Origin of the sequence: Lacticaseibacillus absianus (genome assembly GCF_013407595.1) — a bacterium.
In the GTDB taxonomy this organism is placed as follows: domain Bacteria; phylum Bacillota; class Bacilli; order Lactobacillales; family Lactobacillaceae; genus Lacticaseibacillus; species Lacticaseibacillus absianus.
The window spans coordinates 1-54,935 of record NZ_JABEKX010000005.1; the positions used below are offsets into that span (position 1 = coordinate 1).

A 54,935-nucleotide genomic window follows, 5' to 3' on the forward strand; every position below is an offset into this window, starting at 1 on the left:
GCATGGTCATGCGCTGAATTGTAACGCCTGACTATAAACTCGGAACACACAAATCAAATAGATTCACTGTCTCGAAACTTGACTTAAATCCAGGCCTCGTACTTGTCGCCTTGAGCGATGGCGTCACGTTGATAGAAGTAGCTACTCTTCGACAGTTGAAGTGCTTTGAGTAACGTATTGAGTGAGTGTTTGTCACGCAGGGCATCAATCACCTGAACCTTTTCTCGGTTGGTTAGATTGAGATGGTCGATGCCCAGATCTTTTTTAGAAGGGCGTTCACCTGGAGGAGGATATCATTTTCAAGCTCAAGGTCTTGGACGTGTTGAAGAAGTTCGTCGTGGGATAACGAGGTCAAGCGCGTGGATGAATCCTTTGGGGTCGGTTTCTTCTGTTTCTTTTGAATGTTTGCAATTCGCATAAGTGCAGTATTTTGGGGAGCTTTTCTCGGAAAGCTCGGGTGATTCACTCGGTCCGGCCCAACTGGGAGTTCAATCGCGAATCGAGGGTCTTTGCGCACCCAAATATCCAAGAGCGATCGAGATGGAAAACCTAGTTTTTTTACAGTACGGGCGCTACTGCGGCCGTGATTGAAGTAATATTAAACCGCTTCATGGCGTTGCTCGTCTGAAAACTTTCCGGTCTTTTTCCGCTCAAAGACATCTGGATCTTTCTCGTATTGCTTGACCCAAAGCTTTAGGGCTCCACGCGAAGGATAACCCAATTCTCGAAGCACTTTAGCCCAAGCCCGATCATATTGATGAAATAGTTTTACTGCTCTACATTTATCTGCGTTTGAATACATAATGACATCATACCCGAAGTCCAGGATTTTGTCCGCACGCCAGTTACAAGAAGCCCGAACTCAGTATAACGTTTTGCTAGTAAAAAAAAGAAGCCAACACGCTTCTCTTTTTTCGTGGGGTGGCACGTTTGTGGCACATTCCATCAGCACATTATATAATATTGATTTAGCAAAGTGTCCTAAAGGGCAGTTTACACCGCGATTCTGAATTTCATTCGTTTGAGACGTTTATTTCCCGGGCAATAACGGTCAGCTGGTTCGATCACCTGGCCCTTACCAGAGCGCGCGGATCGCCTGCCAGATCAGCGTCAGGCCGTAGCCCATCACGATCGCGCCGGAGCCGATGTTGACCCACAGCAAAAAGCGGCGGGGCAGGCGGTTTTTCAGGGTGCCGATCACTAAGGTCACGCCGAAGAACCACAGTGCGGTGCTGGACAGGATGCCGAGCAAAAACGGTAGGACCTCGCCGTTCGTCAGTGTGCTACGCATCGCACCGAACGAGACGCTGGTGTCGATGATCGCCTGCGGGTTGGCGAAGGCGACGACCCAGGCGCCGGTGAACGCCTCGCGTAGCGACATCACGCGGTCGTCGCTACCGATGGCGGTCTGGTTCGCGCTGCGCAGGATGCCCCAGCCCATCCAGATCACGATCCCGCCGCCGATCAGCAGGATCACCAAGCGCAGCCAGGTGTAGTGGGTGATCAGGGCGCCCATGCCGAGAAACGCGATGACGGTCAGGGCGGTGTCGGCGAGCCAGACGAATCCGGCGATCAGGAACGCTCGGCGCAGGCGATTGCTCATCGCGCTGTTAAAGACGAACAGGTTTTGCATTCCAATGGAGCTGACAAGGGCGATGCTGATCAGCAGGCCGCGTAGATAGACAGATAACATGGTGGCCTCCTCAAGCAAAAAGGCACCCACACCACGATCTTCCGACGCTGAAGCGCCGTGCCTACGATCGTGGTGTGCGTGCCTAGGTCGGTCGCCCGACGACGGGCCGACCCAATAGCGATATTTCGATAATCTGTATCTTAGCGGACCGGTCGCGCGTTGTCAAACCCCGGTTGACGGTCAAGCGATCGACGTGCTATCCTCTGGGACAGGTGATGTAACCACTACCGCCGGGTAGACACCGCTCCTCCACGCCTTAGGCTCAATGGCGTGGGGGAGCGGTGTTTTTATTTTTTCGAGGAGTGTTAGTGAGCATGGCTTGGCTATATTTAGTGATCGCAGGGGTATTCGAGGTGATCTGGGCGACGTTCATGAAGCTGAGTGACGGCTTCCACCGGTTCGGTTTCTCGGTGCTGACCGTGATCGGTATGGTGATCAGCTTTATCTGCTTAGCGGAAGCGACCCACCGCCTGCCGATGAGTCTTGCGTATCCGATCTGGACGGGTATCGGCGCGGTCGGTAGCGTGATCGTTGGGGTCATTTTTTTCGGTGACCGCGTCGGCCCGTGGACGTGGGTGTTCGTTGGCGTGCTGCTAGTGGGGTTGATCGGGATCAAGGTGACAAGTCGGTGAGGGGCGGCGGGGCTTGGCGAAGTTAGCCGACCCGCTAAACCCGCGCCCCCTGCGCGCTGGGCACGTCGAGCTCCGGGCGCGCAACGCGGGCGCGTCTAGCCACGCCAAACGCCTCGCGCCCAAAAGCGGACCAACGGGCTTGGCTAAGCTAGCCGATCCGCTAAGCCCGCACCCCCTGCGCGCTGGGCACAAAAAAACCACGAGCAAGCTCGTGGCTGTGGTCGGTTGCGGAAACCTTCAGAACGCCGAAGCGCCGATCTCGTTCACCGACCGTGGTTTGGCACCGCAAGTAGTATCGCATGCGGCGTGCGGTCGTGTCAATGGTCACCAGCCGAGCAAGGTCCGCTTGACGAGAACGGCGACGCCCAAGCCAATGAAGACGAGCCAGTAGCCCCATTGGAGCTGCCGCCAAGGCGTTGCGGTCCCGTTGCGTGCCCCGCGGCGAATGAAGTACTGGCCAGCGAGTGCGTTAGCGGCGATCGCCCCGACGAGCAAGCCGAGCATCGCGTCGGGGAGTGCCGGCCAGTTGAACAGGAACGGGCCAAGGAGCATCAGGGCCAAGAACAGGCTCGTGAGTTGCGGGCCGATCATGAACCACTTTTGGAACGCGGCCATTTGTTCCTTCTGCTGCATATCAGTCACCCAATCAGATCCTTCCGTGAGTAGATGGTCGAGTGAGAGGCCGTAGAGGTGGCTCAGCTTGATCAGACTTGCGATGTCGGGCATGGTGCGGTCGTTCTCCCAATTGGAGATCGTTTTGACCGACACGCCGAGGAACTCGGCGAGTGTCGCCTGTGTCCATTGCTGCGCGGTGCGTCTGTCGCGAAGAAGCGGTCCTACTGCCATCTCACTGTACCCCCATCATGTCGGTTCTGCGGTGTGCTGTACATCCAATGTACGTCTAGTCGGGCCTGAATGCACGAGTAAATCCTTGCCGGTAGCGGTGGGCGCATCAAACAACGCCTGCGTTCCACATGGAACGCAGGCGGCAGTGGCTCAGCGCCAACCCAGCTGCGGGGCGATGTCTTTCATGATCGTGTCCAGGACGTGGACGTTGTACTCGATGCCCAGCGTGGACGGAATGGTGATCAGGACCGTGTCGGCTTCCTTGATCGCTTCGTCTTCTGCGAGCTCCTTGACCAGCTTGTCCGGCTCACCGACGAAGGTCTTGCCGAAGATGGTCGGGTTCTGGTGGTAGGCGAGGTAGCCGACCTCGTCGTTGGTCTGGCTCCCGTCGGCGAACAGGCGGGCGTCCAGGTCGTTGACGATCGGCATGATCGAGCGGGTGACCAAGGTGCGCGGCTGCCAGGCGTGGCCAGCCTTGGCCCACGCGTCCTTGAAGGCGCGGAGCTGGTTGGCCTGCTGCACGTGGAACGGTTCGTTGGTCTCGTAGTTGACCAGCGTGGAGGACTGCAGGTTCATGCCTTGCTCAGCGGCCCAGATCGCGGTCGCCCGGCTGCCCGCTCCCCACCAGATGCGGTGGCGCAGGGTCGGGGAGAACGGTTCGAGCCGGCGTAGCCCGGGCTCCTGCGGGAACATCGGCATCGCGTTAGGTTCCGCGAACGGCTCCCCGTTGAGCAGGTCGAGGAACTTCAGCGTCCGCTTGCGCGCGATGTCCTTGATCTCCTCTTCCGTGTAGTCGTAGCCCCAGTAACGCCAGCCGTCTTGGACTTGCTCCGGGGACCCACGACCGACGCCGAGCTGCACCCGGTTTTGGCTCAACACGTCGGTGGACATCGCGTTTTCCGCCATCATGAAGGGGTTCTCGTAGCGCATGTCGACCAGGCCAGTGCCGATCTCGATCTTGTGGGTCTTGGCCCCGATCGCCGCCATCAGCGGGTAGGGCGTGCCGATCTGGTCGGCGAAGTGGTGGACCCGGTACCAGGCGCCGTCGACACCGAGTTTCTCGGCCTCGACCGCCAGATCGACGGATTCCTCGTAGCTTTGCTGCGCGGATGTCACCACGGAGTTGTTCTTCTGCCAAAAACCAAAACTCAAAAAGCCGATTTTTTTGGTCATCTTGGTCACCTCATCTCTCTGCATCTTGCAGGTCTGGCGGGCGGTGTCTGACGTTGCCCCACGACCTTGTGCATAGCGTAGCGCATTTGGTTACTTTTTACAAGTAAAATCATCAAAGGCCGGTGCGGATCGTGCCTCAGACGTCATCGGGGTCGTATTGGCGCCCCACCGCTGCGGGGTCGGCGTCAGACAACCTGGTCGGCCAACTGAACCACCGGGGCCCGGTGCGTGAGGACCACCGCTGCCTCGAACAGGCGATGACCGGCAGGCGGGCCGCTGATCGTCGAGACGTTGAGCACCTTGAGCGACTGGATCGACATGGTGAAGCCCCTCTGCCACATCAGCAACGGTCACCTCATTATCCATGCTGGCGGCGTGGCTGGCAACTGAGACGCCTCGGCGCGCGACCTAAGGAAGAATTAAGAGTGGGTTAAGACCCGAATTAAGGAACGGCGCGTAAACTATGGGTATCGAGTGAGGTGAATGAATATGGAAGAAACAGTGATACAGTTACGCGATGTGAGCAAGCACTTCGGGCACTACCAGGCGTTGTCGCATGTGACGATGGCGGTCAAGCGTGGGGACATCTACGCGCTGATCGGTGAGAATGGGGCGGGCAAAACAACGCTGATGCGGCTGATCCTCGGGCTGTCGCCGACGCCCAGCGGCGAGGTGATGGTCCTGGGCGAGCACGCCGGGCATTACCGCCACGCGCTCAGCCGGGTCGGGGCGATCATCGAGGCACCCGCGGCGTTCAGCAAGCTGACCGTGCGGCAGAACCTTGAGGTGATCGCGATCCAGCACGGGTTGAACGACCCCCAGGCGATCACCGACGCGATCCAGTTCGTTGGGCTGACGGCCAAGGTTCGCACCCAAGCCAAGCACCTGTCGCTGGGGCAGCGGCAGCGGCTGGGGCTGGCGACTGCGATCCTGGCCCACCCGGACCTGCTGATCCTCGATGAGCCGATCAACGGGCTGGACCCGACCGGGATCGTCGAGTTCCGCACGCTGCTACAGCGGCTGAATCAGGAGCAGCAGACGACAATCTTGATCTCGAGTCACATTCTCACGGAGCTCTACCAGGTCGCGACGCAGTTCGGGTTCCTCCACCATGGCACCCTGATCCAGACGCTGAGTAAGCCAGCGCTGGACGCGGCGAATCAGGCCGGGCTGGTGGTCACGGTGTCGGATGTGAACGCGGCCGCCAGCTTGCTGGATGCGCAGCAGATCAAGCAGTTCAAGGTGCTCAACGAGCGCGACCTGCTGGTGGCAGCGGGGCAGATCGAACCCGCCGCGTTGAACCGGCTGCTGGTCGATCACCAGCTTGAAGTGATGAGCATCGCGATGAAGGAAGGGTCACTGGAGGATTACTACACTGACCTGATCGCACACAGTCAGGAGGGACGCGCATGATCAATCAGATCAGAGCCGATTTTTACCGTCAGTTGCGAACGTGGGGGTTCGGCCTTGTCATGGGCCTGACCGTGGTCTACTGTGCCGTGTGCGTGTGGTTCAAAAGCGTCGGTGGCGTGATGGTCAATGCGCCGCTCAGTGCGCTTGACGAGCTGACGGCGAAGCAGACGACGGTGCGCGCCGGGATCCGCGGGGCGACCATCAACAGCAGTGTCCTGCTCTATGTCTTCATCGCGCTGTTCGTGATCGTGATCGGCTACGAGTTCAGCCAGCAGACCTACAAGAACACGCTGATCTCCGGCATCTCGCGGTTGCAGTTCATCTTGGCGAAGTACCTGACGCTCCTGCTGGACCTGTTCATCGCGCTGGCGCTGTTTTACCTGACCGCACTCATCACCGGGCGACTGGCGGGCCGCGCGTGGGGCACGGCCCTGCCACACCTGCTCCAGGAGACGGGGTTGACGCTGGTGACCAGCACCTTTTTCATCAGTGTCGTGTTCAGCCTGGCGATGCTGGTCCTGATCGCCTCGGGCTCGCTGGTGATCAGCGCAGTGTTCATCGTGATCTGGCCGCTGGCCGTGTCGCTTGGGAGCATCCTGACCAACTGGCACTGGCTCTCGTACATCGACTTCTTCAACGTGGCCGCAGGCATCTCGTTTGGCACGATCCACACCGGGGAGCTGTGGCGCTACCTGCTCGTCAGCGTGGTGGCCTTGACGGTCAGTGTGCTGGCCGGCGCTGAGCTGATCCAGCACAAGGAACTGTGATTGCAACTCGGGGGTCAGACGTTTAGACTGAGCCTATCGATGAGAAAAAGGGGTGGGGATGATCGCCGAGATCCTTGTGGTGGAAGATAACCCAGACATTCAGGCGCTGTTGCACGATGTGTTGACGCCAACCTATACCGTGGTGGCGGCCACAGACGGTGGTCAGGCGCTCAGCCTATTTCGCGCCCGGCCCGCCGACCTGATCATCTTGGACCTGATGCTGCCCGGTGTGACGGGGGAAAGCGTGCTCGCGACCATCCGCAAACGCTCGACCGTGCCGGTCCTCGTGCTGACTGCGATCCAGGACAAGGCGCACATCGTGACGGTGCTCAACGCCGGGGCCAACGACTACCTGACGAAGCCCTTCGACGTTGACGAGCTGCTTGCCCGGGTGCAGGTCCAACTGCGCGCGGCGGCGGTGCCGACGCAACTGCAAGTTGGGGAGCTGACGCTGGATCAGACGACCCATGCCGTGTCGGTGGCCGGCCAGCCCATCGAGCTGACCCGCAAGGAGTTTGCGCTGCTGGCGACCCTGATGGCCCAGCCGCAGCAGGTGTTCGAGAAAGCCGCCCTGTACGAGCGGGTGTGGCAGGAGCCGTACCTGGACGCGGAGAACACCTTCAACGTCCACCTCAGTCAGCTGCGCCACAAACTCAACCAGTACAGCCAGCGCCCCTACATCACCACGGTGTGGGGGATCGGCGTCCGGTTGATGTGAGGTGGCGCGATGCAGATCATCTTATGGGGCCTGCTCGGGCTCGCCGCGTTGGCGCTCACGGTGCTGGGACTCGACTTGCGGCGGATCGGGCGCGAGCTCGACTATATCAACACGCACGAGACCAACGCCGAACTGACGACCAGCACGCGCCTGCCGGTGTTCGCCCGGCTCGTCGCGGCGATCAACCTGAACTTGGTGCGCACGCGCCAGCTGCGCACGCAGCAGGTGCAACAAGACGCGCGGGTCCACGCGCTGCTGACGAACCTGACCCATGACATCAAGACGCCGCTGACCGTGGCCAGCGGCTACGTGCAGCTGATGGTCAAGCGCACGCCCGCCGACGACCAGCTGGTGCGCGTGGCCCACAACCTGGCGATCGTGAACGATTACTTGCGCTACCTGATGGATTTTAACCTGATCCAAGAACAAAACGCGCAGCTGACGCTTGTCGAGCTGGATCTCTCGGCCTTCGTGGAACAGTGCCTCTTCGACGCCTTCGATGAGCTGCAGGCCCGGGGGCTGACCCTGGCGCCAGCGCTGACCCCGCACATCCGTCTGATCAGCGACGAGACACTGCTGCGCCGGGTGCTGGATAACCTGATCGGCAACTGGCTCAAATACGCGCAGGGTGAGCTGCGCGTGACGCTCGACCACGACGCGCAAGGGCGCGTCCAGCTGACCTTCAGCAACGAGACCGCGGCGCCGCTGCCGCCGGTCGAGCGCCTGACCGAGCGGTTCTACACGGCCGACCGCGCGCGACGCGACAGCACCGGCCTGGGCCTGAGCATCGTCCAAGCGCTGATGGTGCGCCTGAACGGGCGCCTGACCCTGCGCACCGAGCAGGCGTGGTTCATCGCGACGCTGACGTTCTATGGCCCAGCAGACGGGGCGTGATGGGCGCCTCGCCCGGCACAGGGTGGCGCCACGCTTGTGGTGAGTTGGTCTAGTGATCGAATGCCTGCCCCGATGCCATTTACAACTGATGATCGCGGCGGTATAATGCCCAAAATATCACTGGCGGTCTAGTCAAATTATGATAATTTGACAGCCAGGGAGTGGGGGCGTGCGATGCCAAAGCAAGAAGCGTTATCGAAATGGACCTTGGGGTTCCACGTACTGTATCCGGTGCTGATCATCGGGTCCTGGTTCGCGCCGCCATTCAGCGGCATCGGTGTCGTCTACATGGGGCTGATCGCTCTGGCCGCGGTGGTCGGCGACGTGAAGGCGTTGAAGCACCAGGCTGGGCGCCGCGCGCAGCAGACCTGGATCGACATCGGCGTGTTTGGGGTCGGCTTTCTCAGTATTTTGGTCCACGCGTTGATCGGATAGCGCCCAAAAAAGCCGGCAGGACTCGCCCTGTCGGCTTTTGGTGTGGTGGTGCGCAGTGTGAGCGCGGTCGGTCAGTTGGCCATCCCGTCTGCGTACAGCTTGAGTTTGCCTTGCACGATGCTTTCGACGAGGTCGCCGTAGCGCACGCCTTCTGCCTCGGCCTCCTGCGGCAGGAGGGAGAGCGGGGTCATGCCCGGCAGGTTGTTGGCTTCGATCACCCAGACGCCGTCGTCGTTGGCGAAGAAGTCGACCCGCCCGTAGTTTTGTAGGCCGAGCACTTGCATGGTCTGGACGGCGACGCGCTTCATCTCGTCGTGGACGGCCGGCGCGAGGTCATCCGGTGGGGTGACGAAGTCGGTGTGGCCCTCTTGGAACTTGTGCTCGAAGTCGTACCACCCGTCGTGGACCTTGATCTCGATGGCCGGGAACGCGTGGCCGTTCACGACGCCGAGGGAGAACTCGCGGCCGGTGACGAAGGCCTCGATGATCGCGCTGTTGTCGAAGCGGAACACGTCGACCAGGCTCGCTTCGAGCTCGGCGTCATCGTGCACGATGTGGGTGCCGACCGAGGAGCCGCCGGACGTCGGCTTCACAACGACCGGGTAGCCGAATGGCAGTTGGTGGCCGGTCGTGCCCTGGTCGCGGGTGATCTCGACGAACGCCGCGGTCTTGATGCCGTGGTACAGCATGATCTCCTTGCTGTACACCTTGTTCATGGTGATGCCAGAAGCGGTCGACCCGCTGCCGGTGTAGCGGATGTTGTTCAGGTCCAGGTAAGCCTGCACCTTCCCGTTCTCCCCGTCACCGCCGTGCAGGCCGAGGAACACGATGTCGGCGGCCTTGCAGATGTCGAGGACGTTCGGGCCAAACAGCTGGGTCGTGCCGTCGGTCCGCATGGCGTTGATGTCGTCGTCGGTGAGGACAGCATCAGAGATCTTCAGGTCCTTACTGGTGTTGGCGTCGGCAAAAACGGTGCTGGCGTCGGCGCCGTCTGGCAGGGCGTAACCGAGGAACAGGTCGATGAACGTGGCTTGATGGCCCATCTCGCGCAAGGCGTTGGTGATGCGGTAGCCACTGGAGATCGAGACGTTTCGCTCGGTGCTTCGCCCGCCGGCTAAAACGACAATTTTCATAGGTATGAATACCTCCCGATAGTTTTAGAACCTTAAGCATAGCATACCGACGGGCTGTTATGATACAGATTCATCAATTTTTTATTTTTCTGGCGAGATTAAAGGTGGGTGAGGTGGGCTAGCCAAACCGGTTGTTCATTAGATATACTGGACACAACCTAAATTCGATTGAGGAGTGACAAGCGTGAAGATCATTGTTTACGGTGCCCATGATGACGAGATCCCTTACTTGACCCAATGGCAGGCGAAGACCGGCCACACGGTGGAGGTCCACCAGGAGCTCCTGGACGCGCAGACCGTTGCGTGGGCCGCAGGGTTCGACGGCATCAACGCCTTGCAGACGACGCCGTACTCGCGTGAGGTGTTCGCGCAGATGGCGGCGTTCGGGATCCACTTCCTGACGATCCGCAATGTCGGAACGGATAACATCGACCTAGCCGCCGCCGCTGAGTATGGCGTGCGCATCGCCAACGTCCCGGCGTATTCGCCGAACGCGATCGCCGAGTTCGCGGTGACGATGACGCTGCACCTTTTGCGGCGGCTCGGCGCGGTCGAGGCGACGCTTGCGACCGGTGATTACCAAGGCGCGACCAAGTTCATCGGGCGTGAGCTGGCCCAGCAGACCGTCGGCGTCGTCGGCGCGGGCCGGATTGGCCGCGCCGCGATCCACCTGTTCAATGGCTTCGGCGCCAAGGTCCTGGCGTACGACCCGCACCCCGTGCAAGACGACGGCCTGGCTTGCCGCTATGTTGAACTGGACGAGCTGCTCGCGCAAGCGGACATCATCGACCTCCACATCCCGGGCATCCCGGCCAACGATCACATCATCGACGCCGATGCGCTGGCCAAGATGAAGCGTGGGGCGCTCCTGATCAACACGGCGCGCGGGAATCTGATCGACACCCAGGCGATGTTGGCCGCCTTGACCAGTGGCCAGCTCGGTGGGGCCGGGATCGACACCTATGAGCATGAGACCGAGAACCTGCTGGCGATCAACGCCACCGGCCGCTTCGCTGACCCACTTTGGGACCGCCTGCGCGCGCTGCCGAACGTGGTCCTGACGCCGCATATCGCCTACCACACCGAGACGGCGGTGCAGAACATGGTCGATTACTCCCTGAATTACCTGATCGAGTTCCTCACCCAAGGGGCGACTGAGACCGAAGTCGCCGCACGCTGAGGTGATCGTTCGGCTTTACGCACACTGATTGAGCCGAGCAGCTGAACAGGCGCTGGTCTACCGCATTCGTGGTAGGCTGGCGCCTGCTTTTTGGCCGCAGGACGGTGAGCGGGGATAATTGGGCGATTTTTGGCATAAACACGAACGATCGAGTCAATTAAATTAAGATAAGCCGGATTTGATGTTGAACTTTCGCCGCCGGTCGGGTAGACTATCCCTATCAAACGCGAACGAAAGGGACCATCATGGAAAAATTCTTTCAGCTCAAAGCGAATAATACCAAAGTTTCGACCGAAATTATGGCGGGTCTGACGACATTCTTTGCGATGTCGTACATTCTCTTCGTTAACCCGCAAGTGCTCTCCCTGGCCGGCATGCCGAGCCAGGCCGTCTTCCTCGCCACCATCATCGCCAGCGCCGTCGGGACGCTGGTGATGGGCCTGTTCGCCAACGTTCCTTACGCGCTGGCCCCGGGCATGGGCCTCAACGCCTTTTTCACCTACACCGTGGTCTTCGCCCTCGGCTACAACTGGAAGCAGGCGCTGGCGCTCGTGTTCATCTGCGGGCTGATCAACATCCTGATCACCGTCACCAAGGTGCGGAAGATGATCATCATGGCGATCCCCGAAGTGATGCAGCACGCGATCGGCGGCGGGATCGGTGTCTTCATCGCCTACATCGGGCTGAAGAACGCCGGGTTCCTGCAGTTCACCTCGGATTCCTCGAACATCCTGAGCATCAACAACGCGGCCTACAATGCCGCGACCAGCAACTACAAGGACGGCGTCACCGGCGTCGTGACCGGCGGGGGCATCGTCCCGGCGCTGGTCAACTTCACCCAGCCCGGCGCGATCCTCGCGCTGATCGGCTTGGTCCTGATGACCATCTTGGTGGTCAAAAAGGTCCCGGGTGCGGTCCTCATCGGCATTATCGCGACCACGCTGATCGGCATCCCGCTGGGCGTGACCGACCTGTCCTTCAGCGGTGCCAACTCGCTGGGTAGCGCGGTCAGCGCGCTCGGCACGACCTTCGGCGCCGCCTTCAGCGGTGACGGCATGGGCGCGCTGTTCAACGACCCGAGCAAGATCCTGATGTCGCTGATGACGATCTTCGCCTTCAGCTTCTCTGACACCTTCGACACCCTTGGCACCTTCATCGGCACCGGGCGGCGCACCGGGATCTTCTCTGCGCAGGATGAAAAAGAGATGGAAGAGGGCCACGGCTTCTCCTCTAAGATGGACAAGGCGCTGTTCGCCGACTCCATCGCGACCAGCATCGGTGCGATCTTCGGGACGTCCAACACGACGACCTACGTGGAATCTGCCGCCGGGATCGGCGCCGGCGGTCGCACCGGCCTGACCGCGGTCACCACTGCCGTCGCCTTCCTCGTCTCTGCCGTGTTCGCCCCGCTGATCAGCGTGGTGCCGGCCCAAGCCGTGGCCCCGGCCCTGATCCTCGTCGGCGTGATGATGCTGTCGAGCCTCAAGGAAGTCAACTGGGCGGACCTGGCCGAGGCCGTGCCGGCCTTCATGGCCTCCGTCGTGATGGGGCTGGTCTACAACATCTCGTACGGCATCGCCGCGGGCTTCATCTTCTACTGCCTGATCAAGCTGATCACTGGCAAGGCCCGTGACATTCACCCGATCCTCGCGATCGTGACGGTTGGCTTCATTCTGAACTTCGTGGTGCTGGCGGTGCTCTAGCCAGCGATCAGACACTAAAGGGCCCCCTTACTGGGGGCCCTTTAGTGTCTGATCGTTAGAACTGAAACGCCGGGTCCGTCGCCACGGTCGTCGCGTCGAGCGCGAGGCGCAGGAGCGGGACCTTGGTGCCGTCCGGCAGGGTGCGGGTGCGCTCGGTCGGCGCCGCGGTGAAGCGGCTAGCTTCCAGCGCGGTCCGCATGGTGGTGGCCGTTGCCGGTAGCAGGACGTAGAGGTGAGCGAGTCCGAGCTCGAAGAACGCGAACCCGGCGACACGCGGCAGGATCTCGGTCAGCACGGCCGCATCCACCTCGGGCAGGAGCTCGACGCGCAGCTGTGCCGTGGTGCGCGCCGCGTCGAAGTGCCAGAGGCAGATGCTGCCGAGAAAGGCCTTGGACTGCCGGTCGCCGATGCCGTACAGGAGCGACTCGTCGGCCATCACCAGGCGCATCGCCCGGTTGACATAGCGGGCGGTCGCCTCGATCGAGTCATCGACGGCTCGACCAGAGACCGCGGCCTGCAAGGGGTCTTGGCGCAGGCGCGCGACGTCCTTGAGGCGGTACAGGGTCAGCCAGTCCAGCTGGTAGTGCGCGGACAGCAGCGGGTGGTACTTTTCGAAGTGTGGCATAAGCGGCTCCTTAGAAGATCCCCTGATCGTCGTCGTCGGTCAAGGGCGCGTTGAAGTTCTTGTGGTAGTAGTCGGCGTCGATCACCTTGTATTTGCCGTTGACGAACTTGGCGATCAGGTTGCCTGGCGTCGCGATCTGGCTCTCGGTGTGCGGGATGTGGATCTCGACGGCCGGCACCGGGGTCAGCGCGACGAATTTGGCGTCGGCCCCGAAGAAGGCGTCGACGACCTCACGGGTGATGTCGTCGCGCACCGGCAGGAAGTAGGACATTTTCGCCGTGGAAAAAGCGGCGAATTCGCCCTTGGGAAACTCGGTTGGAGTGGATTCAGACATGATGAGCACCTCGCTATCTATAATCATGCACGTGTCCAGTTTAGCATATCCCCGCGCGATGTTATCATAAAGTCAGTCGATCGTGGTGCGGGCGGGGTCACTTGCCCGCAGGAAGGAGTCAGGATGGGGAATTTATTCGAAGCAGGAAGCCGCCAGCTTCAGCCGCTGGCAAGCCGGATGCGGCCGCGGGAGCTGGCCGAATTCGTCGGGCAGCAGCACCTGGTCGGGCCCGATGCGGTATTGACGAAGCTGATCGAGAACGATGAGATCCCGTCGATGATCTTCTGGGGGCCGCCCGGCGTCGGGAAGACCACGCTGGCGCAGATTATCGCACGCCAGACCAAGGCGCAGTTCGTCAACTTCTCGGCGGTCACCAGCGGCATCAAGGAGATCAAGACGGTGATGGCTGAGGCCGAGCAGAACCGCGCTTTGGGCAGCAAGACCATCGTCTTTGTCGACGAGATCCACCGCTTCAACAAGGCCCAGCAGGACGCGTTTTTGCCTTACGTCGAGCGCGGCAGCATCACGTTGATCGGTGCGACCACCGAGAATCCGTCCTTCGAGGTCAATGCGGCGCTCCTGTCGCGCACGCGGGTGTTCGTGTTGCAGCAGCTGACCACCGCCGACTTGGTGGACCTGTTGCAGCGCGCCTTGCAGGATCCGCGCGGCTATGGGCTGGCGCAGGTGACGATCGACCAGGACTTGCTGCACGCGATCGCTGAGTTCGCCAATGGGGACGCGCGCGTGGCGCTGAACACGCTGGAAATGGCGGTGACGAACGCGACGACCACCCCCGACGCACCGATCACGGTGACGGCCGCGACGGTCGGCCAGTTGCTGACCAAAAAAGCGCTGCTGTACGACAAGAACGGCGAGGCGCACTACAACCTGATCTCGGCGCTGCACAAGTCGATGCGCAACTCGGACGTTGACGCCGCGGTGTACTGGCTGAGCCGGATGCTCGAAGCCGGCGAGGACCCACTGTACGTCGCGCGGCGGCTGGTGCGCTTCGCCTCCGAAGACGTCGGGATGGCCGACAGCCGGGCGCTTGAGATCACCACCAGCGTCTTCCAGGCGTGTCAGTTCATCGGCATGCCGGAGTGCGCGGTGCACTTGACCCACGCGGTCGTCTACTTGAGCCTCGCGCCGAAGTCCAACGCCTTGTACACGGCGTATGAAGGAGCCAAAAAAGACGCCTTGGAGACCCTAGCCGAGCCGGTGCCGCTGCAGATCCGCAACGGCGTGACCGACTTGATGAAGGACCTCGGCTACGGCAAGGATTACGAATATGCACACGACACAGCAGATAAGTTGACGGCGATGCAGACAATGCCTGACAATTTAGTTAACCACCATTATTACGTGCCCACCGATCAGGGCAGCGAGGTCAAGGTCCAGCAGCGCCTCGCCCAGATCAAGCACTGGCACGACACCCACCCGGCCCCAGGCGCCGAGGGGGAATGACGCATGGCTGAGGCCGACACGAAAGGAAGCGGGACAATGACGAAAGTATTAGCGATCAACGCAGGGAGCTCAACGCTGAAGTGGAAGCTCTTCGACATGCCCGAAGAAGTGGAGCTGGCCGATGGTTTGATCGATCGCCTCGGTCAGCCGGAGTCGACCGTGAAGATCAAGTACGGCGGGCAGGTCTACCGCTCAGGGCAGCCGATCCGCAACTACCATGAGGCTGTCGCGGATGTGATGACCCAGCTCAAGGACCTTGGCTTGGTCCGCCACCTGCACGAGATCAGTGGGGTCGGTCACCGCGTGGTCGCAGGCGGTGAGCGGTACAGCGAATCCGTGGTGATCACCCCGGAGGTGCTGCAGCACATCGAGGCGCTCGGCGAGTTTGCCCCGTTGCACAACCCGGTCGAGGCGAAGTACATCGACATCTTCCGCCGCGAGATGCCGTGGGCGGTGCACGTCGCCGTGTTCGACACGGCGTTTCACCAGACCATGTCGGCGGAGAATTTTCTCTACAGCATCCCGTACCAGTACTACCAACAGTACGGGGCGCGCAAGTACGGGGCGCACGGGACCTCCGTGCGCTACGTCGCCCAGCGCGCAGCGACGCTTCTGCATCGCCCCAGCGGCCCGCTACGGCTGGTGGTGATGCACCTCGGCTCGGTCTCCAGCGTCACCGCGGTGCGCGACGGTCGCTCCGTCGACACCTCGATGGGCTTCACGCCGGTCGTCGGCGTGACCATGGGCACGCGCAGCGGCGACGTCGATCCGTCGCTGCTCGCCTACCTGATGGGCAAGCTGGGCTTGACGGATATCAATGACATGATCACCATTTTGAACCAAAAATCCGGCCTGCTGGGCCTCTCCGAGCTTTCGCCGGACCAGCGCGACCTGGAGGCGGTGGAGGACGAGGCGCCGCTGGCGAAGCTCGCGCTGGACATCTACGCCAACCGCGTTGCCAAGTACGTCGGGAGCTACGCCGCGGTGATGAACGGCATCGATGCCTTGGTCTTCACCGGTGGCGTGGGCGAGAACGGCGGCGAGATGCGCGCGCGCATCATGCAGCACCTGACCTACCTGGGCGCGACCATCGACCCCGAGGCGAATCAGGCCCGCGGTAAGGAGATCGACCTGACCGCGCCGGGTGCGGCGGTCCGTACACTGGTCGTGCCGACCAACGAGGAGCTGATGATCGTCCGGGACGTCTACGGCTTCGAGGACGTGCGCACCCACTGACCGTAGCTGACCGAACGCGTTTGTCGCGTTCGGGTGGCCATGGTATAGACAAAGCGGAGGTCTGCCAGACCGGCGTGAAAGCGCGGGGCGGCAGACCTCTTTTGGCTGTTTTTCGGGCGGTGGGGCAGCGCACAATATTGTGGCTTTGGGGGGGCTGACGTTGGGCGGGGACTCACCAACGGTTGGGTGCTTGCTGACTGCTTCCCGACTTTCGTCGAGCTGCGGACTCGCAACGCGGGCATGTCTTGCTTCCGTTCGGCTTCGCCTCACGCCGCAGGACACATGAAGCATCGCTGCATGTGTCAGCTACGCCGGACACCTTGGACCCATGAGCGGTCCAAGGCGCCCGGCTAGGCTAGTCGTCCCGCTAAGCCCACGAGTTCTCCGCTCTGGTTCGTCGAGCTGCGAAGCGCATGTGGGTGCGGTCTAAGTCGTCCCAACGCAAGGCCCAAGCCCGGGGCCTCACGTTAGGCCGCCTTAGCCCAACCCGCATGACCGCGCTTCTCCGCTCTGGAGTTTTCAGACGCACCAAAGCCGCCCTCAGGGCACCTGAGGACGCCTTTGGCTGACTACCGCGGCTGCCCCGCGGGGGCGCCCGGCCGGGGGTGAACGGTCTGCCATCGACCGGCCGGGTGGTGACGCGGTCAGTCTGCGTCACCGTCTTGATTATCCCGCCAGATTCAGACCGTCTGGCGTGGCAGCGTGCAGTTGCACCGATCACCACCGTCTTGCCTTGTGCCCGGTGGTGTCATCCGACTTAGACCAGCTAACGTGAGCATACTCATCACGCCTCACCGTATCGATACTCCGGCCTAGCCTACTGAGGAAGCAATATCCCCTGGATGATTTCGGCTACCCGTCGGTGAACGACCGCGTTGCGCTGACGCGATCACCAGGCGAGCTCCCCTTGGATTATCTGCAGTCTACTGCGGGCCCGTGGGTTTGACAACTAAAACGACTCGGCCCGGACACCAAAACAACGCGCCCCATCAGGAGGCGCGTTGTTTGCTCGGATCATTTTTCGACCGCTTGGAGCTTCTGGTTGTCATCCAGCTGGGAGACACCCATCAGGTGCTTGCGCTGGAGCCATTGCATGACGACCCAGAGCAAGGCCAGGGAAGCGCCGGCGACGCCGATCAGGAAGATGATCGCGCCGGTGATCGTGTGACTGGCGATCCCGCTGGTCAGGGCCTGACGGAAGCCCATGATCGAGTAGCTCATCGGCAGGAATGGGTGGATGGCGTTGTAGAACCCGTTGGTGATCTCCATCGGGAACGTCCCGCCGGCCCCACCGAGTTGCAGCATCAGGAGGACCATCGCGACGAAGCGGCCTGGATTATCCAGCCACATGGACAGGAACATGACCAGGTACATCGAGGCGAGCGCGAACAGCCAAGCGAACAGGTAGAACAGCCCGACGTGTTGCACTTGCAGGCCGAACGCCATGATCATCGTGGCCTCGACCAGGGCCATGCCGGTCGCCACGAGGCCACCGAGCACGATCTTGGAGAGGAACCACTGCGTTGCCGTTCCCCCTTCGTGGGACACTTTGCGGATCGGGTAGGCAAAGTTGAAGACCAGTGCGCCGACGTACAGGGCGAGAGACAGGACGTAAGGTGCCAGCGCGTGGCCGTAGTTGGCGACCTTGCTGAAGAAGGTGTGGTTGACCTTCGTCGGCGCGGCCATCATGTCGGCGGTCTTATCGGTCAGATTGATGCCGTTGACCTGCTTGGCGCCAGACTTCAGGGCCTTTGCCAGCGTCTTGGACCCGTCCTTGAGCTGGCCGGCACCATCGGTGAGCTGACTGCTGTTGTTGGTCAACTGCGTGGTGCCGTCGAGGAGCTGGGACACGCCGTCCGTCAGCTGTGGCAGCTGCGCGGCACCGGCGGTCAGCTTGGTGGCGAGCTCGTTGCTACCAGCTTGAAGTTGGCTGACGCCACTGGTGAGTTGTGGCAGTTGGCTACTCATTGTGCCGAGACCGCCAGCCAGCTGGGTGGCGCCGCTGTTCAGGGCCTGGCTGTTGGCGCTGAGCTGTTGCGCACCGGCGTCAAGTTGCTTGATGCCGGCGAGCAGCGCGGGCATGCCGGCCGTGAGCTTCTGGGTGCCGTCATTGAGTCCAGTCATGCCATCGGTCAGTTCCTTGCCTTTGGCGACTAGCTGCTGGCTACCGGCTAGTAGCTGCGTGAGCGAACCGGCTTTTGTGATATCCTCGTTAGTCGCTGTGGCGGCACTGAGCGCCGCCATCAGCTGCTGGCTACCGGCCTGCAAGGTGTTGAGCCCTGCGTACAGGGTTTCCTTGTCGGTATCGCTGGCGTTACCGGTGGCAGTGCTTTGGGTAGTCGCAAACGTGTTGAAGTCCGCGTACATCTTGTTGAGTGACTGCATGGCAGCGGAATCGTCGTCAAGCCCGGCCGCCTTGAGCTGTGCCTTTGCTTTGTTGTAGTCCATGACAACGGCAAAGCCTTGCGTGGTGGCATCGGACTTGGTTTTGGCCACGCGGGCCTTGATGGCATCAACGCCATCACTGATCTGCTGGAGCCCGCCTTGCAGCTTGGTAAAGCTTGCTGGGAGCTGCTTGATACCGGCGTCAAGCTGGGTGACGCCGGCGACGTACTCGCTGGTGCCTTTGGTCAGATCGCTGCTGCCTTTTTGAAGCTTGGCGACCTGCGCGGGATCGATCTGATCCGTTTCGGTTTTCATCGTGTGAATTCCAGCGGTCAGCTTGGTGCTGCCGGCGGTGTACGCCGCGACCCCGCTTTGCAACTGGTTGGCCCCGCTGTTCAGCTGTGTCACGCCGCTGGTAAGCGGCCCAACCTTGCTGCCCAGCGTGTTGAGCCCGTTGTTGATCTTCGTGGCCCCGGCCGCGGCGGCCTTCATCTGGCTCGTCAGCGGGCTGACCTTCAGGCTCATGGTCTGGATCCCGTCGTGCACTTTGGAAACGCCGACCGTATAGGTGTCAATGCCGTCGTCCAGCTTGACAGTCCCTTCGTTGAGCTGCGTGGCCCCGCTGGCCGCCGTCTTGAAGCCTTTGCCGACCGTTTTGATCTGGTCAAAAATGGCGCTGGCGTAAGCGTTCGTGACGTTGGCGCGGATCTCCTTGTCGAGCTTGTCGACACCGATACCGGAGATGACCTGGCTCAGATAGTTCAGGGAGTCGTTGGTCTTGTAGGTCAGCTGCATTTTCTTCGGGTGCTCATCCAACAGCGTTGCGGCGTTCTTGGAGAAGTTCGAAGGGATCGTGACGACCGTGTAGTACTTGTTGTCTTTCAGTCCTTTGGCGGCCTGCTTGGCGGTCACGAACCGCCAGCCGAGCTCATGGTTCTTCTTGAGCTTCTTGACCGTTTGCTTCCCGACGTCAAGTGTCGTGCCTTGGTACTTGACGGACTGGTCGTTATTGACGACGGCGACGGGCAGGGCCTGCGTGTCGCCGTAAGGATCCCACACGGACTTCAGGAAGAAGACACAGTATAGGAAGGGGATGATCATGATGACCAGCACGGACAGCATGATCAGCTTGTTTTTCTTGATGAAGCCGAACTCATCTTTGATCATATCTTATGAAACACTCCTTCATGCGGCCGCGCTCACGCGTCGGCCGCGACTTCATTGAGGTACAACGTCGTCAGCTGCGAATAGGAATCGGCCTGGTCAGGGTCGGGAGGCAAAAAGCCCATCACCTCGAGCACGGAGAACCCGAGCACGCTGGAGATCAGCGCCTGGACGTAGGCCTCGTGGGACATGTGACGCAGCTTGACGTGGTTGATCAGCCGCTTGAGCAGCTGGATCACTTTGCCGGTCGCCTGGACGAATGGGCTGTTCTCCGGGTAGTGGTGCACGTAGTAGATCAGCTGCACCAGCGCGCCGTGCGACTGGAAGAACGCGTGGGCGTTCTCGGCGTAAGCTTGTAGCGCTGCACGGCCCGACAAGCCCGTCGCCGCTTCGATCAGCTGGGCGTACAGGGTCGTCATGAACTCGGTGCCCATCGCCTCGATCACGCCATCGATGTTGTCGTAGTAGTTGTACAGCGACTGCGACCGGATATCGAGGCGCTTGGCGAGCGTCTGGAATGAGAGCTGTTGGAACCCGTCTTCGCATGCGATCGTCTGAGCAGCGGCCACGATCTTCTGGTGATCGAGCGTCCGGTGTTTGACCATGGTGAGACTCCTTTCGTTGGCTAGTATTCTGCTTAATGAATATTACGAAAAGTAAATATAGACCGAATCGCTGAAGAATGCAAGCTACAATTTGTAGTTTAAGTCCAAAAGTTTTGGCCCTGGAGACGTCAAGGGGGGTGAGACTTGACGTCTCACCCCCCTTGATAACGATGACTTAGGCTACGCTTGGCGGCCGCCTTGATGACGGTCCAGCGCCACCACGGCGACCATCAGCGCCGCCACGACGACGGCCTCGATGGCAGCGTGAAACGTGATCAGCAGCGCGAGCGCGCAGGCCGCGAAGCCGAGAATGACCCAATCGAACGATGAGAATTTCATCTGTATCCTCTCCTTTGAAGACCCGGCCGAGTGTCTGGCGGTCGGTGGGTGCGCCCCCGCACCCCGATCTCACCCATAGTGTACCACCACCGCGAGGCGACGGCGTGATGAATTGGGCAGGGCGGGCGAATTGCCTGGCACAAGCATATTCGTTGGGGGTCACGCGGTTGGTGGCCTATACTAAAACTAAGTAGATGTCACGACAATTTAAGCACTTTTAAGCGGAATTAAGTGATTTTTGTTTTTCCAGGTGGTATACTGAAGCCAACAATTCAAAAAAGGGTGGTATCGTCATGACGACAGCCGTTGACTATTCTTCACAAGACTACTTTGACAAAATGACCGCATACTGGCGGGCAACGAACTACATCTCCGTGGGGCAGCTCTACCTCGCGGATAACCCGCTACTGAAGCGCCCGCTGGAATCCGGCGACGTGAAGTTCTATCCGATCGGCCACTGGGGCACGATCTCTGGCCAAAACTTCATCTACACGCACCTGAACCGGGTGATCAACAAATATGACCTGAACATGTTCTACATCGAAGGCCCTGGTCACGGTGGCCAAGTGATGATCTCCAACGCCTACCTCGATGGCACCTACACCGAGACTTACCCGAATATCACGCAGGACGCTAAGGGCATGAAGATCCTCTTCAAGCGCTTCTCCTTCCCGGGTGGGGCGGCGAGCCACGCCAACGCGCAGATCCCAGGCTCCATTCACGAAGGGGGCGAGCTCGGTTACGCGCTGAGCCATGCGACCGGCGCGATCCTCGACAACCCCGACGTGATCGCCGCGGCGGTGACCGGTGACGGGGAGACCGAGACTGGCCCACTGGCGGCTAGCTGGTTCTCCAACACCTTCATCAACCCGATCACCGATGGCGCGGTCCTGCCGATCGTGCACATGAACGGGTTCAAGATCTCCAACCCGACCATCCTGTCGCGCAAGTCCGATGACGATCTGCGCAAGTACTTCGAGGGGATGGGCTGGGACCCGTACTTCGTCGAGGGCGACGATGCGGACAAGCTCAACCCGCTGATGGCTAAGGCGATGGACACCGCCATTGAGAAGATCAAGGCGATCCAGAAGCACGCCCGCGAGACCGGTGACGCGACGATGCCGCATTGGCCAGTGCTGATCGTGCGCACACCGAAGGGCTGGACTGGCCCGAAGAGCTGGGACGGCGAGCCGATCGAAGGCTCCTTCCGTGCCCACCAGATCCCGATCCCAGTCAAGCGTGACGACATGACCCATGCAGAGTCGCTCGAAGACTGGCTGAAGTCCTACAAGCCAGAGGAGCTGTTCGACGACAACGGCGTGTTGAAGCCGGAGCTGAAGGCGCTGACCCCGAAGGGCGACAAGCGCATGGCGGCTAACCCGATCACGAACATGGGCTACAACACTAAGCCACTGGTGCTGCCAGACTTCCGCGACTATGCGCTGGACAACACCGAGCGTGGCAAGAACGTGAAGCAAGACATGCTCGTCTGGTCGGACTACCTGCGCGACATGATCCGCCACAACCCGGACAACTTCCGCGTCTTTGGCCCAGATGAGACGATGAGTAACCGCCTGTACGGCTTGTTCGAAGCGACGAACCGGCAGTGGTTAGAACCGATCGATCCGAACGGTTGCGACGAGAAGCTGGCCCCGGCTGGCCGGATCATCGACTCGCAGCTCTCCGAGCACCAGGCGGAAGGCTTCGCCGAGGGGTACACGCTGACTGGCCGCCACGGGCTGTTCACCTCCTACGAGGCGTTCCTGCGCGTCGTGGATTCCATGCTGACGCAGCACTTCAAGTGGATGCGCGAAGCCAGCAAGGAGCAGTGGCACAAGCCGTACCCGTCCTTGAACGTGGTCTCCACCTCCACCAGCTTCCAGCAGGATCATAATGGCTACACCCACCAGGATCCAGGGATCTTGACCCATCTGGCGGAGAAAAAAGGCGAGTTCATCCGCGAGTACCTGCCGGCGGACGCCAACTCCCTGCTGGCGATCTCGCCGAAGCTGTTCACCAGCCAGAACACGATCAACCTGCTGATCGCCTCTAAGCAGCCACGGCCGCAGTTCTTCTCCATCGACGAGGCGCAGGTGCTGGCGACGAACGGGTTGAAGCGCATCGACTGGGCCTCCAACGATGACGGGGTGGCACCAGACGTCGTGATCGCGGCGGCCGGGACCGAACCGAACATGGAGAGCCTGGCGGCGATCAACTTGCTGCATGCCAGCTTCCCAGACCTGAAGATCCGCTTCATCAACGTGGTTGACCTGCTGAAGTTGCGGTCGCCAGAGCGTGACCCACGCGGCCTGAGCGACGAGGCATTCGATCGCTACTTCACCACCGACGCGCCGATCTTCTTCGGCTTCCACGGGTTCGAAGACCTGATCCGCGACATCTTCTTCGACCGGCACAACCACAACCTGCACGTGCACGGCTACCGTGAAGAAGGCGCGATCACCACGCCGTTCGACATGCGTGTCCTCAACGAGCTCGACCGCTTCCACCTGGCCAAGGACATCATTGCCCATGTGCCTGGCTACGCGGAGAAGGCGGGCGCCTTCATCCAGAAGATGGACGACACCCTCCAGTACCACCACGATTACATCCGCGAACACGGCGAGGATATCCAAGAAGTCCTCGACTGGACGTGGACGCCGATCAAGTAAGCAGGCACCCAAAAAGTGACGTCAAAAAAGCTGAGCGCATGCGCTCAGCTTTTTTGACGTCTGCTTGTGATCGGGCGATGGGCTCATCAGTTGTGGTCGTGCCACCGGTCGAGCTGGGCCTGCAACCGGTCGCGGTGCTTCTCGGCTGCCGCCAGGTCGGCGGTGACTTCCGCTAGCGTGGCACCGCTGGCGCTGTAGCCTTTGGCCATTGCGGTGGGCGTGTCGACGTCTTCGAGTTGGCGGATGCGCTCGTTCACCGCACTCAGGCGGGCGATCAGGCGATCGAATGGGTCTGAAGTCATCCCTGTACCCCCTCTCAGGCGAGGGCCTCTGGCGCTGCCGGCTTTGGCCCTTGACCGCGCCGCGCGAGCACCCAAGCGTCGTAGTTCCATTCTTCGGTGAGGCGGCGGTTGTGTCGATAATCCCAGTAGGACTCACGCTCGACTTCCACGATGCGCCCCTGCGCGCTGACCGACACCCAGTTATAGCTGCCGTTGGGGTGCGCGAATTTGACCCACAGGAGCGAGACGGCGGTGCGCTGACCGGTCGCATCGTGGACGTCACGAGATTGGCGGTCAATGCGCATGAACTGAAGCGCTGCGGCGTACTGGGGGTCGAGTGCTTGGAACGTGGCCAGCGCGATCGCCAGGGCCGTATCTGTGGCCGGCAAGGGGCCGGTGGTGGTCCGCGCCGCATCGTTGAAACTGATCAGGCGCTGGTCTTGACCGTAGACCAGCGAAATGTGCGGGGCGAACGGGCGCGCCGGCCCGTTCGCTTGGTAGCGTTCGATCGTTACGACTTCCTGGTTGCGACGTTCGGTCAGCGTGGCGACTTGACGGTAATCATCGGGTAGGGTGAGCCGCGTCTGGGTGCGGCCGAGCACGATCAATGGGGTCATACGTCATGCACCTCCGTTGTGTCTAAGTTCTGGCTGATCTGCGCGAAGGCCGCCTGCAAGGTCTGGGTCTGCGCCGTGCTCAGGCCGGCAAACAAGGTGGCGTTGGCCGCGCGCAGGGCCTGGTCGATCTGCGGCAGGCGCGCCTGGCCCGCCGGCGTTAGCCGGATGATCCGGGCGCGACGGTCGGTGGGGTCCGGGGTCCGCTCGACCAGGCCCTGGCGCGTCAGCTGATCGAGTCGGCGGGTGACGTTGCTGGGGTTGAGGAAGACCCGCTGGAAGAGCTGGTCTTGCGTGAGTTGCCCGGCCTGGTCGATCTTGATCAAAAAATAATACGTGCTCGCGCTCAACGCGAGCGGCGCCAGCACTTTGTCCAGGTAGGTGGTGAGCCGGCGTGACAGGATGTTGATCGCGGTGATCTGTTCGTCTACTTCATGCATGGGGAGCCTCCTTGATGCGGTTTACGCCCACTAGTGGGTGGGACCACTTTAACACCATTTAATTGCTTGCGCAAGCAATTAAATGGGCGGACGCGTTCGAGTCGCGGTGGGCCACCGTTAGGCCGAAACTTTGCGCCGACGTGGCTCGGCCTGATAGGCTGGAGGTAGGAACGAAGAAAGGAGATCAATATGCCGATCCAGACAGAATTATCCTTGCAACAGTTTCTCGCCACTGCCAATACGCCGACCGTCTCGCTGTATTTGCCCGTCGAGCCGAACCAGGGGGACAAGGTGCGCCTCACACTGCGCCACCTGATCGATCACGCCAAAGACGTGATGGCGCAGACTTGGGCGGCGGTCGATTGGACGCCGTATCAAACCGCGCTTCAGCCTTGGCTGGATGACCCGCTGCGACTGGCCGACGTAACGGCCCCAGGCCTAGGCTTGCTCTGCGACGGGGTGAACCTGTACGCCCGTGAACTTGAGTACCCGGTGAGCGAAAGCGCGATGGTCACCGCGATGCCGCAGGTGCTCCCGATGCTGCTCGACATGCAGCGCCACTTTGAATTCGACCTGTTGACCCTACAACGCGACAGCATCGCCTTGTACCACAACGCCGGGGATGTGCTGACGGCGACCGCACTGCCGGCAGACGCGCCGCTGACGCTCAAAGGGACGCTGGGGACCGAGCTGCGTGGCGGGGCCACGAACTCGATCCCGCAAGGTAGTGGTCATGTCAGCTACCACGGGCACAACGATAAGGCGGCCGAGGATGCGATCGATCAGCGGCGCTACTACCAGGCGGTCGATACCTACATCGCCGACCACTACTCCAAGCCGAACCAACGGCGCCTGGTCCTGTTCGGGCTTCCGCAGAATCTAGCCGTGTTCCGCGAAGTCAGCCGCAACAGCTACTTAAGCGGGACGATGCAGATCGAGCAGAGCCCGAACAACCTGACGCTGGCGGACCTCGATGACGCATTGGCCATCTTGCGCCTCGATAATGGCATCCGGCGTCACCAGCAGACACTGGCAGACCTTGACCACGCCCGCGGCACTGGCCGTTTCCGTGCGGATCTTCCGGCGGTGATCGCCGCGCTCGATCGCCACGCGGTCGCCACGCTCGTGATCCGCCAAGGTGCGCGGGTCAACGCTCGCTTCGTCGACGGCCAACTCGATGCGCAGTCGGACCGCGCGAAGCACAACAACTTGCTGAACGACCTCGCCGATATGGCGATCGCGCAAGGCGGGACCGTGCAGGTTTTGCCGGAGAACATGATGGATCAGCCGATCGTTGCGGTGCTGCGGTATACGCACGACTGATGCACGAAGACGTAACAAGGCCCCTGAGCAACCGCTCAGGGGCCTTGTTGCGCTCACGCCGGCTGGGCGCCAGCCGCTTCGCGGTGGATGCGGTGGGCGATCGCCCGCTCGATGAAGTCGGAGTAGATGTTCAGCTGCTCCGGTGCGCTGGCCCACAGGTTCTCGGGGTGCCACTGGAGGCCGAGCACGAGGTCGTTTTCCACGCTTTCGAAGCCCTCGATCGTCCCGTCGAGGGCGGTCGCGGCGACGCGCATGCCGGCGCCGACGGTCCGCACGGCCTGATGGTGGCGGGAGTTGACGTAGGCGGTGTCTCCGATCGCCCGGTGCAGGCGCGAGTCTGGCGCGATCTGCACGTGGTGGGTCGGGTACTCCCCCGAGGTGCGCTGCAGGTGGCGCACGGCGTCTGGCTTTTGGGTCGCTAGGTCTTGGTAGAGCTTGCCCCCGAACGCGACGTTCAAGATGTGGCTCCCGCGGCAGAGCCCGAACATTGGCTTGCCGGCGGCGTAAGTGGCGCGGATCAGCGCCAGCTCAAACTGGTCGCGCGGCGGGTTGGTCTCGCCGATCTCTTGGCGCGGCTGCTCACCGTACAGCGTCGGGTCGACGTCTGGACCACCCGGGATCAGCAGGCCGTCGAACAGGGGCACGAACGCAGCGATCAGCTCGGCGCGCAAGGCGGCGTTGGTTGGGAACGGGATGATGATCGGCACGCCGCCCGCTTGGACGATGGTGTCTTTGAACATCGTCGGCGAGATGTCGACGGTGTTGGGTTTGGTGTAGACGGTGGTGTCGGGCATGGTATCTGCGGCGATAGCGATGATCGGGCGCATGGGCTCACTTCCTCTCTCGAGATTCTCTATTTTTAGTGTAACGTGTTGACCATTCGGCTGTCGCGTACCAGACCGTTCACCCGGAAAATTTGACCGTTCACGCAGAAATCATTCCATTTTCTCATTATTAGGGTTGTAATAGACTCATACCGAAGAAGGGGGTGGTGATGATCCGAGTCGAAGTGATCCCAGATCCAGAGGCGCAAGAGGCCAGCGTCGTGATCCGTGGCCGGGCCGATGATCCGGTCGTTGCGCAGCTCCAGGCGCTGCTGGCGCCGACCACCACCACCCTGAGTGTCACGCAACGCGGCACCGAGCACTTCTTGCCCCTCGCGGACATCCTGTTCATCGAGACGGAAGGGCGGCAGCTTCAGGTGCACACGGCAACGGCGATCTACGTCAGTCGGCGCACGCTGAGCGCGCTGATCCAGACGCTGCCGGGTAATTTCATGCAGGTGGCCAAATCCACGGTCATCAACCTCGATCAGGTGGCCGCGGTGACGCGCTCGCTGTCCAGCTGCGCAGTCGCCTTTCGTCAGTCACACAAGCAGGTCTTCGCGTCGAGGCGCAATGTCAAACCGCTGCTGGCGCGCCTCGACGCACGCCGCGGTTAAGGAGGAGAAGCGAGAATGAAGACAAAAACAACGGTGAGTCAGCTCTTCTGGGGCCTGTTTTTCCTCACAGGCGGCGGCGTCTTGCTCGCCAGCAAAATGGGGTGGCTGACGGTGACGATCGGCTTTTGGCCGTGGCTCTTTACCCTGATCCTGGCCGCCGCGACGCTCAAGGCGCTGGCGAACCTCGAGGTGGCGACGGCGGTGTTCGCCCTCGCACTGCTTGCGATGGTGTGGGCTGGGCCGCTGGGCATTCAGCGGCTGGTGCCTTGGACGCTGCTTGGCGGTGCGTTGCTGATCAGCATCGGCCTGTCGATCATCGTCGCGCCGTGGCGCCGGCACCGGCAGCGTCACGTCTATGTGAACGGCCGCAGCTGGCGCGACACGCAGGTGCCACCGGTCGAATCGGCGTCGTACGACGGCAAGGACGCGACGGTGCGGGTGATGGTGCGCATGGCCAACGCTGTGCGGTACGTGCAGACCGACCAGTTCGAGTCCGCTGAGATCAGCGTGACGATGGGCGACGTCAAGCTCTACCTCGACCAGGCCCAGATGGCGGGCGAGCAGGCGCTGGTGACGATCAACGGGACGATGGGCGACGTCACGCTGTACCTGCCGCGCGAGTGGCGGCTGGACTTCAAGGTCAGTCTGTTGCTCGGCGAGTACCGGGAAAAAGGGGCGACGCCAACGGGCACGGGCCCGCTGCTGACGGTCATCGGCCAGTTCAAGATGGGCGACATCACGGTGCACTATGTCTGAGCGCGGTCAGCGACCACGCCGAGCGCGAAAGGAGGGGGCGACATGCATCGGGTGACCCCACAGATGGTTAAGTTATTGCTCAGTCGATTCGCCGGGACCTTCGGCAGCAGCATGCTGGCGTTTGCCATCGGGCTGTACATCCTGCGCCGCACCGGCTCGGCGCTGGGCATGGGCGTCACGATGATCACCGGGCCGCTGGTGTCGCTGGCGCTGACCCCGTTCGTCGGCTACGCGGTCGATAATTGGGCGCACCGGCGGCTGATGGTGTGCGCGCAAGTCGGCACCACCGTTGGCCTGATCGCCTTTGCCCTCGCGTTCGCCCTGTGGCCGGGCGCGTACTACCAGGAGCTGATCGCGCTGATCATCGTGCTACAGATCGCCGACAACTTCTTCGGGACCACCTTGTCGGCGAGCCTCGTGCAGCTGTTCGAAGGCGACGAGCTACAACGGGTCAACGCGCTGAACCAATCTCTGCAGTCACTGGCCGGCTTTTTGGCGCCGGTGGTCGGCGCGCTGGTCTACACCTGGGTCTCGATCGGGCAGTTCGCCCTGATCGAGGTGGGCTTCGAGCTGGTGGCACTGGCCGGGATCCTGGCGCTGCGCTTCGACGTGGGGCCCCAAGCGACCCCTGTGGCCCCTGCAGCCGCTGCGGCGCCTAAGCCGACGGTGTGGCAGAATTTTGTCGAAGGGTTCCGCTACCTGGTGGGGGCGCGGTTGATCCTGCTCGTGTTCCTGACGTCTGCAGGGATCAATTTCTTTGCCGCCGCGCTCAATGTCGGATTGCCGTACATGATGATCCAGACGTTGCACCTGAGCAACAATCAGTACGGGTGGACCGAAGCGGCCTTTGCGATCGGGATGTTCCTCGGGGGACTCCTGCTCAGCCAGCTGACGCTGCGACGGCACCCGATCCTGGTCTCATTCACTTGGCTCATGGTGATCGGGGTGTTCACGTTCTTCTACGCCCTGCCGACGCTGACAGGCTGGTCCAGTGGGCTCAACACGACCGTCTACATCGTGCTCAACGTCCTTCAAGGCGGGAGCCTGGTGTTCATCAACGCCCCGGTCGGCACGTTCATGCAGCAGCAGATCCCGCCGGCGGTGCAAGGGCGCGTCTTCTCCCTGTCCGGCACGGTCGCGACTCTGTTGATGCCACTGGGCACACTGCTGTACGGGGTCCTGTTCGACCGCGTCGCCGCGCTACCGATCCTTGGGGTGACTGCCTTGACCATGATCACCCTGACCACTTGCAGTATGGTCTACATGCACCGGCATCACCTGCTGACACCGGCGCCTGCGAAGTCTTCGGCGGCGTGAGGCAGATCACATCAAAAGCGCTGTGCCATAACCTCTGGTGGCACGACTATTCCATAACGTGACGTGCCATAACGCAACGCCCTTTCTAACGCATGTCTGCCTGTAACTCACTCCGTTCGAACGGGCAGCGCAAGCCGTATAAGAGCGATCCCCTGTAAAACCTAAGTTCGGGTTTTTCAGGGGATCGCTCTTATACTCTGGGCTAAAACCGCGTTATGGCACAGCCCCTTCGTTATGGTCATGGGTCAGATCCGGCGACCCTGCGCCCGCCGCACGAGGTCGGCGAACAGGCGCAGTTGCAGGTGGTCGTTCAGGTAGAGGTTCTCGGGGTGCCACTGCACACCGAGGCATTGATCGCCGTGGGTGCTCTCGATCGCCTCGACCACGCCGTCGGGGGCGGTCGCACTGACCTGCAGGCCGGCACCGAGCCGCTGAACGGCCTGGTGGTGGCGGGAGTTGACGGTCGCGCGCTTGCCGATCAGCGCGTGCAGGTGGCTGCCGTCGCGCACCCGCACGGGGTGGGTCGGGTACTGGCCGTTGGGCCCGATCCCGTGCCGGATGGTCGCGGTGGGAAAATCGGTCTCGAGGTCTTGGTAGAGGTTGCCCCCCAGCGCGACGTTCAGGATCTGCATCCCGCGGCAGATCGCGAAGATCGGTTTCCCCTGCTTGACCGTGGCGCGGATCAGCGCGAGCTCGAACACGTCCTCAGGGTAGACGACCTCACCCATCTGTGGGGTGGGGTCTTCCCCGTAAAACTGCGGATCGATGTCCGGGCCACCGGGCAGCATCAGCCCATCGAACAGGTGGATGTACTGGTCGACCAGTGTGTTGACCAGGCCGTACTGTTCCGGAAACGGTAGGACGATCGGCGTCCCACCGGTTTGGATGATCGCGTTTTTGATCATGTTCGGAATGATATCCGCATTGTTATAGTTGATCACCGGCGACGGTTCGGACATTGTGTCGGCGACGATCGCGATAGTTGGGCGCATCACACCACCACCTTTCTCCTCTATCGTATCGAATCCGAGGGGGTGACCGCCATTTTGCCGCTTTTTGGAGATGAGCCCCACTTTTTTGGGGTGCACCTGTCAGAATTCAACGCTCGGGTGCGTATGATAGGTGTAGGGGAAAGCGGGTGAAGATGATGACCGACCAAGAACTAGTCGCACAGCTACGGGCCCAGACGGACACCGCACTGGTGGCCTTGATCAACGCGTATGGGGTCCTCATTCGGCAGGTCGCACTGCGCTATCTGAGTGATGAATATGGCCGAGGATACTTGAGTGACGTCGAGAATCGCGTTTACTACAAGGTGTGGACGCGTATCGCGACCTATGATCCAACGAAGGGGACGCTCGCGGCGTGGCTCGCGGCGGTCGCCAAACATCAAGCGCTTGACTATCAGCGCGGGTTAGCGGCTGACTTGCGGGTGCTCGATATCGACACGGTGGACGTGGTCGCGCCGTCGGTAGGCGAACCGCTGGAGTGGGCAGTCCTCTTCGCACCGCTGACGTCGATCGAGCGGCAAGTCTTCGAGCTGTTCTTCGTGCAGGGGTTAGATGCAAGCGGCGTGGCCCAGCGCCTCCATATGCGGCGTAGCGCAGTCTACCAGCATCTGTCTCGAGGCCGCAAAAAACTGCGGCAAGGAGGTGGTATCAATGGCGATCCTCAGTAATCCGTTCATCCACGTCGTTGAGGCAATGAACGGGACACCGACGCGCCCTGTCGGGTTGACAACGGCGTTGACCCAACGCTACAAGGCGCGTGAAGCGGCGCTGTATATCACAATGCACCAGGTGATGGCACAGGTCGGCACGTTGCTAACACCTGGCGAGCGAGTCGTCAACCTGATGCCGATGACTAACGAGGCGAACTCTGGCGTCGCAACGGACGGTCTGATGGGGATGTACGCACCCAAGAATGCAGCGGCTAAGCAGTACGCGGCGGCGCAGGACAGCCTGCGTGGCAATCGGCTGTGGGTCTTCACGACGCAACGCCTCCTGTTCTTTACCGTGATTGAGTTTCTGGATGATCCGGGGGCATACCAGGCATACCCGTACGCGCGTATTCGGCGAATGAAGCTGGCCGAGCGGCACATCAGTATTCCGGGCAACGCGCACTTCTGGCAGCGGACGCGGGTCAGCTGGTACGCGGTGGACTTCCAGACTGAGGACGGCAACATCTTCACGGAGACATTGACGCCAGCGAATGCGGCCTTACTCAAGCGAAATCTGTTACAACTTCCAGCGATGGCAGACATTGAGCTGACCGATGGCGTGACGCGCAATAACCGGTGGGACGCTGTGATGAGTAATTCGGCGTTGCATGGTAAGCTCTTGATGGGCTTCTTTTGGGTCGTCGCCATCCCGTTTCTTCTATGGCTGACCTGGATGGCGATCATGGCGGGGATGGGGCGTGCTTGATGCCCGACCGTTGCCAAGGGGCCGTGACATAATTAACGGCCTAAAAATGAATCACCACTATTCCAGAATAGTACGACCAAAAAGCAACGCCCTTTCTACGTATGTCTGCCCGTCACTCACGACGTTCGAACGAGCAGAGCAAGCCGTATAAGACAGGCTCCCCACAAAACCTAAGTTCGGGTTTTGCAGGGAGCCTGTCTGATACTCTGGGCTAAAACCGCTCTATGGCTCAGCCTCTTTGTGGGTCACGACTGGTCGCTGTCGTCAGTCGTGTCGTGGTGCTTGTGCTTGCGGCGAGTCATCATCCAGAAGCCGCCGAGGACGAAGGCGACGCCGATCGTCAGCATGCCTGGACGGATGTTCGTCGTTCCTGGGCCGGCCGGTGAAAGCATGATGATGTAGAAGCCGATCGCCAAGAACAGTAATCCGGCGGTCGACGACCAGGACCCGGACTGCTTTTTCATATCAGCCCTCTACGCCGACTTGGAAGTAGAGAACAGACGCCCAGCGTTGCGCCTTGATCGTGGCTTTGGCCAACTTAGCGGCGGCTTCAAGGTCGTCCATGTTGGTCTCGAACAGCAGCTTCATGCCGTTTTTGGAGACGAACTTGAAGGTGACGCCGTTTTCGTTGTAAGCCTCGAGGGTCTCGATCATCTTGTCAGCAGAGATGGGTGCGTTGATAAAAATCATGGTATTGGCTCCTTTTGTGTCTCAATATTTGGTTTCACCGATAATAATAAGCCACCGGCCCGCGTAAACGCAACCAATGGCTTATCATCAGGCGTTCAGGATCAGCCTTCCAGCTCCTCTTCCTGCATCCGGCTGGACGCCATAACGAATGGCAGCCAGATGAAGAAGGCGATGACCATGTTGACCAAGGCCAACAGTGCGGCGCGGAAGTCGAAGTTCGTGGCCATGAACGCGTTGAGGATCGGTGGTGTGATCCATGGGACCGCGATCTGGACTGGGTTGACCCAGCCAGCCATCGTCACGAAGTACGCGATCAGCGTGTTCAGGACAGGCGCAACGATGAACGGGATGAAGTAGATGGCGTTCAGCACGATCGGCAGCCCGAACATCACAGGTTCGTTGATGTTGAACAGCCCAGGGGCAAAGGCCAGCTTCGCGACCGTCTTTTCATCGGCACGCTTGGAGAAGATCAGGATCGCCAGCAGTAAGACGATCGTCCCACCGGAACCGCCGAACCAAACGTAAGCATCGAAGGAACCGCGGACCCACTTGAACGGAAGCGGATCGCCGGCTTGCAATGCCGCGATGTTTTGGATCTGGGACGTGCCCCAGATGGATTCCAGAACGGGACCGAGCACGTTCGGGCCGTGGATCCCGAAGAACCAGAAGACCTGAACGAGCAGGGAAACCAGGATCACCATCCAGCCGGACTGCCCAGCGTGCAGCAGTGGGGCTTGGATCGTGGCGGACAGCCAGTCGCCGAAGACCTTACCAGTCACGCTGGTGAAGATCCAGTTGACGATCGAGACGGTGTACAGGGCCGCGATCCCTGGGATCAGGGACGTGAAGGCCTTGGACACAGCCGGTGGAACGGTGTCTGGCATCTTGATGCAGATGTCTTTCTTCATCAGGAAAATGTAAACAACGAGGGCCAGTGCACCGAAAATCATGGCAGTAAACAGACTGGCGGAACCTAAGTTACCCGTTGAGAAGGCGCCGTTGACGGTGACGGACTTGTCACCGACCACAGCCCCGGCATCGGTCAGGACCTTAGCGGCGCTGCTGGACAGGTTCTTGCCCAACGCGACGCTGGTGGTGCCGTTGATGCCCATGAAGAATGCGGCCAGTGAGACCAGCGTCCCGGCAACGCCATCGACTTCATACTGCGTGGACAGGTTGTAGCCCCACATGGCAGCGAAGAAGATCGCGAAGATCGTCAGAGATGCTGTCCCCACCGTGTTGTCGATCGCGATGATCGGCTGGACCGCGTTGACGAAGCCGGTCCAGCCCCACTGTGTTGGATACGTTTGCAAAAGCGCATTCAACAAGGTGGCTAAAGAGCCGGCCATGGTGATCGGTAACGTGGCGATGAACGCGTCACGCAGTGCGACCAACCACCGAATTGAGCCGATTTTCGCCGCGACAGGCACGACGTACTTTTCAAGCCAATTCATAATTGCTTGCATATAGTTGACCTCCCATAGTATATGAGTTGACCCAGCTGCGTGAATGCCGCGCGTCGCCGCCGTCCAGAAAATGTTCCGGATTGGTGGGGACCCATTAGCAGATCGCGCATGACTATGATCGAATAAAGTTGCCTGGACACGCCTAACGCCATGCCTGACGCTGAAGCGCGCTTGAGGTGTCCCCCCGGGCACATCAAGCTGACAACGGTGATTCTGGCCAGAATCGTGTGGTGTCAGTGACCACATTTTTAGTGTAACCGGTTGCAGTCCAAAAGTATAGAATTTAAGTATACAAAAAAACAAAAATGCAAAACAAAAACATGTCATCTACCCGTGACATGTTCCGCTGTTTTCTTATTAATTTTCTTATCATTCAGTAAGTTGATTATGAAGTGGCTGCTCGGCCAGCCGGTGCGCGATCAGCTCGATCAGGTAGACGATCGGGACCTGGGTGGTCAGATTTAGGTCGCCGTGCTTGATCTCTGGCATGTAGTAGGCGATCACGAGGTCGCTCATGTGCGCGAGCGTCGAATCACTGCGGTTGGTGACCGCGATCACGTAGACGCCGTTTTGCTGCGCGCGGCTGGCCATCTCGATCACCTGGTGGCTCTCGCCGGAGACGGACAAGACGATCATCACCGTGTCCTTGAGGATCGGGTTGTGGGTCGGGAAGGGGTAGTACGGGTCGGTGATCGACAGGCTGAACTTGCCCGCGTTGGACCAGTAGCGGGCACCGTATTGGGCGAGCGACTGGCCGGTGCCGATGCCGCACAGCAGGACCATCGGGGCTGGGGCGATGTGGCCCAGCGCCTGGTCGATCAGCTTGGCGAAGTCGACGGTGTTGACGTTCTCGAAGAATTCCGCGATCGGGACCGTGATGTCGTAGCCGGCCTCTTCCTTGGCCTGCACGAGGCTCGCGCGGTGTTGCTTGATCGCGTAGCGCAGCTCGGAGTAGCCTTCGAAGCCCATCTTGTTGGCGAAGCGCAGGATGGTGGTGGTGCTGACGTGGGCTTTTTCTGCCAGTTCGCGGATGGTCATTTTCTCCACGATGGCTTGGTGCTGGTTGATATAGGTATAAACTGCGGACTCAAGCCCGTTCAGCGTCCGTAACTTGTCATACGGGAACATGGCAGCTGGCCTCCTACGGCAAAATATTGATGCCTTCATCATAACATAATTTGTCACGTCAAAAAAACGCTTTCGGCCAGCCGGTAACAGCCGGCGCCAAAGCGTTCAGTGACCGCGGTGCCGGTGCCCGGTCAGGTCAAGCCAGGCACTGGCGCGCGATGCGGTTGGCGAAGCGGAGGTTCACGTCATTGACGAACGGGCGCGGACTGGCAGTCGTCAGCCAGTTCACGCCTTCCGTCGGCACGCCCCAGAAGAACAGCTTGCCCTGCGGCTGGTGCGCAGCGTTGAGCAGCTGCTGGGTCTGGCGGTCGACTAGGACCGCACCGGTCTGGAAGCGGCGGTCGCCGGGCAACTGCAGTTCCGCCAGCGTTGCCAGGTCGGCGTGCAGCAGCTGGGCCAGTAGCGGGTTCTGGGCGGTGGGGGCGTTGGCCGCTGGGACGCGCGCCTCGATCAGCGCGGTCCCGCGGTAGACCGGTGCGCCCGGCGCTGTCGCCAGGAAGTAGCCGTGTGCCGCGGTGACGTCGATGCCCGGGGGCAGGATGGTGATCACCCCCGCCTCGATCAGTGCCAGCAGCTGTTCGAGGCGAAACACCGGTGGCCCGATCGACAGGAAGTCATTGGTGCCGTTGAACCAGCGAAAGAAGAAGTCGAGGAGCTCCTCGTCGGACAGCAGCCCCTGCTCGATCACGGCGCGGACGCGGTCGCGTAGGTCGCGCAAGACTTCCAGTGCGCTGGTCAGCGGCCCGGTGGTCGTGCCAGCCTGGGCGGCGGCGATATCGGCGCGCAAGTAAGCCTTGATCGCGGCGGTCGGTGTCCCGGCCGGTGGGGTCAAGAGGCTGGCCCAGTCGAGACGAAGGGCCGCCGGTAGCGTCAGTTCAGCTACTGCCTGCTCCGGGTCGCGCAGGTGGGCGGCCTGGAACTGCGCCAACGCATCGGCGTCGACGCGTTCGGCCAAGACCTTACTGTAATACGTGTGCTCGACTTCGTGTTGCAGCGCCTGCCAGAAGGTCAACCCGGCCAGTGGCCCCGCTGTTGCCCAGCGGGTGAGCTGTGGCGGGGTGAGGAAGTGTGCGGGGGTCAGCTCGCCGGGGGCTTTTTGGTTGCGGCCCTTGGCATGGTAAGGCAGCCCACGCCGCGAACCGGCCACCAGCCGGGGCTCGCGGCCGCTCGGATGGTAGGTCAAGCCGGTGGCGGTGCGGGTGAAGTGGCCGCCGCGGCCTTCGGTGAAGCGGCTCATGAAGTCGAAGAAGCTCAGGCCCAGTCCGCGCAGGATCACAACGTCGTCTGCCGTGAGCGTCTCCAGGTCCCCTTCAGCGGGAAAACTCGGCGGCCAGTACAGCGCCGCATGGGTATCGGCGAAGCGCAACAGATCGTTTTGCTCCCGGGTCGGGGTGTTGGGGCTGGTTCCCAGCGCCATGACCACGGCGTCGTAGTGTGCGGGGCGCTCGGCCGTCACGGTGAATCCCGTCGCCTGTGGGGTGACGGCGCTGACCAGTGTGCGGCGGTGGGTGATCGTCACGTTCGCGGCGGCGCGCCGCTGCAATTCGGTGAAGGTCCAGCGTTGGTATTCCCCGAACAAGGCGCGTGGGGGAAAGTCGTTGGGTCCAAGCGCCGCGGCGGCCGCTTGCAGGGCAGCCGGGGCATCGGTCTCGCGTAAGTACTCGGCGGCTGGTCCCTGCGCCCATTGTGCCATGTCGGGTCCGGGCCACAGTGGCCCCGGGTCGGCGACGGTCTGATCGTAAAACAGGGTCAGGTGCTGGGCGATGGTGTTCGTGACGAGCTGGGCCGGCTGATCGCGGCGCCAGACGCGCCCGCCGATCGGATAAGGGTCGAATAAGGTGATGGTCAATGGGGTCAACGGTTGCTCGCGGTGCCAGGCGATCAGCCGCTCCAAGACGAGCAGGCCGCGGGGACCGGCACCGATCAGGGCGATTCGCATAAGGGTTCCCTCCTTGTCAGGCCACGATGGTGGGCCACTTTGATTATACCTTGCTTCGCGCGAGTTCCGAAGTGAGATGGCTTTTGCTTTGGTTTTATTCGTGCGATAATAGTAAGCAGAGACTTGTTAACGTACTTAAAGAAGAAGCGAAAGGGTGGCGACCATGAAAATCGCAGTTGTGGGATGCACACACGCCGGGACAGCGGCGGTCCGCCAGATCCTTACCGAGCAGCCGGAGACGCAGGTCGAGGTCTATGAGCGCCGCGCGGACATCTCGTTTTTGTCCTGCGGCATCGCCTTATACCTGGAGGGCCTGGTCGAACGGCTAGAATCCATGTTCTACGCGGACGCCGAGGAACTTGAGCGGCTGGGGCCGAATGTGCACGTGCACCTGCGCCATGATGTGCTGTCGATCGACGCTGCCGCGCACCTGATCAGTGTGCAGGACATGGCCGACGGGCACACATACACCGAAGCTTACGACAAGCTGATCATGGCGACGGGCAGCTACCCGGTCGTCCCGCCGATCCAAGGGGTCAGCCAGCCGCGGGTGCTGATGTGCAAAAACGCGGATGACGCGACGGCCATCAAGCTGGCTGCCGCCGACGCCAAGACGATCGCGATCGTCGGCGGGGGATACATCGGCGTTGAACTGACCGAGGCCTTCAGCCACACCGGCAAGTCGGTGCTCCTGATCAACGGGGTGCACGGCTTGCTCAGTCATTACGTCGATAGCGAGATCAGCGACCAGGTCGCCGCGGAGCTGGCGCAACACGGGGTGGTGACGCGGCTCAACGAGACGGCGCTGAAGTTCGAAAGCGACGCCGAGCGTGTCTACATCCGCACCGATGTGGCCGAACGCACCGCCGACATCGCCGTGGTCTGCGTCGGATTTCAGCCGATGACGGAGCTACTCGACGATCAGGTGATGATGAACACCGACCACTCGATCCACGTGAACGACTACATGCAGACCAGCGACCCGGATATTTACGCCGCAGGGGATGCGGTCGCCGTGCATTTTAACCCGACCGGTACCGATGCGTACACGCCGCTGGCGACCAATGCAGTGCGTCAGGGCAAGCTGGCGGGGATCAACGTGCTGGGCAACCGCGTGCGCTACATGGGCACGCAGGCGACCAGTGCCTTGCGCTTGTACGACAAGACGTTGGCGTGCACCGGCATCACGGCGGCACGGGCGCGCAAGTATGGGCTGAACGTCGACGCGGTGACCGTGGTCGAGAACTACCGCCCAGAGTTCATGCCGACGACCGCACCGATCACCATGCGCCTGGTGTACGACCGGGACACTCGGCAGATCCTCGGGGCGCAGCTGTTCAGTGCTTACGACATCACCCAGTCTGCCAACTTGCTGTCGGTGATGATCCAGAACCGCAACACGATCGACGAACTGGCGTATGTCGACATGCTGTTCAATCCGCACTACGATAAGCCGTGGCATTACTTGAACCTACTCGGCCAGGCGGCGGTCACGCAGTGCGACGCCAAGCGCAACTAGCCCTGGCCCGACCCATGAATCGAACTGGAGGACAACTGTTATGTGGAACCTGATCGGCATCATCGCCTGGGCGGGCCTGCTCGCCTACCTGATCTTCGTGATCGTCAACATCCGTAGCCGGCACTTACGAATGCTGGTGCGCCACCAGCAGGCCCGCGCGTGGCGGACGGTCTTGATCGACGTTCTGGAGCTGCTCGTGCTGGTCGCTGCCGCGTACGGGATGGTCTGGGTCACCTGGCTGCGGCCCGTCGACTACACGGACCGCGCGGCGGTCTCGGTCGCGTATCGCTATGACAAGCTGATCATTCAACCAGACGCGAGCCAGTCGTATTACGTGACGGTCGAGTCTGGTAACGGCAAGACGCCGACGCGCTATTACACGTATTGGACCGCCGGCGCGAAGAATCAGGTGACCAGTCGCAACGCGGACCTGTCGACCAGCACCGGCCCACTGTCCATCAAGGCTAGCGGTTACCCTTGGGACGTCCAAAAACTGGCTGACCTCGACCGCACCGCCGAGCGCGCGTGGGTCGCGGTGTTCACCAGCACCTACAAGCCGACGTGGCTGAACGGGCTGGGGATGCACGTCGGCCATAGCGCAGGGCGCTTCGACTTGATCCGCGTGCCGAACGAGACCGTGGTCAAGGTCCTGCCGCTGGATCGCAACTGAGCGCTTCGGCCGGCGCCGACACCAAAAAGAGCTGAGCGCATGCGCTCAGCTCTTTTTGGTGTCGGCTTATTGGGACTGTGCCATAACGCAACGCTCTGGACTAGTCGTGCCACCAGCGTGCTGGCACAACCCCTTATTTACCGGTGGGTTTGTGCTCCATGTAGTCGCAGAGACTCGCGATGATGGTTGGATCCGGAGCCTCGCGCATCGCCTTGATGTTGTGGATGTGTTCGACGGACACGTGACTGTTGAGCGCCATTTCGGTATCGGTCAGATTGTTCTTACGCTGGAACGCGATGATCTCACGCGAGAATTCGCTCACTTGCTCTTTTTCACTCACTGTAATGAACCTCCTCGATTTGCTTCCCCCTTAGTATACCGAACTTTGGCCCAAAAGCGCAGGGAAACTCTCGGCGGGCACGTGGAAGGGGACCGAAAAAAACGCGTCACTAAACTTGCGTAAGCAAACGTTTGTTTGTATAATAACAGTAGGAAGGTGTCGCATCACGACCAGAAAGGGTGTGTGGACGATGGACTTTGCCTATCTGAACGAATTGGCCCAGCAGCAGGCCACCCCGCTGCGCGTTCGGCGCTTCGAGAACAAGAACGTGATCATTCGGCGCAACTTGGCGAACGATGCCGGGTTGGTGACTGCCGTCTGGGACGCTTGGTTGCGGCGTGAACTGCGCGACTTTGGCGGCTTCGAGCCCGTCATTGAGATCGATAACCTCGGTTCGCGTAAGGACATCCGCTTCTTCTCCGAGCGCCAGCTTGCCGAAGCGGTGCATTACATTCTGGGCGTCGACAAGGTCGTCGCCGTTTAACTGACCAAAAGTGAGTGGTTTTGCTTTACTTCTTTTTCGTAAGTGCTATGCTTATCCCATAACAGCGAACAAGCAGATATGGGAGGTTCTATCATGACAACAGTGAATGGGTACGAACAGAGCGATAACGAGCAGCGGTTGGCGATCCTCAACCTGCCGAGCTTAGAGGCCAAGGCTAAGGCGATCATCCCGACCGGCGGCTTCGGCTACATTGTCGGTGGGGCCGAGGATGATTGGACGCTACGTCAGAACACGAAGGCGTTCACGCACGCCCAGATCGTGCCCAAGGCGCTGTCGGACATCGAGGCACCGAGCACCGCGACGACGGTCTTCGGCTTAGACCTCAAGACGCCGATCATGATGGCACCGGTGGCTGCGCAGGGCCTAGCCCACGCCAAGGGTGAGACGGATACCGCTAAGGGTGTGGCCGCCGTCGGGGCGCTGATGAGCCAGAGCACGTACAGCTCCACGTCGATCGCCGACACAGCGGCGGCCGGCGCCGGGGCACCGCAATTCTTCCAGTTGTATATGAGCAAGGACTGGGCCTTCAATTACAGTCTGCTGGATGAAGCCAAGAAGGCGGGGGTCAAAGCGATCCTCCTGACCGTTGACGCGACGGTCGACGGCTACCGTGAGCAGGACATCATCAACGACTTCCAGTTCCCGATCCCAATGGCGAACCTGCAGAAGTTCTCCGAAGGCGACGGCGCAGGCAAGGGGATCGGTGAGATCTACGCAGCAGCGGCCCAGAAGATCGGCCCGGATGACGTGCGGCGGATCGCCGAATACACGGACCTACCGGTGATCGTCAAAGGCATCCAATCACCAGAAGACGCCATGCGCGCGATCGGTGCCGGGGCGGCTGGCCTCTATGTCTCGAACCACGGTGGGCGTCAGCTCAACGGTGGCCCGGCGTCCTTCGACGTCCTGCCGGCGATCGCCAAGGCGGTCAACCACCGGGTCCCGATCATCTTCGACTCCGGGATCCGGCGCGGGAGCCATGTTTTCAAGGCGCTAGCCAGCGGGGCTGACCTCGTGGCGATCGGCCGGCCAGTGCTTTACGGCTTGGCGCTTGGCGGTGCAGAAGGGGTCCAGAGTGTGTTCGAGGCCCTGAATCACGAGCTTGAGATCACGATGCAGCTGGCGGGCACCAAGACGATCGAAGACGTCAAGCACGCGCCGCTGACGCACTTCCAGTACGCAGACTGACGCATGATGCGTGAAGCCCCGGTCACCGTTTCGCGGTGACCGGGGCTTCGTCGTGGGGCTGAGTTGGTTGTCTGCGTGGGCTTGAAAGCTTTTACAACGCCGGTGGAGCGGGTATAATTGAGGGAGGAAGGTGAACGCAATGAAAGTCTTGATTTTGTACGCATCCATCACGGGCAACGCCAAAGGCATGGCCCGGATCTTGGAACAGTTCTTCGACCACGTCGGGGCGACGGTCACTGTCGGCACGATGCAACAGACGGATGCCGCGACGCTGAACGACTACGATGCGATCATCCTGTCGACCTACACGTGGTCCGGCGGGACGATCCCAGAGGAGGCCGAGGACTTCTTTGGTGATCTGCAAAGCGTTGACTTCAGCGCCGGCCCGCTGGTATTTGGGGTCGTTGGGACCGGCGATCCGTTCTACGGTGAGGACTACAACACGGCGCCAGACCTCTTCACGGCTGCACTGCGCGCAAGCGGGGCTGTCCGCGGCGCGACGACGGTCAAGATCGAGCAGAACGCGACAGACGCGGATATGCCTGCCTTCGCCCAGTTCACCAAGCAGGTCATGGCCAAACTCAAGGAAGTGCACGGGGACGCTTAGCGCCCCAGAAGGGAGCGAGAACATGGACAACACCATCTTTTTCAATCCTGGCGACGCGATCGCCAACGAGTTCGACTATCAGGCGGCTCGCCGTAGCGCCGAGATCTTCAAGGTCCAACACGCGGCGACTGAAGGACTGGTCGTCGCTTCGGACGCTAACGGCAAGTTTGCGGTGTTCTACGAAGCCGCGGCGGTCGAGCCGGATGCTGGCGCGCAGCCAGCCGAGCGATACACGATCTTAGCGCATCTATGACCGACCAAAGACGCCTGACTCAGGCGCCTTTGGTCGCTTAAGGGGGAATGCATATGATGACCAAACGGATCTGGTGGACCGCCGGCCTGTTGGTGCTTCTCGCTGGACTGGGGGCAGGCTGCGCCTGGCTATTGCGGCAGCCGCTACCCAATGTCTGGGGCGTGGGCCTGCTCGGCGTGGTGGCAGGGATCGACCTGGCGTTGATCATCGCGTTGTGGTGGACCAAACGTTAGGGTCGCTTTCTTACTTACTTTTTGATAGAATGTAAGAGATGAGACGAAGAAAGGATCTGATTCTTGTGGCAACATTGACAGATGAGATGCAAGCGATGGTCGCCAACCAACTCAACTTCCTGGCGACCGCGGATGCCCAGGGCAATCCGCAAGTCGGCCCCAAGGGGACCATGCGGGTGCTGGATGCGCACCGCCTGATCTACAACGAAGAGACCGGCAAGCAAGCGTGGGCGAACCTGCAGGCCAGCGGCAAGGTCGCCGTGGCGGTCGTCGATCGGCCTCACTTGAAGGGCTTCCGCTTCGAAGGGACGGTCGAGTTCCACGTCGATGACCAGATCTTCGCGGACGCGGTGGCCTTTGCCGAGGCGCGCCACCTGCCACCGGCGATCGCTGCGGTGGTGATCAACGTTCACCGGATCTACAAGCTCGACGCCGGCCCGACTGCGGGCGACTTGATCGAGGCGGATTAAGAAGCACAATGTGGACTCGCGCATGCGCGGGTCTTTTTTGTGGGCCTTGACCGCTGGTTGGCGGGGTGCGGAACTCAAAAAGCGGGGCCGCCGACTTGTCATTCAAAACAAGTCGACGGCCCCGTCAGCATCACTAGAGCCGGGTCTTGACGTAGGTCACCAGCTTGGCGTACCCCTGATCGTTCACGTGTAGCCCGTCTTTGAAATCAGCTGGATCGACCTGACCGGCCCGGTCCAGCAACGCGTCGAACATGTTGATCAGATGCACATACGTGTACGGGATCATCCGCTGATATTCGGCGAACACCATCCGCAGTGTCGCGTTGCTGCGAAGCGAGTTGCCTTTGGCCTGATAGCCCTGCAGGGATTCCACGCAAGGGATACAGCTCAAGAGGTTGATGCGGCAGTTCGGCAGGTTCAGGTGGATGATCTCGACGATCTCCTTAACGTTCAATGCGATCTGTCACGGGGAGGCCATCGTCGTGTTGCCGAGGTCGTTGGTCCCGACCATCAAGAACACGGTGCTGGGGCGGCATTTCAGCACGCCTTGGTCGATGAAGTGCAGGAGCATGTCGGAGGTGGTCCCGGCGAGGCCGCAGTTATAGGCCGACGGATATTCAGGAAAAAACTTCTTCAGGTCCATGAACTGCGTGAGCGAATCCCCGATAAAGACGACGCCGCCCGGGCGGGCTGTTTGGTTGGCCGCGATCACCTCGGCCATTCGGGCGACAAAGTCGCCGCGCAACTGGAAGCGATTGGTATCGTAAAGCATGTTTTCTCGCATTTTTTTCCTTAGATGATCTCACATGGCCAGGGGCGTTCGCGCTGGCCATCGGATTGATGTGGCTTGACCAGCGGGGCGAGCGCCCCAAAAAGCCCTCGCCGCAATGGCGAGGGCTAGTGGCGTATCTGAGTTAGGCGTTGACGGTGTCGCGGTGGTAGGCGATGATCAGCTGCGCGATACCCTTGGCGATGTTGGCGTTGCGCAGGATCGGTCCGTGGGCGTAGCTGCCGAAGGTGTTCTTGTAGCGCATGCCCTCGACGCCATCGTCAGGGTTGTTGCCATAGCCCTGGATCATCCGGCCCAGCGGCTTGAGCTTGTCGGCGTCGTCGAAGTACGTGCGACCGCTGTGGTTCTCGAAGGCGCGCACGGTGCCGAATTCGGTCTCGAACTCGGTATCGCCGATCATGCGGCTGTCGGCCTTGAACACCGTATGCAGGGGCAGGATACCCAGACCGGGGATGACCGTGCCGGAGGCCGTCTTGTAGTAACTGCCGAGCAGCTGGTAGCCGCCGCAGATCGCGAGCATCGGCTTACCGGCCTCGATGTAGGTACTCAGGGTGTCCTTGAAGCGCGGCAGGTCCTTCGCAACGACGGTCTGCTCGTAGTCCTGCCCACCGCCGAAGAAGACAAAATCATACTGCATCGCGTCGAAGTCGGCGGCCAAGCTGACATTGTCGACGGTGACGGTGTAGCCTTCTTGCTCGAGCCAGTAGCGCAGGATCTTGACATCACCGCTGTCGCCGTAAGTGTTCATCAGGTCCTCATAGAGGTACGCGATCCGGATCGTTTGAGTCATGGTATCGTCCTTTCTGTCCACGCTTAGATAGGGAGATTTTAGCACAGATCGCGCGAACGTGCTCACTGCCCGGCGCGCAGACGGGGCGCGCAGCACTCGCGGGCGAACTGGGTGAACGTGCGGGCCGGGTGGCCGAGCACCTGCGGGAGCGTCGCGGTCACGGCCTTGGCGTTGCCTAGGCGGGTGATGACGTAGAGCATCACCATCACGTTGACGAAGTCTGCAGCCAGGCCGCGCTGGCGCATCGTGCGGCGGAACCGCAGGAGCCCGGGGTGGCTGTAGGTGATCGGCTGCCCGGCGACTTCGGTCAGAATGGCGGCGGCTTGAGTGTAGGTTAGCGCTTCGGGGCCGGTCAGCGTCAACGCCTGGCCGCGGTAGCGGTCGTCTTGTAGCGCGACGGCGGCCGCTTCGGCGATGTCACGGCTGTCGATGAAGCTGGTGCGCGCCCGCCCGGCGGGGATGAAGAGGTCGTGGCGCTGGAACAGGTCCTCGCCGTGAGTGGTGGTCAGGTTCTGCATGAAGAAGCTCGGGCGCAGGAACGTGTACGGCAAGTCGAGTTGCTGGATCAGCTGCTCGATCTTGCGGTGTGGCACCATCGGGTTGTGTTCGACGCCCATCAGCGAGACGAAGACGACCTGCTTGACGCCGTGCTGCTTGGCGGCAGTCAGGAAGGGCAGCATGTCGTGCGCGGGGTCGGCGAGCTGCGGCGGGCGCACGAAGAAGAGCTTGTCGACCCCGGCGAGCGCCGTATCGAAGGTCGTCGGCGTGAGAAAATCAAACGGGACGGTGGCGACACCAAGCGCCTGCATCGCCGCGGGGACGTGCTGATGCACCCCGGCGACGACCGAGACCTCAGGGGTCTGGGTGAGTAGCTGGACGAGCGGCCAGCCGATGTTACCGGTGCTGCCGAGAACGAGGATCTTAGTCATGAGGGGCTCCTTCTAGACTGGCAAGCAGCGCGGTGAGCTGCTCACGTTGACTGAGTGACAGCGGGGTCAGAAATGTCTCGACCACCTGGTCTGCGATCGCCGCGCAGGTGCCATAGGCCGCTTCACCGGCTGGCGTCAGGGCCAGCAGCTTTGCGCGGCGGTCGCCAGGCTTCGGGCGGCTGGTGATCAGGCCCTTGGCGCTTAGGCGTCGCACGACGTCTGAGACCGTGGGTTTGTCGATGTCTAGCGCTTGCACCAGCTCGGCTGCCGTTTGCGGACTGTGCCGGTGCAGGCCGGCGACCAGCGCCCACTGGGTGACAGTGACGTCGTGGTCGGCGAGCGCCCGGTTGAGCGCCGTCTTGAGTTGCTTCGTCAGGGTGATGAGCGTGTAGCCGAGATCTGGCATCGTGGCCTCCTTGAATAGTTCGTGCACGAACGATATTATGCGCGCAGCCGGGGCCGAATGCAAGCTGGTTTCACATGAAACATTTTTAAGCTGACAAACGCTGATTTGTCGGCTTTTTGTTTTATTATGGCACACACTCGGCACACTCTGAAAGATTTTCATTCTGATAGCACTGTGACCAATCCTTCCAGTCGTTTAGAAGCCTCAATGTCACTCTTGGGGTAGAGGTGACCGTAAATCTCTAAAGTCGTCCGCACATCCTTGTGCCCAAGGCGATCTCGAATCACTAACGGATTCTCCCCAAGACTGATTAGCAGTGAGGCGTGCGAGTGCCGCAATGCGTGGGCAGTCACAGTCGGCACTTTAGCCAACTCACCGTAGTCATGGACAATATCATTGATGTAGGTGCTGTTTAGCGGCGCACCGTCTTGGGATAGAACAAACTCCGAGCGGGTCATCAATCGCTGATCTTCGTACCACTCTTCCAAGTAATCAATCGTTTGCTTATCAATACTGATGACTCGCATGCTTTGTCGGTTCTTGGTCTTGCCGAGCTTGTAGTTGTTGACAGACTTGTAGAGCAGCGACTTGTTGATGTCGATTGTGCCAGCCTTTAGATCAACGTCTGTCCAGGTTAATGCTTTCGCTTCACCGGAACGCATGCCGGTCATAAACAAGAACCATAGAATGATGAAATCAAATCGGTGCGTGTAGGTATCCTTGCTGGTTTGCTCAATCACCTTTTGAAATTGATCCTTAGTCCAGAACTCGACTTCATCTTGGCTACGCTTGACGTTACCGACAATCTTAGCCGGGTTCTCCTTCATCAAACTCATTAAGATGGCGCGCTCGAATATTTTACCCAACATGGTATGCGCAACCCGCGTTGTTCCATTGGCATGGTCTTCGAGATAGCCAAGTTGCCATTTCTGAACGTCAAAGGCTGTGATTTTGCTAAGTTTCATTGAATCAAACTGATTGAACGAACGCTCTACCATGCCTTTACGATGTTCATAGGTCTGCTCTTGCACCGTGAATTTGTACCACGGGAAGAAGTACTTGTCACAGAACTCCTTGAACGTAATCGGTGAATTGAACTGCTCGTCCTCAAATTGGGCAACCAGCTTTCGATAGGCTTCCTTTGCGAGCGTTTTGGTTTTGAAACCAGAACAACGCTTCTGGCGGCGCTTGCCCGTCCGCTTGTCAAAGCCAAGGCTGGCTCGAAATCCATATGTGCCGTCTGGTGCTTTCTTGATCAGGTCACTTTCTTTAGTCATTTTTAGTACGCTCCTTTGTTTGACCTTGGGAGCGTGTCTCTCTGTGCTTCAAATAATGGACATCCAAGAATTGCTTCGATTGCGTGGGCAGGGACGCGACGCCTGCCCCGAATTGCATAATAGTTCAGTCCTTGTTCAACGAGATTGGCCTTAGCCATTCGCAGTAACTGTGCCGCCTCGTAATCGCTGAACCCGTGCTCTACCAAGTCTTGGCGACTGATAAACAGCGGCGACTGTGCCGGTAAGGCCATTCGCTCACCTCCTAATTGTGTTGTGGTCTTATCTTGATGGTGCTATTCTATTTTCAAAGAACTAACATCCATTAGCGTAAAACAAACACTTTGGATTTAAACTTAGTGTACCATCCGCGCTGTTAGTTGTAAACATTTATTAGCTTTACATCAAACATTAAATATGCTTAAATATTCCATAAAGAGTTACATTATCGACAAACCCCACGTACCACAACGAAAGAGGTGCCAACATGGCAATCGATTCAGACAGAAATACCATGAAAAAGAAGCGTCAACCCATCACTGGTGTTCAGTTAAAGCTCACAACGGGACAGATTATCGGCCAAAATATTCGCCGACTGCGCAAAGCTAATGGCTACACCCAAAAGCAATTTGCAGAAAAACTCGAGACGATTGAGCAAACTGTTTCTAAGATTGAACGGGGAGTGTTTAGCCCCTCAACAGACAGCCTGATGAATATTTGTACGATCTTTGGGGTCACACCTAATGATCTCATGCTGGATACTAATAAACTTCAAGCCGTGAATGCACAGGTTATTGACCAGCAGGCCGATTCCTTTGTGGCACTGACTAAACACATGACCGAGATCCAACAGCTATTTGCACAGGCTGATAAAGCTCATGACGCGGGTGACGATGCAGACGAGCGGGCAACAATTCAGCGTATCATTGATCTGTATACGCCACGCATTGATGACTTGCGCCGGGTTGCCGAATGGCTCAATGACAATTACTCCACAGAAAGTATGCGGAAAATTGAAGCCGAGTTGCGCGCTAACTTAATGAACGAGGAGTAACGCTATGTTAAGACCAGATGAGCAACGGAAAGCCGCCAGTGCGTTTGTTGAGCGGTGGCAAGATCGTGGTAACGAACGACAGGATAGTCAAACGTTCTGGCTGGACTTGTTGGAGAACGTATATGGCATCGATCAGCCCGGAGAATATATCAGTTTTGAAGATCAAGTCCACCTTGACCACACTAGTTTTATCGATGGCTATATTACCGCAACTAATGTGATGATCGAGCAAAAAGGTCGCATCAAGGACTTACGCAAAGGCATCAAACAGTCCGACGGCACCTTCCTCACGCCATTTCAACAAGCGCAACGTTATGCGATGAATCTACCGTACTCACAGCGTCCCCGCTGGATCATTACCTGTAACTTCACCGAGTTCTATGTCTATGATATGGAACGTCCAGGTGGCGATCCTGCTGTCATCGCTCTGACCGACTTGCCAGAAGAATGCTACCGCTTAGACTTCTTGGTTGACCAAGCGAACCCGCATCTTGAAAAAGAAATGCAAGTTTCCATGCAGGCAGGCGAACTGGTCGGACAAATCTATGACGAGTTGCTTAAGCAATACCGCGATCCGAACTCTGATGACACCCAACGCGCAATCAACCAGCTATCGGTGCGACTGGTGTTCTGTTTGTACGCCGAAGATGCCGGCATCTTCGGTCGGCACGGGATGTTCCATGATTATTTAGCCGACTTCGATACGCGTTTTTTGCGTAACGCGGTGATTGACCTGTTTCGAGTGCTCGATACACCGATTGGTAAGCGCGATCCCTACCTTGATGAGAAACTAGCCGAATTTCCTTATGTGAATGGTGGCATGTTTGCCGATGAAGACATTGAGATTCCGCAGTTTACTGACGAGTTGCGGACGCTCTTGCTTGAACACGCCAGTGCGGATTTTGACTGGTCGCAAATCAGTCCTACTATTTTCGGTGCGGTGTTTGAAAGTACCTTGAATCCTGAGACCCGGCGCCAAGGTGGGATGCATTACACGTCCATTGAGAACATCCACAAGCTGATTGACCCACTGTTCCTAAATGAGTTGCGGACTGAGCTTGAAGACATCAAGAAGCTCAAGCAACCGGCGACGGTCAAGCGACGTGCAGCGGCATTTCAGGATAAACTCGCGGGGCTGACCTTCCTCGATCCAGCCTGTGGTTCGGGGAACTTCTTGACTGAAACCTATTTGTCGTTACGCAAGCTGGAAAACGATGCTATTCGGTTGATTTACGGCGACCAGAATATGCTGGCGTTGGAAAAGCAGATCATCAAGGTCTCAATCCAGCAGTTCTACGGCTTCGAGATCAACGACTTCGCTGTTTCAGTCGGGAAGACGGCGCTGTGGATTGCTGAATCGCAGATGATGGAAGAGACCAAGTCCATTGTTTACACTAATATTGACTTCTTGCCGCTGAAAACCTACACCAACATCACCGAAGGCAATGCCTTACGGTTCAGCTGGTCGGAACTGGTGCCAGCGAACCAACTCAACTACATCATTGGCAATCCGCCTTTCAATGGTGCGCGGCTGATGAGCAAAGTGCAAAAGGAGGATCTTCTTCAGGTGGATTCCCAAATTGACGGTATCGGTAGCTTAGATTATGTAGCTGGTTGGTATCTGAAAGCCGCACAGATCATGCAAGGGCACAGTATTCTCACTGCCTTTGTCTCCACAAACTCTATTACTCAAGGCGAACAGGTAGAGATACTTTGGAAACCAATGCTTGAACGCTACGGTGTACACATTGATTTTGCGTATCGTACGTTCAAATGGACAAGCGAAGCGAAGGAAAAGGCATCAGTATTTTGCGTAATTATTGGTTTCAGTAAGACTGCAACCGGGAGGAAGGTAGTCTATTCAAGTAGCGGACAACCCGAGATTGTTACTCACATCAACCCATACTTGGTTGATGCGCAAGACGCATTTGTAAAAAACAGATCTAAGCCATTATGTAGCGTACCGCCAATTAGCATTGGAAATTTACCCATTGATGGCGGCAACTATTTATTTGAAAAAGATGAAATGGAGAGCTTCATAAAAGCAGAGCCTGAGTCTAAGCGATTCTTCAAACCGTGGTATGGCTCGAGGGAGTTTATCAATCGAAAACCGCGCTATTGCTTATGGGTGGGTGATGCAACTCCCAGCGAATTGCGCAAAATGCCTCATGTGCTGGAACGCATCGAACGTGTGCAGGAATTTAGGTTAGCTAGTACTCGTGCGGCTACTCGAAAACTTGCTGACAAGCCAACCCGATTCCACTTTGAGAACATGCCGACAACCAACTTTCTCGTAATTCCCAAGGTTAGTTCAGAGAAGCGCCGCTATATTCCGATCGGCTACATGACACCAGATAACTTAGCAAGTGATTTGGTCTTCGTTGTACCTGATGCCAACTTGTACGAGTTCGGTGTACTGACGTCCAATGTTCATATGGCATGGATGCGCACCGTTGCGGGGCGGCTCAAGAGTGATTACCGCTATTCAGCTAAGGTTGTTTACAATAACTTCCCGTGGCCTCACGTTACCGCTGACCAACAAGCGAAGATTGCTGAAACTGCTCAACAGATATTGGACGCACGTGCGCTTTACCCAGATAGCTCCTACGCTGATCTATATGATGAGCGGACGATGCCGAGTGAGTTGCGTAAGGCGCACCAGAACAACGATCGCGCAGTTATGCGCGCATACGGTATGGACGTAGCGACCACAACCGAAGGCGACAGTGTGGCGAAGCTCTTTACGCTGTACGCGCACCTAGCCAAGTAGTTGATAACGAAGACGGTGAAGCGTCGAATGTAGGACTATCCTGCTATCCACGTTTCACCGCTTTTTTATAAATGATGAACTGGTGTGCCGGATGAGTATCCGCTGAACCCCTGTTACAATGCGAGTTTGGCGACACCTCAAGATTTCATATTCTGACGAAATGATGGATTGGGTGTGCCATCCACATTTTCACTTTTCACTCAAAATTGCCGGTGCATCAATGTTTCTACCCTGTGTTCGGGCAATTTTGTTTTATTTAGTACCCCCCTGTTAGAGTACTGGGGGTATAGCGGTCGGCTATCGCCGACCGCTGGCACTCACGCTTGCGGCTTTCGCGTTGCACGCCGCGCGTGGTGCCATCCGAGTCCGTTGTATCCAAGTCATGTACAAAGAAGTATGCTATGGATTTAAGTCAAGTTTCGAGACAGTGAATCTATTTGATTTGTGTGTTCCGAGTTTATAGTCAGGCGTTACAATTCAGCGCATGACCATGCCAGTGAGTTATTTCATATTGAACTGGACTCATCATTTCTAGTCCAGAATGGATCCGAGTGCGGTTATACCACTTCTCGATATATTCGAAGATGTTTGTTCGTGCTTGTTCAAAAGTGCGGTAATTCTCTGGGAAAACGTAATGTTCCTCTTTTTTGAATGAGGCATGAAATGACTCGATGATTGCATTATCGTACGGCGTTGCTTTACGACTATACGAGTGCTTAGCGCCGACAGAAATCAGGATTTCTTCGAAGGCAACGCCGGTAAACTGACTGCCAAGATCTGTGTGTACGGTCAATCCTTCAAAGACGTTACGATCAATCAATGCGTTACTAAATGCTTTAATAACTAAGGTTTCGGTCATATCGCGGCCGTACGCAAAACCGACGATACGGCGTGAAAACAAGTCCATGAAGGTACATAAATAAGTCCAACCATCTTTCGCCGTTTGAACGTAAGTAATATCACCGGCCCATTTCTGATTGATAGCTGTTGTACTAAAGTCTTGTGCCAATAGGTTGTTCCGCTCAGCTACTGGATTTGCTGCTGGTGCTGCGCGATATTTTCGGCGAGTGATCGAACGCAATCCTTCTTCACGCATGAGCTTTTGGATCAATTTTTGACCAACGTGGTCCTCCCGTTGTTGGTTGATCATAAAGGTGAGCTTGGGTGCGCCGTATCGGCCTTTTGCGGCTTTATAGGCGACGTGTAGTTGTGCTCGTATTTCTTCCCGACGCTTCTCGGTTGGCGTTTCTTCGTGATTGCAGTAGCGATAATAAGAACCTCGTGGTACGGATAAAGCATCGGTGGCTGTGACGATCGGGAAGTCGTGAGTTTCAATAAAGGCATACAAATCGCGGTTCGTCACTTGCTTTGTTTCGCGAAGATGCCCAAGGCTTTTTTTAGGATCTCATTCTCCTGCTTCATTTGAAGGTATTCGGCTCGCATCTTCGCATATTCTGCACTTGAAGGATCCTTGGTCGATGCTTGTTTATGCTCAGTGAACCATTTGCCCAAAGTTGCGATGGGAACGTCGTAGTCTTTACTTAATTCGCCTGGTCCTTTGCCGGCAGCGTGTAGTTCGATGAGCATGTCTTTGAAATCTTGGTTGTACTTCTTAGCCATAACAGATCCTCCAGTAATCATACTTTGATGTCATTATACTAGATTCACTGTCTCACTTTTGAGGGTAACACCAAGCCCCTCCTCAATAGAGCGTTACAGATTGCGAAGACAACCCCGGAAAATCGAAAACTCATATATGCAATCTTAACACGGTTAGCCATTCGAGATATTACACAAGATTCATTCGTGATGCTGAAACGGTCAGTCGAAAAGTGGTATACAGCAGTATTTGGGAATGAACAACATTCTCAGGCGGCACTAAAGTCGTGGGTTCAAAACTTCTCGAAGATTGAGGGCGAACCACAAATATTGTCGGTAATATCCAGTGCAATCCCTGATAATGGGCCTCAGACTATCGACGAAGTTCTTCAGTGTACGGATGAAGAATATACAATTTCACTTGAAGACATTGAAGAGGGATTTGAAATTGTGTTTGGCGAGGAAGAAGTGCAGGGCAATCGTCGCGTTCGCGCAAATACAGAAACGATGATTAGTCGTTTCAGGAACTTAAAATCGAGATACGGAGATGAAGGTGGCATATTAAACGCCGCACATGGTATGCCGCTTCAAGTTACAGACTGGACAAGTTCTAATAATCATTCAAAATTTGTTGTATTAAATCTAACGGAGTTCGATGATGATGCGTTGCGACTGATTTCAAATTATGTCGTGCGTTCGGCGTTTGAAATGAATTACACTCTAGGCCAAAGTGATCGAAACAGTATGCCCTTTTTCTACCTGTACTTAGATGAGGCACACCGATACGTAAAGACTTCTACTGATGGATCGTCAACCATTTTTGAGCGAATCTCACGAGAAGGTCGGAAGTTTAATGTTTATTTGGGTATTATTAGTCAGATTCCAAGTGAGCTTTCTAGAGTTGTCCTATCTCAAACCGGAGCATTCTTCATTCATCGAATTCAGAATTCAACAGACTTGGATTTTATTTTGCATAACGTACCTTCAGCTACTCAGTCTCTGGTGTCAAGACTTCCAAGCCTAAGAGCAGGCACTGCGCTTTTATCAGGAAACGCGGTTGAAATTCCATTTGAATTAACTATTGATGCTGGTAATTACGCAATCGCATCATCCTCAATCTCACCTCTCAATGACAGCAGTGATCAACTAAGGTAAACAGTAATACCCTAAGCCAATTTAAACGCTTAGGGTATTTTCTTTAACATAGAAGGTCTATTCTTGGATGAAGTCGTGGCACAGAGATGGCACACTTCAAAGCATTTTCGTTGTTTTTCGACGGTTTTAGCTCTGTTAAAACGCCGCAAACTCGCTATTCTTGCCTCAACCAATATGAGGACTTGTTTTCACGTGAAACAAAAAATCTGGTCACCGGACCACGACTGGGGCCAGCCAGCTTACTGCGGGCGGGCCGGCGGTGGGCACCGACTGGGCGGACTGGTGGTGACATTCAGTTGTGAGCAGGGCCAATTTACGTTAAACTAGACACGAACGTGAAACGGGTTTCTGTTTCACAAAGACCGTGTCGCCCAGGGCGACACCAAGGAGGTTGACCGGCATGGATGAACGCCAATTCGCCGCGGCACTGGCGGCGCAGGGATTGCCCCACGCCCCGGCGCAACTGACCCAGTTCAAGCAGTACTATTCGGACTTGGTCGAGGCCAACGAGAAGATGAACCTGACGGCGATCACCGAAGAAGGCGAGGTCTACCTCAAGCACTTCTGGGATTCGATCCTGCTGACGCAGGCCGCGCCGCAGGTGGCGACGCCTGGCCTCAAGCTGTGTGACGTCGGCGCTGGAGCCGGATTTCCGTCGCTGCCGGTGAAGCTCCTGTATCCCGAGTTGGACGTGACGATCGTGGATTCTTTGAACAAGCGCATCGGGTTTTTGTCCGCTTTGAGCGCACACTTGGGCCTCAAGGACGTGCATCTGTTCCACGACCGCGCCGAGTTGTTTGCCGGCAAGAAGAGCCCGCACCGCGAGGCCTATGACTTGGCGACCGCGCGCGCCGTCGCGCCGCTGAACGTGTTGGCGGAGCTGTGCTTGCCGCTGGTCCGAGTCGGCGGGCAGTTCGTCGCGATGAAGGGCAGTCGGGGTGAAAGTGAGCTCGCGCAGGCCAAGTCGGCGATCGCCCAGCTCGGTGGCGAAGTGATTCAGACGATCGACCTGACGCTTCCGGAGACGGGCGATCCGCGGTCGCTGGTCGTGGTCGCGAAGGTCAAGGCGACGCCTAAGCAGTTTCCGCGCAAGCCGGGCACGCCGAGCAAGGCGCCGCTCGGGGCGCATTGAGTTGATAGGAGGGCAGCATCGT

The 54,935-nt window shown here is 59.0% G+C and carries 60 protein-coding genes and 1 pseudogene (1 of these 61 running past the window's edge); 30 read left to right on the forward strand and 31 right to left on the reverse strand.

Annotated features, from left to right (window positions below):
• Positions 1–92: 92 nt before the first annotated feature.
• Together HII33_RS14010 and HII33_RS12375 are read right to left on the reverse strand one after the other, a co-directional pair.
• A pseudogene (locus tag HII33_RS14010) lies at positions 93–313 on the reverse strand (IS3 family transposase); the annotation flags it as partial.
• Between the two features lie 762 nt (positions 314–1,075).
• The gene (locus HII33_RS12375; RefSeq protein WP_179396131.1) at positions 1,076–1,693 is read right to left on the reverse strand and encodes a LysE/ArgO family amino acid transporter; all 618 of its coding nucleotides are present in this window, start codon (positions 1,691–1,693) and stop codon (positions 1,076–1,078) included.
• Between the two features lie 314 nt (positions 1,694–2,007).
• On the opposite strand from HII33_RS12375, the gene HII33_RS12380 reads away from it, so the two are divergent.
• A complete protein-coding gene (locus HII33_RS12380) occupies positions 2,008–2,325 on the forward strand; it encodes a DMT family transporter (protein ID WP_179396132.1) in 318 nt (105 codons plus the stop codon).
• Positions 2,326–2,649: 324 nt separating this feature from the next.
• Here HII33_RS12380 and HII33_RS12385 read toward each other — a convergent pair whose 3' ends face one another.
• The 3 genes from HII33_RS12385 to HII33_RS12395 form a co-directional block, all read right to left on the reverse strand.
• Positions 2,650–3,171, reverse strand: a complete 522-nt coding sequence (locus tag HII33_RS12385) for a helix-turn-helix domain-containing protein (protein WP_179396133.1) — start codon at positions 3,169–3,171, stop codon at positions 2,650–2,652.
• Positions 3,172–3,321: 150 nt separating this feature from the next.
• On the reverse strand, positions 3,322–4,344 hold the full coding sequence (locus HII33_RS12390; protein ID WP_179396134.1) for an LLM class flavin-dependent oxidoreductase: 1,023 nt from the start codon (positions 4,342–4,344) through the stop codon (positions 3,322–3,324).
• A 185-nt stretch (positions 4,345–4,529) separates the two neighbouring features.
• Positions 4,530–4,685, reverse strand: coding sequence for a hypothetical protein (locus HII33_RS12395; RefSeq protein ID WP_179396135.1), 156 nt, complete (start codon positions 4,683–4,685; stop codon positions 4,530–4,532).
• A gap of 148 nt (positions 4,686–4,833) precedes the next feature.
• Here HII33_RS12395 and HII33_RS12400 point away from each other — a divergent pair, with 148 nt between their 5' ends.
• From HII33_RS12400 to HII33_RS12420, 5 genes are all read left to right on the forward strand, one after another.
• A complete protein-coding gene (locus HII33_RS12400) occupies positions 4,834–5,757 on the forward strand; it encodes an ABC transporter ATP-binding protein (protein ID WP_179396136.1) in 924 nt (307 codons plus the stop codon).
• Complete coding sequence (locus tag HII33_RS12405; RefSeq protein WP_179396137.1) at positions 5,754–6,524, forward strand: ABC transporter permease; 771 nt, start codon at positions 5,754–5,756, stop codon at positions 6,522–6,524. The genes HII33_RS12400 and HII33_RS12405 overlap by 4 nt, the downstream gene beginning before the upstream one ends.
• A gap of 61 nt (positions 6,525–6,585) precedes the next feature.
• Complete coding sequence (locus HII33_RS12410) at positions 6,586–7,242, forward strand: response regulator (RefSeq protein WP_179396218.1); 657 nt, start codon at positions 6,586–6,588, stop codon at positions 7,240–7,242.
• A gap of 9 nt (positions 7,243–7,251) precedes the next feature.
• Positions 7,252–8,136 (forward strand): sensor histidine kinase, encoded by an 885-nt coding sequence (locus HII33_RS12415; protein WP_179396138.1) that lies wholly within the window; start codon positions 7,252–7,254, stop codon positions 8,134–8,136.
• Between the two features lie 174 nt (positions 8,137–8,310).
• Positions 8,311–8,571, forward strand: coding sequence for a hypothetical protein (locus HII33_RS12420; RefSeq protein WP_179396139.1), 261 nt, complete (start codon positions 8,311–8,313; stop codon positions 8,569–8,571).
• A gap of 71 nt (positions 8,572–8,642) precedes the next feature.
• Here the strand turns inward: HII33_RS12420 and HII33_RS12425 are convergent, their stop codons facing one another.
• Positions 8,643–9,704: a D-alanine--D-alanine ligase family protein gene (locus HII33_RS12425; protein WP_179396140.1), complete on the reverse strand. Its 1,062-nt coding sequence runs from the start codon at positions 9,702–9,704 to the stop codon at positions 8,643–8,645.
• A gap of 184 nt (positions 9,705–9,888) precedes the next feature.
• On the opposite strand from HII33_RS12425, the gene HII33_RS12430 reads away from it, so the two are divergent.
• Together HII33_RS12430 and HII33_RS12435 are read left to right on the forward strand one after the other, a co-directional pair.
• Positions 9,889–10,884, forward strand: a complete 996-nt coding sequence (locus HII33_RS12430; RefSeq protein WP_179396141.1) for an NAD(P)-dependent oxidoreductase — start codon at positions 9,889–9,891, stop codon at positions 10,882–10,884.
• A 245-nt stretch (positions 10,885–11,129) separates the two neighbouring features.
• Positions 11,130–12,587, forward strand: a complete 1,458-nt coding sequence (locus tag HII33_RS12435) for an NCS2 family permease (RefSeq protein WP_179396142.1) — start codon at positions 11,130–11,132, stop codon at positions 12,585–12,587.
• A 55-nt stretch (positions 12,588–12,642) separates the two neighbouring features.
• Here HII33_RS12435 and HII33_RS12440 read toward each other — a convergent pair whose 3' ends face one another.
• Both HII33_RS12440 and HII33_RS12445 read right to left on the reverse strand, forming a co-directional pair.
• Positions 12,643–13,212 (reverse strand): GNAT family N-acetyltransferase, encoded by a 570-nt coding sequence (locus HII33_RS12440; RefSeq protein ID WP_179396143.1) that lies wholly within the window; start codon positions 13,210–13,212, stop codon positions 12,643–12,645.
• Positions 13,213–13,222: 10 nt separating this feature from the next.
• On the reverse strand, positions 13,223–13,546 hold the full coding sequence (locus HII33_RS12445; RefSeq protein WP_179396144.1) for a hypothetical protein: 324 nt from the start codon (positions 13,544–13,546) through the stop codon (positions 13,223–13,225).
• A gap of 123 nt (positions 13,547–13,669) precedes the next feature.
• Between HII33_RS12445 and HII33_RS12450 the strand changes: the two genes are divergently transcribed.
• Both HII33_RS12450 and HII33_RS12455 read left to right on the forward strand, forming a co-directional pair.
• Positions 13,670–15,010 (forward strand): replication-associated recombination protein A, encoded by a 1,341-nt coding sequence (locus HII33_RS12450; protein WP_179396145.1) that lies wholly within the window; start codon positions 13,670–13,672, stop codon positions 15,008–15,010.
• Positions 15,011–15,046: 36 nt separating this feature from the next.
• On the forward strand, positions 15,047–16,246 hold the full coding sequence (locus tag HII33_RS12455; protein ID WP_179396146.1) for an acetate/propionate family kinase: 1,200 nt from the start codon (positions 15,047–15,049) through the stop codon (positions 16,244–16,246).
• A gap of 1,014 nt (positions 16,247–17,260) precedes the next feature.
• Here HII33_RS12455 and HII33_RS12460 read toward each other — a convergent pair.
• The 3 genes from HII33_RS12460 to HII33_RS12470 form a co-directional block, all read right to left on the reverse strand.
• Positions 17,261–19,798: a YhgE/Pip domain-containing protein gene (locus HII33_RS12460; RefSeq protein ID WP_179396147.1), complete on the reverse strand. Its 2,538-nt coding sequence runs from the start codon at positions 19,796–19,798 to the stop codon at positions 17,261–17,263.
• A gap of 32 nt (positions 19,799–19,830) precedes the next feature.
• Entirely contained in the window at positions 19,831–20,400 is a 570-nt protein-coding gene (locus HII33_RS12465) for a TetR/AcrR family transcriptional regulator (RefSeq protein WP_179396148.1), read from the reverse strand.
• 180 nt (positions 20,401–20,580) lie between these two features.
• Positions 20,581–20,739, reverse strand: coding sequence for a hypothetical protein (locus HII33_RS12470; protein ID WP_179396149.1), 159 nt, complete (start codon positions 20,737–20,739; stop codon positions 20,581–20,583).
• A 293-nt stretch (positions 20,740–21,032) separates the two neighbouring features.
• Here HII33_RS12470 and HII33_RS12475 point away from each other — a divergent pair, with 293 nt between their 5' ends.
• A complete protein-coding gene (locus HII33_RS12475; RefSeq protein WP_179396150.1) occupies positions 21,033–23,408 on the forward strand; it encodes a phosphoketolase family protein in 2,376 nt (791 codons plus the stop codon).
• A gap of 86 nt (positions 23,409–23,494) precedes the next feature.
• On the opposite strand, the gene HII33_RS12480 is transcribed toward HII33_RS12475, so the two are convergent.
• From HII33_RS12480 to HII33_RS12490, 3 genes are read right to left on the reverse strand one after another with little or no spacing between them, the layout of a single operon-like run.
• Positions 23,495–23,710, reverse strand: a complete 216-nt coding sequence (locus HII33_RS12480) for a hypothetical protein (protein WP_179396130.1) — start codon at positions 23,708–23,710, stop codon at positions 23,495–23,497.
• Between the two features lie 14 nt (positions 23,711–23,724).
• Positions 23,725–24,306, reverse strand: a complete 582-nt coding sequence (locus HII33_RS12485) for a hypothetical protein (protein WP_179396151.1) — start codon at positions 24,304–24,306, stop codon at positions 23,725–23,727.
• Positions 24,303–24,743, reverse strand: coding sequence for a MarR family winged helix-turn-helix transcriptional regulator (locus HII33_RS12490; RefSeq protein ID WP_179396152.1), 441 nt, complete (start codon positions 24,741–24,743; stop codon positions 24,303–24,305). The genes HII33_RS12485 and HII33_RS12490 overlap by 4 nt, the downstream gene beginning before the upstream one ends.
• A gap of 189 nt (positions 24,744–24,932) precedes the next feature.
• Between HII33_RS12490 and HII33_RS12495 the strand changes: the two genes are divergently transcribed.
• The gene (locus tag HII33_RS12495) at positions 24,933–26,066 is read left to right on the forward strand and encodes a baeRF6 domain-containing protein (RefSeq protein ID WP_179396153.1); all 1,134 of its coding nucleotides are present in this window, start codon (positions 24,933–24,935) and stop codon (positions 26,064–26,066) included.
• Positions 26,067–26,119: 53 nt separating this feature from the next.
• Here HII33_RS12495 and HII33_RS12500 read toward each other — a convergent pair whose 3' ends face one another.
• Complete coding sequence (locus HII33_RS12500; protein ID WP_179396154.1) at positions 26,120–26,893, reverse strand: gamma-glutamyl-gamma-aminobutyrate hydrolase family protein; 774 nt, start codon at positions 26,891–26,893, stop codon at positions 26,120–26,122.
• 167 nt (positions 26,894–27,060) lie between these two features.
• Between HII33_RS12500 and HII33_RS12505 the strand changes: the two genes are divergently transcribed.
• From HII33_RS12505 to HII33_RS12515, 3 genes are read left to right on the forward strand one after another with little or no spacing between them, the layout of a single operon-like run.
• The gene (locus tag HII33_RS12505; protein ID WP_179396155.1) at positions 27,061–27,507 is read left to right on the forward strand and encodes a LytTR family DNA-binding domain-containing protein; all 447 of its coding nucleotides are present in this window, start codon (positions 27,061–27,063) and stop codon (positions 27,505–27,507) included.
• Positions 27,508–27,522: 15 nt separating this feature from the next.
• A complete protein-coding gene (locus HII33_RS12510) occupies positions 27,523–28,263 on the forward strand; it encodes a LiaF transmembrane domain-containing protein (RefSeq protein WP_179396156.1) in 741 nt (246 codons plus the stop codon).
• A gap of 42 nt (positions 28,264–28,305) precedes the next feature.
• On the forward strand, positions 28,306–29,580 hold the full coding sequence (locus HII33_RS12515; protein WP_179396157.1) for an MFS transporter: 1,275 nt from the start codon (positions 28,306–28,308) through the stop codon (positions 29,578–29,580).
• A 245-nt stretch (positions 29,581–29,825) separates the two neighbouring features.
• Here the strand turns inward: HII33_RS12515 and HII33_RS12520 are convergent, their stop codons facing one another.
• A complete protein-coding gene (locus HII33_RS12520) occupies positions 29,826–30,572 on the reverse strand; it encodes a gamma-glutamyl-gamma-aminobutyrate hydrolase family protein (RefSeq protein ID WP_179396158.1) in 747 nt (248 codons plus the stop codon).
• A 152-nt stretch (positions 30,573–30,724) separates the two neighbouring features.
• Here HII33_RS12520 and HII33_RS12525 point away from each other — a divergent pair, with 152 nt between their 5' ends.
• Complete coding sequence (locus tag HII33_RS12525; RefSeq protein ID WP_246287468.1) at positions 30,725–31,258, forward strand: RNA polymerase sigma factor; 534 nt, start codon at positions 30,725–30,727, stop codon at positions 31,256–31,258.
• On the forward strand, positions 31,242–32,006 hold the full coding sequence (locus HII33_RS12530; RefSeq protein ID WP_179396160.1) for a hypothetical protein: 765 nt from the start codon (positions 31,242–31,244) through the stop codon (positions 32,004–32,006). Before HII33_RS12525 ends, HII33_RS12530 begins: the two co-directional genes overlap by 17 nt.
• Positions 32,007–32,251: 245 nt before the next feature.
• Here the strand turns inward: HII33_RS12530 and HII33_RS12535 are convergent, their stop codons facing one another.
• The 5 genes from HII33_RS12535 to HII33_RS12555 form a co-directional block, all read right to left on the reverse strand.
• Positions 32,252–32,470 carry a hypothetical protein gene (locus tag HII33_RS12535; protein ID WP_179396161.1) on the reverse strand — a complete coding sequence of 73 codons (219 nt, stop codon included), beginning with the start codon at positions 32,468–32,470 and terminating at the stop codon, positions 32,252–32,254.
• 1 nt (position 32,471) lies between these two features.
• On the reverse strand, positions 32,472–32,696 hold the full coding sequence (locus HII33_RS12540; protein WP_179396162.1) for a hypothetical protein: 225 nt from the start codon (positions 32,694–32,696) through the stop codon (positions 32,472–32,474).
• Positions 32,697–32,797: 101 nt separating this feature from the next.
• A complete protein-coding gene (locus tag HII33_RS12545) occupies positions 32,798–34,162 on the reverse strand; it encodes a PTS sugar transporter subunit IIC (protein WP_179396163.1) in 1,365 nt (454 codons plus the stop codon).
• Positions 34,163–34,531: 369 nt separating this feature from the next.
• On the reverse strand, positions 34,532–35,290 hold the full coding sequence (locus tag HII33_RS12550) for a MurR/RpiR family transcriptional regulator (RefSeq protein ID WP_179396164.1): 759 nt from the start codon (positions 35,288–35,290) through the stop codon (positions 34,532–34,534).
• Between the two features lie 136 nt (positions 35,291–35,426).
• Entirely contained in the window at positions 35,427–37,229 is a 1,803-nt protein-coding gene (locus HII33_RS12555; RefSeq protein ID WP_179396165.1) for an FAD/NAD(P)-binding protein, read from the reverse strand.
• A gap of 163 nt (positions 37,230–37,392) precedes the next feature.
• On the opposite strand from HII33_RS12555, the gene HII33_RS12560 reads away from it, so the two are divergent.
• Together HII33_RS12560 and HII33_RS12565 are read left to right on the forward strand one after the other, a co-directional pair.
• Positions 37,393–38,748 carry an FAD-dependent oxidoreductase gene (locus tag HII33_RS12560; protein ID WP_179396166.1) on the forward strand — a complete coding sequence of 452 codons (1,356 nt, stop codon included), beginning with the start codon at positions 37,393–37,395 and terminating at the stop codon, positions 38,746–38,748.
• A gap of 40 nt (positions 38,749–38,788) precedes the next feature.
• Positions 38,789–39,418 (forward strand): LVIS_2131 family protein, encoded by a 630-nt coding sequence (locus HII33_RS12565; RefSeq protein ID WP_179396167.1) that lies wholly within the window; start codon positions 38,789–38,791, stop codon positions 39,416–39,418.
• 133 nt (positions 39,419–39,551) lie between these two features.
• Here the strand turns inward: HII33_RS12565 and HII33_RS12570 are convergent, their stop codons facing one another.
• On the reverse strand, positions 39,552–39,758 hold the full coding sequence (locus tag HII33_RS12570) for an LBP_cg2779 family protein (RefSeq protein WP_179396168.1): 207 nt from the start codon (positions 39,756–39,758) through the stop codon (positions 39,552–39,554).
• A gap of 190 nt (positions 39,759–39,948) precedes the next feature.
• Here HII33_RS12570 and HII33_RS12575 point away from each other — a divergent pair, with 190 nt between their 5' ends.
• The 6 genes from HII33_RS12575 to HII33_RS12600 all read left to right on the forward strand — a co-directional run bounded on the left by HII33_RS12575 (position 39,949) and on the right by HII33_RS12600 (position 43,014).
• Positions 39,949–40,242 (forward strand): hypothetical protein, encoded by a 294-nt coding sequence (locus tag HII33_RS12575; RefSeq protein ID WP_179396169.1) that lies wholly within the window; start codon positions 39,949–39,951, stop codon positions 40,240–40,242.
• Positions 40,243–40,335: 93 nt separating this feature from the next.
• Positions 40,336–41,451 (forward strand): lactate oxidase, encoded by a 1,116-nt coding sequence (locus HII33_RS12580; protein ID WP_179396170.1) that lies wholly within the window; start codon positions 40,336–40,338, stop codon positions 41,449–41,451.
• 139 nt (positions 41,452–41,590) lie between these two features.
• The gene (locus HII33_RS12585) at positions 41,591–42,058 is read left to right on the forward strand and encodes a flavodoxin domain-containing protein (RefSeq protein ID WP_179396171.1); all 468 of its coding nucleotides are present in this window, start codon (positions 41,591–41,593) and stop codon (positions 42,056–42,058) included.
• 22 nt (positions 42,059–42,080) lie between these two features.
• The gene (locus HII33_RS12590) at positions 42,081–42,311 is read left to right on the forward strand and encodes a hypothetical protein (RefSeq protein ID WP_179396172.1); all 231 of its coding nucleotides are present in this window, start codon (positions 42,081–42,083) and stop codon (positions 42,309–42,311) included.
• A gap of 53 nt (positions 42,312–42,364) precedes the next feature.
• On the forward strand, positions 42,365–42,544 hold the full coding sequence (locus HII33_RS12595; protein WP_179396173.1) for a hypothetical protein: 180 nt from the start codon (positions 42,365–42,367) through the stop codon (positions 42,542–42,544).
• Between the two features lie 65 nt (positions 42,545–42,609).
• Positions 42,610–43,014, forward strand: coding sequence for a pyridoxamine 5'-phosphate oxidase family protein (locus tag HII33_RS12600; protein WP_179396174.1), 405 nt, complete (start codon positions 42,610–42,612; stop codon positions 43,012–43,014).
• A 133-nt stretch (positions 43,015–43,147) separates the two neighbouring features.
• Here the strand turns inward: HII33_RS12600 and HII33_RS13835 are convergent, their stop codons facing one another.
• From HII33_RS13835 to HII33_RS14015, 7 genes are all read right to left on the reverse strand, one after another.
• The gene (locus HII33_RS13835; RefSeq protein WP_246287464.1) at positions 43,148–43,468 is read right to left on the reverse strand and encodes an SGNH/GDSL hydrolase family protein; all 321 of its coding nucleotides are present in this window, start codon (positions 43,466–43,468) and stop codon (positions 43,148–43,150) included.
• 9 nt (positions 43,469–43,477) lie between these two features.
• Positions 43,478–43,786 (reverse strand): SGNH/GDSL hydrolase family protein, encoded by a 309-nt coding sequence (locus HII33_RS13840; RefSeq protein WP_246287466.1) that lies wholly within the window; start codon positions 43,784–43,786, stop codon positions 43,478–43,480.
• Positions 43,787–43,928: 142 nt separating this feature from the next.
• On the reverse strand, positions 43,929–44,594 hold the full coding sequence (locus HII33_RS12610; RefSeq protein ID WP_179396175.1) for a type 1 glutamine amidotransferase: 666 nt from the start codon (positions 44,592–44,594) through the stop codon (positions 43,929–43,931).
• A 62-nt stretch (positions 44,595–44,656) separates the two neighbouring features.
• Positions 44,657–45,523, reverse strand: a complete 867-nt coding sequence (locus tag HII33_RS12615) for an SDR family oxidoreductase (RefSeq protein WP_179396176.1) — start codon at positions 45,521–45,523, stop codon at positions 44,657–44,659.
• A complete protein-coding gene (locus tag HII33_RS12620; protein WP_179396177.1) occupies positions 45,516–45,929 on the reverse strand; it encodes a MarR family winged helix-turn-helix transcriptional regulator in 414 nt (137 codons plus the stop codon). Before HII33_RS12620 ends, HII33_RS12615 begins: the two co-directional genes overlap by 8 nt.
• Before the next feature lie 158 nt (positions 45,930–46,087).
• A complete protein-coding gene (locus HII33_RS12625; protein WP_179396178.1) occupies positions 46,088–47,206 on the reverse strand; it encodes a tyrosine-type recombinase/integrase in 1,119 nt (372 codons plus the stop codon).
• A 2-nt stretch (positions 47,207–47,208) separates the two neighbouring features.
• A complete protein-coding gene (locus HII33_RS14015; protein WP_179396179.1) occupies positions 47,209–47,457 on the reverse strand; it encodes a DUF3173 family protein in 249 nt (82 codons plus the stop codon).
• Between the two features lie 233 nt (positions 47,458–47,690).
• Here HII33_RS14015 and HII33_RS12635 point away from each other — a divergent pair, with 233 nt between their 5' ends.
• Positions 47,691–48,257: a helix-turn-helix domain-containing protein gene (locus tag HII33_RS12635; protein WP_179396180.1), complete on the forward strand. Its 567-nt coding sequence runs from the start codon at positions 47,691–47,693 to the stop codon at positions 48,255–48,257.
• A gap of 4 nt (positions 48,258–48,261) precedes the next feature.
• Positions 48,262–51,027 (forward strand): class I SAM-dependent DNA methyltransferase, encoded by a 2,766-nt coding sequence (locus HII33_RS12640; RefSeq protein ID WP_179396181.1) that lies wholly within the window; start codon positions 48,262–48,264, stop codon positions 51,025–51,027.
• 463 nt (positions 51,028–51,490) lie between these two features.
• On the opposite strand, the gene HII33_RS12645 is transcribed toward HII33_RS12640, so the two are convergent.
• Together HII33_RS12645 and HII33_RS12650 are read right to left on the reverse strand one after the other, a co-directional pair.
• Positions 51,491–52,390: an IS3 family transposase gene (locus HII33_RS12645; RefSeq protein ID WP_179394254.1), complete on the reverse strand. Its 900-nt coding sequence runs from the start codon at positions 52,388–52,390 to the stop codon at positions 51,491–51,493.
• Positions 52,387–52,647: a transposase gene (locus tag HII33_RS12650; protein ID WP_179394255.1), complete on the reverse strand. Its 261-nt coding sequence runs from the start codon at positions 52,645–52,647 to the stop codon at positions 52,387–52,389. Before HII33_RS12650 ends, HII33_RS12645 begins: the two co-directional genes overlap by 4 nt.
• Positions 52,648–52,833: 186 nt before the next feature.
• Between HII33_RS12650 and HII33_RS12655 the strand changes: the two genes are divergently transcribed.
• The 3 genes from HII33_RS12655 to noc all read left to right on the forward strand — a co-directional run.
• Entirely contained in the window at positions 52,834–53,781 is a 948-nt protein-coding gene (locus HII33_RS12655; RefSeq protein WP_179396182.1) for an ATP-binding protein, read from the forward strand.
• A 400-nt stretch (positions 53,782–54,181) separates the two neighbouring features.
• On the forward strand, positions 54,182–54,913 hold the full coding sequence (rsmG, locus tag HII33_RS12660; protein WP_179396183.1) for a 16S rRNA (guanine(527)-N(7))-methyltransferase RsmG: 732 nt from the start codon (positions 54,182–54,184) through the stop codon (positions 54,911–54,913).
• Between the two features lie 17 nt (positions 54,914–54,930).
• Positions 54,931–54,935: the beginning of a nucleoid occlusion protein gene (gene noc, locus HII33_RS12665; protein WP_179396219.1), read on the forward strand. Its footprint extends 880 nt past the window's final position; the window shows 5 of its 885 coding nt (coding positions 1–5); the start codon lies at positions 54,931–54,933; its stop codon lies off the right edge, out of view.

Excerpts from the sequence above, each read along its gene's own strand:
- HII33_RS12375 (WP_179396131.1), bottom strand. The coding sequence starts at position 1,693 with ATGTTATCTGTCTATCTACGCGGCCTGCTGATCAGCATCGCCCTTGTC.
- HII33_RS12380 (WP_179396132.1), top strand. The coding sequence starts at position 2,008 with ATGGCTTGGCTATATTTAGTGATCGCAGGGGTATTCGAGGTGATCTGG.
- HII33_RS12385 (WP_179396133.1), bottom strand. The coding sequence starts at position 3,171 with ATGGCAGTAGGACCGCTTCTTCGCGACAGACGCACCGCGCAGCAATGG.
- HII33_RS12390 (WP_179396134.1), bottom strand. The coding sequence starts at position 4,344 with ATGACCAAAAAAATCGGCTTTTTGAGTTTTGGTTTTTGGCAGAAGAAC.
- HII33_RS12395 (WP_179396135.1), bottom strand. The coding sequence starts at position 4,685 with ATGTGGCAGAGGGGCTTCACCATGTCGATCCAGTCGCTCAAGGTGCTC.
- HII33_RS12400 (WP_179396136.1), top strand. The coding sequence starts at position 4,834 with ATGGAAGAAACAGTGATACAGTTACGCGATGTGAGCAAGCACTTCGGG.
- HII33_RS12405 (WP_179396137.1), top strand. The coding sequence starts at position 5,754 with ATGATCAATCAGATCAGAGCCGATTTTTACCGTCAGTTGCGAACGTGG.
- HII33_RS12415 (WP_179396138.1), top strand. The coding sequence starts at position 7,252 with ATGCAGATCATCTTATGGGGCCTGCTCGGGCTCGCCGCGTTGGCGCTC.
- HII33_RS12420 (WP_179396139.1), top strand. The coding sequence starts at position 8,311 with ATGCCAAAGCAAGAAGCGTTATCGAAATGGACCTTGGGGTTCCACGTA.
- HII33_RS12425 (WP_179396140.1), bottom strand. The coding sequence starts at position 9,704 with ATGAAAATTGTCGTTTTAGCCGGCGGGCGAAGCACCGAGCGAAACGTC.
- HII33_RS12435 (WP_179396142.1), top strand. The coding sequence starts at position 11,130 with ATGGAAAAATTCTTTCAGCTCAAAGCGAATAATACCAAAGTTTCGACC.
- HII33_RS12440 (WP_179396143.1), bottom strand. The coding sequence starts at position 13,212 with ATGCCACACTTCGAAAAGTACCACCCGCTGCTGTCCGCGCACTACCAG.
- HII33_RS12445 (WP_179396144.1), bottom strand. The coding sequence starts at position 13,546 with ATGTCTGAATCCACTCCAACCGAGTTTCCCAAGGGCGAATTCGCCGCT.
- HII33_RS12450 (WP_179396145.1), top strand. The coding sequence starts at position 13,670 with ATGGGGAATTTATTCGAAGCAGGAAGCCGCCAGCTTCAGCCGCTGGCA.
- HII33_RS12455 (WP_179396146.1), top strand. The coding sequence starts at position 15,047 with ATGACGAAAGTATTAGCGATCAACGCAGGGAGCTCAACGCTGAAGTGG.
- HII33_RS12460 (WP_179396147.1), bottom strand. The coding sequence starts at position 19,798 with ATGATCAAAGATGAGTTCGGCTTCATCAAGAAAAACAAGCTGATCATG.
- HII33_RS12465 (WP_179396148.1), bottom strand. The coding sequence starts at position 20,400 with ATGGTCAAACACCGGACGCTCGATCACCAGAAGATCGTGGCCGCTGCT.
- HII33_RS12470 (WP_179396149.1), bottom strand. The coding sequence starts at position 20,739 with ATGAAATTCTCATCGTTCGATTGGGTCATTCTCGGCTTCGCGGCCTGC.
- HII33_RS12475 (WP_179396150.1), top strand. The coding sequence starts at position 21,033 with ATGACGACAGCCGTTGACTATTCTTCACAAGACTACTTTGACAAAATG.
- HII33_RS12480 (WP_179396130.1), bottom strand. The coding sequence starts at position 23,710 with ATGACTTCAGACCCATTCGATCGCCTGATCGCCCGCCTGAGTGCGGTG.
- HII33_RS12485 (WP_179396151.1), bottom strand. The coding sequence starts at position 24,306 with ATGACCCCATTGATCGTGCTCGGCCGCACCCAGACGCGGCTCACCCTA.
- HII33_RS12490 (WP_179396152.1), bottom strand. The coding sequence starts at position 24,743 with ATGCATGAAGTAGACGAACAGATCACCGCGATCAACATCCTGTCACGC.
- HII33_RS12495 (WP_179396153.1), top strand. The coding sequence starts at position 24,933 with ATGCCGATCCAGACAGAATTATCCTTGCAACAGTTTCTCGCCACTGCC.
- HII33_RS12500 (WP_179396154.1), bottom strand. The coding sequence starts at position 26,893 with ATGCGCCCGATCATCGCTATCGCCGCAGATACCATGCCCGACACCACC.
- HII33_RS12505 (WP_179396155.1), top strand. The coding sequence starts at position 27,061 with ATGATCCGAGTCGAAGTGATCCCAGATCCAGAGGCGCAAGAGGCCAGC.
- HII33_RS12510 (WP_179396156.1), top strand. The coding sequence starts at position 27,523 with ATGAAGACAAAAACAACGGTGAGTCAGCTCTTCTGGGGCCTGTTTTTC.
- HII33_RS12515 (WP_179396157.1), top strand. The coding sequence starts at position 28,306 with ATGCATCGGGTGACCCCACAGATGGTTAAGTTATTGCTCAGTCGATTC.
- HII33_RS12520 (WP_179396158.1), bottom strand. The coding sequence starts at position 30,572 with ATGCGCCCAACTATCGCGATCGTCGCCGACACAATGTCCGAACCGTCG.
- HII33_RS12525 (WP_246287468.1), top strand. The coding sequence starts at position 30,725 with ATGATGACCGACCAAGAACTAGTCGCACAGCTACGGGCCCAGACGGAC.
- HII33_RS12530 (WP_179396160.1), top strand. The coding sequence starts at position 31,242 with ATGGCGATCCTCAGTAATCCGTTCATCCACGTCGTTGAGGCAATGAAC.
- HII33_RS12535 (WP_179396161.1), bottom strand. The coding sequence starts at position 32,470 with ATGAAAAAGCAGTCCGGGTCCTGGTCGTCGACCGCCGGATTACTGTTC.
- HII33_RS12540 (WP_179396162.1), bottom strand. The coding sequence starts at position 32,696 with ATGATTTTTATCAACGCACCCATCTCTGCTGACAAGATGATCGAGACC.
- HII33_RS12545 (WP_179396163.1), bottom strand. The coding sequence starts at position 34,162 with ATGCAAGCAATTATGAATTGGCTTGAAAAGTACGTCGTGCCTGTCGCG.
- HII33_RS12550 (WP_179396164.1), bottom strand. The coding sequence starts at position 35,290 with ATGTTCCCGTATGACAAGTTACGGACGCTGAACGGGCTTGAGTCCGCA.
- HII33_RS12555 (WP_179396165.1), bottom strand. The coding sequence starts at position 37,229 with ATGCGAATCGCCCTGATCGGTGCCGGTCCCCGCGGCCTGCTCGTCTTG.
- HII33_RS12560 (WP_179396166.1), top strand. The coding sequence starts at position 37,393 with ATGAAAATCGCAGTTGTGGGATGCACACACGCCGGGACAGCGGCGGTC.
- HII33_RS12565 (WP_179396167.1), top strand. The coding sequence starts at position 38,789 with ATGTGGAACCTGATCGGCATCATCGCCTGGGCGGGCCTGCTCGCCTAC.
- HII33_RS12575 (WP_179396169.1), top strand. The coding sequence starts at position 39,949 with ATGGACTTTGCCTATCTGAACGAATTGGCCCAGCAGCAGGCCACCCCG.
- HII33_RS12580 (WP_179396170.1), top strand. The coding sequence starts at position 40,336 with ATGACAACAGTGAATGGGTACGAACAGAGCGATAACGAGCAGCGGTTG.
- HII33_RS12585 (WP_179396171.1), top strand. The coding sequence starts at position 41,591 with ATGAAAGTCTTGATTTTGTACGCATCCATCACGGGCAACGCCAAAGGC.
- HII33_RS12590 (WP_179396172.1), top strand. The coding sequence starts at position 42,081 with ATGGACAACACCATCTTTTTCAATCCTGGCGACGCGATCGCCAACGAG.
- HII33_RS12595 (WP_179396173.1), top strand. The coding sequence starts at position 42,365 with ATGATGACCAAACGGATCTGGTGGACCGCCGGCCTGTTGGTGCTTCTC.
- HII33_RS13840 (WP_246287466.1), bottom strand. The coding sequence starts at position 43,786 with ATGCTTTACGATACCAATCGCTTCCAGTTGCGCGGCGACTTTGTCGCC.
- HII33_RS12610 (WP_179396175.1), bottom strand. The coding sequence starts at position 44,594 with ATGACTCAAACGATCCGGATCGCGTACCTCTATGAGGACCTGATGAAC.
- HII33_RS12615 (WP_179396176.1), bottom strand. The coding sequence starts at position 45,523 with ATGACTAAGATCCTCGTTCTCGGCAGCACCGGTAACATCGGCTGGCCG.
- HII33_RS12620 (WP_179396177.1), bottom strand. The coding sequence starts at position 45,929 with ATGCCAGATCTCGGCTACACGCTCATCACCCTGACGAAGCAACTCAAG.
- HII33_RS12625 (WP_179396178.1), bottom strand. The coding sequence starts at position 47,206 with ATGACTAAAGAAAGTGACCTGATCAAGAAAGCACCAGACGGCACATAT.
- HII33_RS14015 (WP_179396179.1), bottom strand. The coding sequence starts at position 47,457 with ATGGCCTTACCGGCACAGTCGCCGCTGTTTATCAGTCGCCAAGACTTG.
- HII33_RS12635 (WP_179396180.1), top strand. The coding sequence starts at position 47,691 with ATGGCAATCGATTCAGACAGAAATACCATGAAAAAGAAGCGTCAACCC.
- HII33_RS12640 (WP_179396181.1), top strand. The coding sequence starts at position 48,262 with ATGTTAAGACCAGATGAGCAACGGAAAGCCGCCAGTGCGTTTGTTGAG.
- HII33_RS12650 (WP_179394255.1), bottom strand. The coding sequence starts at position 52,647 with ATGGCTAAGAAGTACAACCAAGATTTCAAAGACATGCTCATCGAACTA.
- rsmG (WP_179396183.1), top strand. The coding sequence starts at position 54,182 with ATGGATGAACGCCAATTCGCCGCGGCACTGGCGGCGCAGGGATTGCCC.